The 55,898-nt window shown below is 74.4% G+C and carries 50 protein-coding genes (1 of these 50 running past the window's edge); 19 read left to right on the top strand and 31 right to left on the bottom strand.

Going from position 1 to position 55,898, the window contains the following annotated elements; translation table 11 throughout:
• Positions 1–133: 133 nt before the first annotated feature.
• Positions 134–646: a hypothetical protein gene (locus WDV06_RS14690; RefSeq protein WP_395510171.1), complete on the bottom strand. Its 513-nt coding sequence runs from the start codon at positions 644–646 to the stop codon at positions 134–136.
• Positions 647–743: 97 nt separating this feature from the next.
• Complete coding sequence (locus WDV06_RS14695) at positions 744–1,778, bottom strand: LuxR C-terminal-related transcriptional regulator (protein ID WP_395510172.1); 1,035 nt, start codon at positions 1,776–1,778, stop codon at positions 744–746.
• Positions 1,779–2,023: 245 nt separating this feature from the next.
• On the opposite strand from WDV06_RS14695, the gene WDV06_RS14700 reads away from it, so the two are divergent.
• Positions 2,024–2,251, top strand: a complete 228-nt coding sequence (locus WDV06_RS14700) for a response regulator transcription factor (RefSeq protein ID WP_395510173.1) — start codon at positions 2,024–2,026, stop codon at positions 2,249–2,251.
• Here the strand turns inward: WDV06_RS14700 and WDV06_RS14705 are convergent.
• The 12 genes from WDV06_RS14705 to WDV06_RS14760 all read right to left on the bottom strand — a co-directional run bounded on the left by WDV06_RS14705 (position 2,245) and on the right by WDV06_RS14760 (position 27,745).
• Positions 2,245–3,552 carry an MFS transporter gene (locus WDV06_RS14705; protein WP_395510174.1) on the bottom strand — a complete coding sequence of 436 codons (1,308 nt, stop codon included), beginning with the start codon at positions 3,550–3,552 and terminating at the stop codon, positions 2,245–2,247. The two genes, WDV06_RS14700 and WDV06_RS14705, sit on opposite strands and share 7 nt — an antisense overlap.
• Before the next feature lie 47 nt (positions 3,553–3,599).
• The gene (locus WDV06_RS14710; protein WP_395510175.1) at positions 3,600–5,141 is read right to left on the bottom strand and encodes an amino acid adenylation domain-containing protein; all 1,542 of its coding nucleotides are present in this window, start codon (positions 5,139–5,141) and stop codon (positions 3,600–3,602) included.
• Positions 5,142–5,206: 65 nt separating this feature from the next.
• Complete coding sequence (locus WDV06_RS14715; RefSeq protein ID WP_395510176.1) at positions 5,207–8,440, bottom strand: non-ribosomal peptide synthetase; 3,234 nt, start codon at positions 8,438–8,440, stop codon at positions 5,207–5,209.
• 19 nt (positions 8,441–8,459) lie between these two features.
• On the bottom strand, positions 8,460–11,669 hold the full coding sequence (locus tag WDV06_RS14720) for a non-ribosomal peptide synthetase (protein ID WP_395510177.1): 3,210 nt from the start codon (positions 11,667–11,669) through the stop codon (positions 8,460–8,462).
• Positions 11,666–13,468 carry a condensation domain-containing protein gene (locus tag WDV06_RS14725; protein WP_395510178.1) on the bottom strand — a complete coding sequence of 601 codons (1,803 nt, stop codon included), beginning with the start codon at positions 13,466–13,468 and terminating at the stop codon, positions 11,666–11,668. The genes WDV06_RS14720 and WDV06_RS14725 overlap by 4 nt, the downstream gene beginning before the upstream one ends.
• On the bottom strand, positions 13,461–13,685 hold the full coding sequence (locus WDV06_RS14730) for an MbtH family protein (RefSeq protein WP_395510179.1): 225 nt from the start codon (positions 13,683–13,685) through the stop codon (positions 13,461–13,463). Before WDV06_RS14730 ends, WDV06_RS14725 begins: the two co-directional genes overlap by 8 nt.
• A gap of 74 nt (positions 13,686–13,759) precedes the next feature.
• On the bottom strand, positions 13,760–16,027 hold the full coding sequence (locus tag WDV06_RS14735) for a pyridoxal-phosphate dependent enzyme (RefSeq protein WP_395510180.1): 2,268 nt from the start codon (positions 16,025–16,027) through the stop codon (positions 13,760–13,762).
• Between the two features lie 2 nt (positions 16,028–16,029).
• Positions 16,030–17,007 (bottom strand): GHMP family kinase ATP-binding protein, encoded by a 978-nt coding sequence (locus tag WDV06_RS14740; RefSeq protein WP_395510181.1) that lies wholly within the window; start codon positions 17,005–17,007, stop codon positions 16,030–16,032.
• A complete protein-coding gene (locus tag WDV06_RS14745; protein WP_395510182.1) occupies positions 16,973–18,541 on the bottom strand; it encodes an argininosuccinate lyase in 1,569 nt (522 codons plus the stop codon). Before WDV06_RS14745 ends, WDV06_RS14740 begins: the two co-directional genes overlap by 35 nt.
• 109 nt (positions 18,542–18,650) lie before the next feature.
• Complete coding sequence (locus WDV06_RS14750) at positions 18,651–26,000, bottom strand: amino acid adenylation domain-containing protein (RefSeq protein ID WP_395510183.1); 7,350 nt, start codon at positions 25,998–26,000, stop codon at positions 18,651–18,653.
• Between the two features lie 219 nt (positions 26,001–26,219).
• A complete protein-coding gene (locus WDV06_RS14755) occupies positions 26,220–27,026 on the bottom strand; it encodes an SGNH/GDSL hydrolase family protein (RefSeq protein WP_395510184.1) in 807 nt (268 codons plus the stop codon).
• Between the two features lie 5 nt (positions 27,027–27,031).
• Positions 27,032–27,745, bottom strand: a complete 714-nt coding sequence (locus WDV06_RS14760; protein WP_395510185.1) for a hypothetical protein — start codon at positions 27,743–27,745, stop codon at positions 27,032–27,034.
• A 69-nt stretch (positions 27,746–27,814) separates the two neighbouring features.
• On the opposite strand from WDV06_RS14760, the gene WDV06_RS14765 reads away from it, so the two are divergent.
• A complete protein-coding gene (locus tag WDV06_RS14765; protein WP_395510186.1) occupies positions 27,815–28,321 on the top strand; it encodes a MarR family winged helix-turn-helix transcriptional regulator in 507 nt (168 codons plus the stop codon).
• 118 nt (positions 28,322–28,439) lie between these two features.
• Here the strand turns inward: WDV06_RS14765 and WDV06_RS14770 are convergent, their stop codons facing one another.
• Entirely contained in the window at positions 28,440–29,282 is an 843-nt protein-coding gene (locus WDV06_RS14770; protein WP_395510187.1) for a hypothetical protein, read from the bottom strand.
• Positions 29,283–29,592: 310 nt separating this feature from the next.
• Between WDV06_RS14770 and WDV06_RS14775 the strand changes: the two genes are divergently transcribed.
• On the top strand, positions 29,593–30,075 hold the full coding sequence (locus tag WDV06_RS14775; protein ID WP_395510188.1) for a hypothetical protein: 483 nt from the start codon (positions 29,593–29,595) through the stop codon (positions 30,073–30,075).
• 57 nt (positions 30,076–30,132) lie between these two features.
• Here the strand turns inward: WDV06_RS14775 and WDV06_RS14780 are convergent, their stop codons facing one another.
• The gene (locus WDV06_RS14780; RefSeq protein WP_395510189.1) at positions 30,133–30,546 is read right to left on the bottom strand and encodes a hypothetical protein; all 414 of its coding nucleotides are present in this window, start codon (positions 30,544–30,546) and stop codon (positions 30,133–30,135) included.
• A gap of 98 nt (positions 30,547–30,644) precedes the next feature.
• On the opposite strand from WDV06_RS14780, the gene WDV06_RS14785 reads away from it, so the two are divergent.
• The 3 genes from WDV06_RS14785 to WDV06_RS14795 all read left to right on the top strand — a co-directional run bounded on the left by WDV06_RS14785 (position 30,645) and on the right by WDV06_RS14795 (position 32,472).
• Positions 30,645–31,298 (top strand): AfsR/SARP family transcriptional regulator, encoded by a 654-nt coding sequence (locus tag WDV06_RS14785; RefSeq protein WP_395510236.1) that lies wholly within the window; start codon positions 30,645–30,647, stop codon positions 31,296–31,298.
• A 57-nt stretch (positions 31,299–31,355) separates the two neighbouring features.
• Entirely contained in the window at positions 31,356–32,060 is a 705-nt protein-coding gene (locus WDV06_RS14790) for an AAA family ATPase (RefSeq protein ID WP_395510190.1), read from the top strand.
• Between the two features lie 85 nt (positions 32,061–32,145).
• Positions 32,146–32,472 (top strand): hypothetical protein, encoded by a 327-nt coding sequence (locus WDV06_RS14795; RefSeq protein WP_395510191.1) that lies wholly within the window; start codon positions 32,146–32,148, stop codon positions 32,470–32,472.
• Here WDV06_RS14795 and WDV06_RS14800 read toward each other — a convergent pair.
• Positions 32,448–33,080: a hypothetical protein gene (locus tag WDV06_RS14800; protein WP_395510192.1), complete on the bottom strand. Its 633-nt coding sequence runs from the start codon at positions 33,078–33,080 to the stop codon at positions 32,448–32,450. The genes WDV06_RS14795 and WDV06_RS14800 overlap by 25 nt on opposite strands.
• Positions 33,081–33,254: 174 nt before the next feature.
• A complete protein-coding gene (locus WDV06_RS14805) occupies positions 33,255–33,815 on the bottom strand; it encodes a TetR/AcrR family transcriptional regulator (RefSeq protein WP_395510237.1) in 561 nt (186 codons plus the stop codon).
• 94 nt (positions 33,816–33,909) lie between these two features.
• Between WDV06_RS14805 and WDV06_RS14810 the strand changes: the two genes are divergently transcribed.
• Positions 33,910–34,512, top strand: a complete 603-nt coding sequence (locus WDV06_RS14810; protein ID WP_395510193.1) for a DUF2867 domain-containing protein — start codon at positions 33,910–33,912, stop codon at positions 34,510–34,512.
• A gap of 43 nt (positions 34,513–34,555) precedes the next feature.
• Here WDV06_RS14810 and WDV06_RS14815 read toward each other — a convergent pair whose 3' ends face one another.
• The 3 genes from WDV06_RS14815 to WDV06_RS14825 all read right to left on the bottom strand — a co-directional run bounded on the left by WDV06_RS14815 (position 34,556) and on the right by WDV06_RS14825 (position 36,289).
• Positions 34,556–34,825 (bottom strand): hypothetical protein, encoded by a 270-nt coding sequence (locus WDV06_RS14815; protein WP_395510194.1) that lies wholly within the window; start codon positions 34,823–34,825, stop codon positions 34,556–34,558.
• A gap of 252 nt (positions 34,826–35,077) precedes the next feature.
• The gene (locus tag WDV06_RS14820; protein WP_395510195.1) at positions 35,078–35,257 is read right to left on the bottom strand and encodes a hypothetical protein; all 180 of its coding nucleotides are present in this window, start codon (positions 35,255–35,257) and stop codon (positions 35,078–35,080) included.
• 78 nt (positions 35,258–35,335) lie between these two features.
• A complete protein-coding gene (locus WDV06_RS14825) occupies positions 35,336–36,289 on the bottom strand; it encodes an esterase/lipase family protein (RefSeq protein WP_395510196.1) in 954 nt (317 codons plus the stop codon).
• A 282-nt stretch (positions 36,290–36,571) separates the two neighbouring features.
• Between WDV06_RS14825 and WDV06_RS14830 the strand changes: the two genes are divergently transcribed.
• Complete coding sequence (locus WDV06_RS14830) at positions 36,572–37,048, top strand: cupin domain-containing protein (RefSeq protein ID WP_395510197.1); 477 nt, start codon at positions 36,572–36,574, stop codon at positions 37,046–37,048.
• A gap of 109 nt (positions 37,049–37,157) precedes the next feature.
• Here WDV06_RS14830 and WDV06_RS14835 read toward each other — a convergent pair whose 3' ends face one another.
• From WDV06_RS14835 to WDV06_RS14860, 6 genes are all read right to left on the bottom strand, one after another.
• Positions 37,158–40,055 (bottom strand): M48 family metalloprotease, encoded by a 2,898-nt coding sequence (locus WDV06_RS14835; RefSeq protein WP_395510198.1) that lies wholly within the window; start codon positions 40,053–40,055, stop codon positions 37,158–37,160.
• Entirely contained in the window at positions 40,052–40,561 is a 510-nt protein-coding gene (locus tag WDV06_RS14840) for a hypothetical protein (RefSeq protein WP_395510199.1), read from the bottom strand. The genes WDV06_RS14835 and WDV06_RS14840 overlap by 4 nt, the downstream gene beginning before the upstream one ends.
• A 116-nt stretch (positions 40,562–40,677) precedes the next feature.
• The gene (locus WDV06_RS14845; RefSeq protein WP_395510200.1) at positions 40,678–42,048 is read right to left on the bottom strand and encodes a histidine-type phosphatase; all 1,371 of its coding nucleotides are present in this window, start codon (positions 42,046–42,048) and stop codon (positions 40,678–40,680) included.
• A gap of 163 nt (positions 42,049–42,211) precedes the next feature.
• The gene (locus WDV06_RS14850; protein WP_395510201.1) at positions 42,212–42,937 is read right to left on the bottom strand and encodes a peptidylprolyl isomerase; all 726 of its coding nucleotides are present in this window, start codon (positions 42,935–42,937) and stop codon (positions 42,212–42,214) included.
• A gap of 177 nt (positions 42,938–43,114) precedes the next feature.
• Positions 43,115–44,689, bottom strand: a complete 1,575-nt coding sequence (locus tag WDV06_RS14855; RefSeq protein WP_395510202.1) for an ABC transporter permease — start codon at positions 44,687–44,689, stop codon at positions 43,115–43,117.
• Positions 44,686–45,597, bottom strand: coding sequence for an ABC transporter ATP-binding protein (locus tag WDV06_RS14860; protein WP_395510203.1), 912 nt, complete (start codon positions 45,595–45,597; stop codon positions 44,686–44,688). Before WDV06_RS14860 ends, WDV06_RS14855 begins: the two co-directional genes overlap by 4 nt.
• A gap of 72 nt (positions 45,598–45,669) precedes the next feature.
• On the opposite strand from WDV06_RS14860, the gene WDV06_RS14865 reads away from it, so the two are divergent.
• From WDV06_RS14865 to WDV06_RS14875, 3 genes are all read left to right on the top strand, one after another.
• A complete protein-coding gene (locus WDV06_RS14865; protein ID WP_395510238.1) occupies positions 45,670–46,158 on the top strand; it encodes a GbsR/MarR family transcriptional regulator in 489 nt (162 codons plus the stop codon).
• A 297-nt stretch (positions 46,159–46,455) separates the two neighbouring features.
• Positions 46,456–47,064: a polysaccharide deacetylase family protein gene (locus WDV06_RS14870; protein WP_395510204.1), complete on the top strand. Its 609-nt coding sequence runs from the start codon at positions 46,456–46,458 to the stop codon at positions 47,062–47,064.
• Positions 47,065–47,199: 135 nt separating this feature from the next.
• Positions 47,200–48,444 (top strand): TerD family protein, encoded by a 1,245-nt coding sequence (locus WDV06_RS14875; protein ID WP_395510205.1) that lies wholly within the window; start codon positions 47,200–47,202, stop codon positions 48,442–48,444.
• Between the two features lie 25 nt (positions 48,445–48,469).
• On the opposite strand, the gene WDV06_RS14880 is transcribed toward WDV06_RS14875, so the two are convergent.
• Positions 48,470–48,910, bottom strand: a complete 441-nt coding sequence (locus tag WDV06_RS14880; protein WP_395510206.1) for a winged helix-turn-helix transcriptional regulator — start codon at positions 48,908–48,910, stop codon at positions 48,470–48,472.
• 108 nt (positions 48,911–49,018) lie between these two features.
• On the opposite strand from WDV06_RS14880, the gene WDV06_RS14885 reads away from it, so the two are divergent.
• From WDV06_RS14885 to WDV06_RS14895, 3 genes are all read left to right on the top strand, one after another.
• Positions 49,019–49,975 (top strand): NADP-dependent oxidoreductase, encoded by a 957-nt coding sequence (locus WDV06_RS14885; RefSeq protein ID WP_395510207.1) that lies wholly within the window; start codon positions 49,019–49,021, stop codon positions 49,973–49,975.
• A gap of 62 nt (positions 49,976–50,037) precedes the next feature.
• The gene (locus WDV06_RS14890) at positions 50,038–50,454 is read left to right on the top strand and encodes a hypothetical protein (protein WP_395510208.1); all 417 of its coding nucleotides are present in this window, start codon (positions 50,038–50,040) and stop codon (positions 50,452–50,454) included.
• A gap of 78 nt (positions 50,455–50,532) precedes the next feature.
• Positions 50,533–51,612, top strand: a complete 1,080-nt coding sequence (locus WDV06_RS14895) for a hypothetical protein (protein WP_395510209.1) — start codon at positions 50,533–50,535, stop codon at positions 51,610–51,612.
• A gap of 42 nt (positions 51,613–51,654) precedes the next feature.
• Here the strand turns inward: WDV06_RS14895 and WDV06_RS14900 are convergent, their stop codons facing one another.
• Both WDV06_RS14900 and WDV06_RS14905 read right to left on the bottom strand, forming a co-directional pair.
• Positions 51,655–51,978, bottom strand: coding sequence for a DMT family transporter (locus WDV06_RS14900; protein ID WP_395510210.1), 324 nt, complete (start codon positions 51,976–51,978; stop codon positions 51,655–51,657).
• Positions 51,975–52,112, bottom strand: coding sequence for a hypothetical protein (locus WDV06_RS14905; protein ID WP_395510211.1), 138 nt, complete (start codon positions 52,110–52,112; stop codon positions 51,975–51,977). The genes WDV06_RS14900 and WDV06_RS14905 overlap by 4 nt, the downstream gene beginning before the upstream one ends.
• Before the next feature lie 113 nt (positions 52,113–52,225).
• On the opposite strand from WDV06_RS14905, the gene WDV06_RS14910 reads away from it, so the two are divergent.
• On the top strand, positions 52,226–52,786 hold the full coding sequence (locus WDV06_RS14910; RefSeq protein ID WP_395510212.1) for a TetR/AcrR family transcriptional regulator: 561 nt from the start codon (positions 52,226–52,228) through the stop codon (positions 52,784–52,786).
• Positions 52,787–52,824: 38 nt separating this feature from the next.
• Here the strand turns inward: WDV06_RS14910 and WDV06_RS14915 are convergent, their stop codons facing one another.
• Complete coding sequence (locus WDV06_RS14915) at positions 52,825–53,358, bottom strand: cupin domain-containing protein (RefSeq protein WP_395510213.1); 534 nt, start codon at positions 53,356–53,358, stop codon at positions 52,825–52,827.
• Between the two features lie 82 nt (positions 53,359–53,440).
• Here WDV06_RS14915 and WDV06_RS14920 point away from each other — a divergent pair, with 82 nt between their 5' ends.
• The 4 genes from WDV06_RS14920 to WDV06_RS14935 form a co-directional block, all read left to right on the top strand.
• Positions 53,441–54,292, top strand: a complete 852-nt coding sequence (locus tag WDV06_RS14920) for a LysR family transcriptional regulator (RefSeq protein WP_395510214.1) — start codon at positions 53,441–53,443, stop codon at positions 54,290–54,292.
• Between the two features lie 245 nt (positions 54,293–54,537).
• Positions 54,538–54,816, top strand: a complete 279-nt coding sequence (gene gvpO, locus WDV06_RS14925; protein WP_395510215.1) for a gas vesicle protein GvpO — start codon at positions 54,538–54,540, stop codon at positions 54,814–54,816.
• Positions 54,817–54,864: 48 nt separating this feature from the next.
• A complete protein-coding gene (locus tag WDV06_RS14930) occupies positions 54,865–55,302 on the top strand; it encodes a gas vesicle structural protein GvpA (RefSeq protein WP_395510216.1) in 438 nt (145 codons plus the stop codon).
• On the top strand, positions 55,299–55,898 hold the 5' portion of the coding sequence (locus WDV06_RS14935) for a GvpL/GvpF family gas vesicle protein (RefSeq protein ID WP_395510217.1). The gene runs 120 nt beyond the window's last position; 600 of the gene's 720 nt are visible here — the first part of the coding sequence; it begins with the start codon at positions 55,299–55,301; its stop codon lies off the right edge, out of view. The genes WDV06_RS14930 and WDV06_RS14935 overlap by 4 nt, the downstream gene beginning before the upstream one ends.

Genomic DNA, 55,898 nt, shown 5'->3' on the forward strand with positions numbered 1-55,898 from the left:
GGGGGGGGGCCCCCCCCACAACGCGCGGGGGGGGGGGGGGGGCCCCCCCGGGGGGGGGGGGGGGGTGGGAGGGGGGGGGGGGGGGGCCCCGCCGGCCCCCCCCCCCTCCCCCCTTTTTCCACCGGTCGCGCCGTCACTCGCCCTTGCTGCCCAGGCAGATGATCACGTACCGGGCCCGCGGTGCGCCGACACGGCGACGCGACCAGCCGGCCGGTACGTACAGCAGCTCGCCGGGCCGCAGCCGGCACTGGAAGGTCTCGGGCCGGCCGCTCCGGCCGGCCCCGCTCAGCTGCCAGGTCACGGCGCCGGCCAGCTGGTGGATCAGCAGGTGCTCCCGCCCCCCGGGCTGCCCGGTCCAGGCCTCGTCCGCATCGGCCCCGGGGACGGCCCCGGCCGTCGCCACCCGGTCCAGCCGTACGGACAGGCCCGTCAGCGAGGCCAGATCCGCGGTGAACCGGGACGCCTGCTCCGGGCACACACCGCCACCCGCCGAGCCCGCCCCGGTCTCGTCGGCGCCGCCGAACGCCGGGTTGTCGTACTCCGGCCACAGCACACCCGGCGTCCGGTCCAGATGGACCGAGAGGAACAGGAGGATCTCCCGCAGGTGCGGGGCCTCCCGCGCCCAGGCTTCATCCGGAATGTCCATCACGTGCCCCTCTTGTTCGGCGGCTCCACAGCTCCCATCCCAGCAGCATGCGACACGCCCGCCGACCACGACAGACACGAAAAGGCGTGACACCGGGTCAGGAAGGCGGTATCCGGCCGTCGTCCGCCTCGCCCTCCAGGTCCAGCAGTCCGCGCGCGGCGGCGGCCACACCGGCCTGGAAGCGGCTGCCCGCACCCAGCTCCTGCATGATGTCGGCGATGTGGCGCCGGGCGGTGCGCAGCGACATGCCCAGGCGGCGGGCGATGGCCTCGTCCTTCAATCCCGCCGCGAGGAGCCGGATGATCGTCTCGTGGATCTCCCGGGCCACCTCCTCAAGCCCCTGGCCCGCGGCGGCCGAGAACGGGGAGGCCAGGTCCCAGGTCTGGTCGAAGATGTCGCACAGGTAGGCGACGGTCGACGGCTCGCGGATCAGGACGGCGCCCCAACTCCCGTCGGAGACCGGTATGAAGGCCAGTTCCCGGTCGAAGGCGATGAGCCGGCCGAACAGCTCGTGTGCCGTGCGGTACCGCGCCCCCAGTGCGGACGTGGTCGCGACGTAGGCCTGGCTCGGCCCGTTGAAGCGGGCCGTGTGGTGGTAGAGGGTCCGGATCGAGATCCCCCGCTGGAGCATGGTCTCGTCGCGCCGCAGCGCCTCCTGCATCGCCTCCGGCACCCTGCTGCCGCCCCCGGGCTGCGAACTGATCATCTCAATCGTGCAGTTGAGGGAGGCCCGGTTGAGCGCCCCGCGCACGTCCTCCAGGCTTTCCAGTACCTCCAGCGACTCCCCCGTGGAGCGGCGGCCCAGGTAGTGCGGCAGGAAGCGGCCCAGGTCCTCGCGGATCGCGCTGATCTCCCGCTGCTGTTCGCGGATCTGCGCCTCCAGGGGCGCGACGAGTTGCTCGGCGGCCGTGTCCGGGGCCACCGCGAAGGCGACCGTCGGGTCGACCGGGCTCACGTGCAGCAGGCGCGCGGCGCGCAGGCGGGACACACTGCGCCGGACCTCGTCCACCTCCCGCCCCGTGCCGGCGGCCACGGCGTTCGCGTCCACCGTGCGGTGTTCCAGCACCCAGCCGTAGACATCGATGTCAACATCGGCCTCGTTCGGATCCGGCACCACGTCAGATATCCGCATTGCCCCACTCTGCCCTTTTCGCCCCTGGTCGCTTTCCTGCCAGGCACTTTGGTGAGGTGCCCGCCCCCTGGCGCCAGGATAAGCAGGACGGAAGGCTTGACCCCACGAACAGCGGCGGCTGTCCGGCCACTTCAGGCCCCGGACGTCCGAAAGCGGTGCGATCACCTCCAAAGTGACCGCACCGCCACCGGGGTGCCGGGCCCCGCCGCTCCCCTTCTCCTTCGATCCGGAATCCGGAGCCCCCCATGCTGCACACCACGCCCGCCGCCCGCGCGCCGGAGCTGCCCGACCTGACCCCCCGTGAGCAGGAGGTCCTCGCCTACCTCGCGCAGGGGGACACCTACCGGATGATCGCGAGCCGGATGGGGCTGAGCCCGCACACGGTCGACACCTACCTGCGCCGGCTGCGCAGCAAGACCGGCGCGGTGAACCGGACCCAGCTCACCCACCTCGCCTTCCGGATGGGCTATTGAGCCGGCCGCGCGCCCGTGGCCGCGGCCCCGGCCACCGGGGCATCGTCCTCGAACGTGCGCATCCGCCGCAGCGGGGAGCAGAGCAGGACCAGCGGCGCCGCCGACAGGGCCGCGGCGCACACCCACAGCGCTTCCCGCACGCCCAGGAGTTCACCGAGGGCTCCCGCCAGCAGACCGCTCAGGGGCAGTACGCCCCACACCAGGAAGCGCATGGTGGCGGTCATCCGACCGAGCAGGTGCGGCGGGCAGACCGTCTGGCGGTAGGTGACCTGGCAGATGTTGTACAGGGTGACCCCGGCGGACTGGACGAGCGATCCGAGCACGAACAGGCCGATCCGCCAGTCCTCGCCGGCCAGCGGGAGCAGCAGTCCGAAGGGCATGGTCACCAGCAGGGACAGCCAGGTGAGCCGCGCCGCGCCGACCGCCCGGGTCACCCGGTCCGCGGCGGTCGCGGCCAGCACCGAGCCGATCGTGGCCGTGGTCAGCACCCAGCCGACGGCCGCCGGCGGCAGCCCCACGGTCCGGGTCAGGAAGAGCACCTCGATGGCCATCACCGCGCTGAGGAACAGGTTCACGGCCGCCGTGTTCAGGGCGATGAGCCGCAGGATCCGGTGGCTCAGGACATAGCTCAGCCCCCGGCGGATGTCACGCAGCAGGTGCCGGCGCGGGGCCGGTGCCGGCTTCGCCTCGCGGGCCTCGATCCGGCCCAGCAGGACCACGGAGGCCAGTGAGGTGACGGCCTGGCCGGCCAGCGTCCCGGCCGGGCCCAGCAGCTGCACCAGGAAGCCGGCGACGCCGGGGCCGGCGAACTCGGCCCCCGAACGCACGGTCTCCAGCTTCGAGTTGCCCGCGATCAGGGTGTCCTTGCCGATGAGGACCGGCAGATAGCTCTGGTCGGCGACGTCGCCGAAGAGCCGGGCGCAGCCCAGCAGCAGGGCGACCGCGTACAGCAGGGGCATCGAGTGCAGGTCCAGCAGGTAGGCCACCGGCAGCGCCGTCAGCAGGAAGGTCCGCGCGAGGTCGGCGGCCATCATCACGCGGCGCTTGCGCATCCGGTCCACCCAGGCCCCGGCGGGCAGGCCCAGCAGCAGGAACGCCGCGTGCTCCGCGGCGGACAGCAGACCCGCCTGCATCGCCGAGGCGTCGAGGGTGAGCACCGCCATCAGCGGCAGGGCCACGTAGGTGATGCTGCCGCCCAGCTCGTTGCAGATGTGCGAGGACATGAAGAGACGGAAGTCCCTGCGGTGCCGGCCGCTGCCGGCCTGGCCTGTCGTGGTGGACTCGTCGGTGGTGACGGACACGGGTGCGTTCCTTGTCTGGTCGCGGACGGGGTCCGCGGGGTGCGGGTTCATCGGAGGGCGGGCGCCGGGAGCGCCTTGGGGTCGAGCTTGCCGCCGGGGGTACGGGGCAGCCGCTCCATCAAGGTGACCACGGCCGGTACGAGGTACCGCGGCGTCCTGGCCAGAAGATGACGGCGCAGTCCGTCCGGGGTGAGGGGGCTGCCGGCCGTGACGGCGGCCCACGCGGCGAGCTGCGGTCCGTCGGCCGCCGCGACGGCGCGCACCACCACGTCGACGACGTCTGGATGGGCCGCCACGACCGCCTCCACCTCCTTGAGTTCGACGCGGTGGCCGCGGATCTTGACCTGGTCGTCGGCGCGCCCGAGGAAGACGAGCGAGCCGCTGCCGGGGGCGCGGGTGACCCGGTCGCCCGTGCGGTACATGCGCTCGCCCGGGGTGTCGGCGAACGGGTCGGCGACGAACCGCTCGGAGGTCAGGCCCGGCCGGCCGTGGTAGCCGCGCGCCAGGCAGGGACCCGCCAGGTACAGCTCGCCGGCGGCGCCGGGGGGCGCCTCGCGCAGTTCCTCGTCGAGGACGTACGCCCGTACGCCGGCCAGGGGTTCGCCGAGCGGGATCAGCTCGTCGCCGGTGAAGCGGGCCAGTTCGGCCGGCGCCGGCTCGTAGGAGGTGGCGGTGATCGTGGACTCGGTGAGGCCGTAGCAGCTGATCACCGGGGGGTGGCCGGCCGCCGTCCAGCGCGTGAGGTCCGCGGTGCGGCCGGCGTCGCTGCCGATCACCACACGGCGCAGTGAGGGCGGCAGCGGCCGGGGGGCCCGCTCCAGGTCCTTGGCCCACTGCGACCAGTACGGGGTGGGCAGGTTGACGACGCTGATCCGCTCCGCGGCCAGGAACGGCTCCAGTTCGGCGGGCGAGAGGACGTTGTCCTTGACGAAGACGGCCGCGCCGCCCGTGCACCAGGTGGGCAGGGCCTCCTCCAGGCTGACGTCGAAGGCGGGCGCCGCGAACTGCAGGACCGCGTCCTGGCCGGTCAGCCCGTAGCGCTCGGCCAGGGTGGCGGCCTGTGCGGCGAGTCCTGCGTGGCCGACCGCCACGGGCTTGGGCTGTCCGGTGGATCCGGAGGTGAAGAGCACGTAGGCGAGGGCGCCCGGTGCGATGGCGGCGGGCGGGGCCGCCGACGTGGGGGCCGCGGTCGTGGTGGACGCCCAGAACAGCTCGCTCCCGGTGCGGCGTTGCAGCAGCGCGGCGGCGTGGGTGTCCGGGGCGACCGCGTGCCGGGTGCCGGCGGCCCGCAGCAGGGTCCGCAGCCGCTCGTCGGGGGCGTCGAGGTCCACCAGGAGGGGCGCCGCGCCGGCGTACCAGATGCCCAGCAGCCCCACCGCCCAGTGGAGGCCGCGGCGCACCCCCAGGAGGACGGTGTCCTCCGGCCCGGCGCCGGCGGCGCGCAGTTCCTCGGCCACGGCGCGCGCCCGCCGGTCGAACTGGCGGTACGTCAGCTCGCCCTCGGGTGCGCGGACCGCGGTGGCCCCGGGTGTGAGCCCCGCCCGGTGCGCGATGCGCAGGGGCACGGGGGTGGTCTCGGTCGGGCTCATGGTGGTGGTGTCTCCTGGGGGTGCGGTCGGGCTCTTCGCGGCGGGGTCGGACCTGGTGGGACCGGTTACGCCCGCTCGCGGGGGCGGGGGCGCAGCGCGGGGCGGGCGGGGGCGGTGCCGGCGTCGGCGAGGCGGGCGGCGATGCCCGCGGGGGTCGGCGTCTCGAAGAGGTCGCGGATGTTCAGCCGCACGCCCAGTTCGGTGCCGAGGCGGCCGACCAGCCGGGTGGCCAGGAGCGAATGGCCGCCGTGGGCGAAGAAGTCGTCGTCCATCCCGGCCTCCTGGAGGCCGAGGACGGAGGCGAAGACCTCGCAGACCGTCTTCTCGGCGGGGGTGGCGGGCAGCCGTCCGGCGGGGCGGTGCACGGTGGCCGGGTCGGGGAGCGCCTTGCGGTCGAGCTTGCCGTTGACGGTGAGCGGGAACCGCGGCAGGCGCAGGAACAGCGACGGGATCATGTAGGCGGGGAGGTTCCGGCCCAGTTCCGTGCGGACCTCCTCGGCGGTGGGGGTACCGGTGAAGTAGCAGACGAGCCGCTGCTGGCCCGCGTGGTCGCGGTCGACGGCGACGACGGCCTCGCCGACGCCCGGCACGGCGCGCAGCGCGGTCTCCACCTCGCCCAGTTCGATGCGGTTGCCGCGGACCTTGACCTGGTGGTCCTGGCGGCCGAGGAAGTCGAGCTGGCCGTCGGCCCGCATCCGGGCGAGGTCGCCGGTGCGGTACATGCGGCTGCCGGGCACGGCGGAGAACGGGTCGGGGACGTAGCGCTCGCTGGAGCGGCGCGGGTCGCGCAGGTATCCGGGGCCCACGCCGGTGCCGCCGATGAAGAGTTCGCCGGGCACCCCGGGCGGTACGGGGGCGAGGGCCGCGTCCAGCAGATAGAGGGTGTTGTTGCGCAGCGGGCGTCCGACGGGCAGCCGGCCGTGTTCCAGTTGGGCGTGCACGGCGGGGCCGATGAAGGCGTGCGTGTTGTCGTCGGAGCACTCGGTGAGGCCGTAGGCGTTGACGATCGCGGCCTGCGGGTGGCGTGCGTACCAGCGCGTGCACAGTTCGGGCGGCAGCACCTCGCCGTTGACGATGAACCAGCGCAGTGCGGGCAGGGCCGGCGGCAGCACGCCGGTGTCCCACAGGTCGACGGCGGCGCGGACGAAGGAGGGCACGGTCTCCAGGACGGTGATTCCCCGGCGGGCGGCGTCGTCGAACAGGGCGGCCGGGTCGCGGGCGGTGTCCCGGGACACCAGGTGGACCTGTCCGCCGGTGATCAGCGGGGCGAGCATCTGCCATACGGAGATGTCGAAGGTGAGCGGGGCGTTCATCACCACGCGGTCGCCGTCGCCGAGGCCGAGGTCCTCGACCTTGGCCAGGAGGTGGTTGTTCATGCCCCGGCGGTGGACCATGGCGCCCTTGGGCTTGCCGGTGGAGCCCGAGGTGAAGCAGACGTAGGCCAGGGCGTCGGGCCCGCCGGCCGGCGCCGGGCGCTCGCCCGGGACCGCGGCGGCCGCGTCGTCGATCACCAGGACGGGCAGCCCGCCGGGGACCGCGGCGGCGATCTCCTCGGCACGCGCCCGCTGCTCGGGGGCGGCCAGCAGGCGGGCGATCCCGCCGCTCGCCAGGAGGTCGGCGGTACGGGTGACGGGGCCCTCGGGGTCGAGGGGGACGTAGGCCGCACCGGAGCCGAGGATACCGAGCATCGCGACGGGAACGCGGGCGGTGGGCTCGCTGAGCACGGCGACCAGGTCGCCGGGGCGGACCCCGTCGGCGAGCAGGGCCAGGGCGAGGGCGTCGGCGCGGGCGACGAGCTCGGCGTAGCCCAGCTCGCGGCCGGTGTCGTCGGTGGTGGCGACGGCGTCGGGGCGGCGCCCGGCCTGCTGCCGGACGCGCTCGACGACCTCCGCGTACTCCTCGTCGCGGGCCGTGTCGTTCCATTCGACCAGGACGCGGTGGCGTTCGGCGGGCGAGAGCAGGTCCACGGTGCCGACCGGGCACGTGGGGTCCTCGGCGACGGCTTCCAGGAGCCGGGCGAGGCGTTCGATCAGGGCCTGGGCGGTGTCGCGGTCGAAGACGTCCGGCCGGTAGTCGATCTGCAGCCGCAGCCGCTCGCCGGGGATGGCGGTCAGCGAGAGCGGGTAGTGGGCGGCGTCGTACGGGTCCACTCCGGTGACCCGGAGCCCGCCCGCGCCGAGGGCGGCGAGGCCGGCCGCGTCGACCGGGTAGTTCTGGAAGGCGACGCAGGAGTCGAAGAGCTCGCCCGCTCCCGCGAGCCGCTGGATCTCGACCAGGCCCAGGTGGTGGTGGTCGATGAGGCGGGCCTGCTCGTCCTGGAGCCGCTCGAACAGCGCGACGAGGGACTCGGCCGGGTCGATGCGCACGCGGACCGGCACGGTGTTGATGCACAGGCCCACGATGTCGGCGACGCCGGGCAGTTCGGGGTCGCGGCCGCTGACGATGGCGCCGAAGACCACGTCCTCGGAGCGGATCTGCCGGCCGAGCAGGAGTGCCCAGGCGCCTTGGAGCAGGGTGCCGGAGGTGATCCGGTGGGCGCGGGCGAGGGCGCCGAGCCGTTCGGTGAGGGACTCGGGGAGGTACGTCTCCACGCGGTCGGGCGGCACCGTGCCGGGCGGCGGGGACACGGGCGCGGTCCGGGTCCCGCCGGGCAGGCCGTCCAGGGCGCGGGTCCAGGCGTCCTGGGCGGCGGCGGTGTCGCGGCCGTGGAGCCGGTTCAGGAAGGCGGAGTAGGGGGTGACGGGGCCCAGCGGGGCGTCGTCGGCGTGGTGCAGGGCGAGGAGTTCGCGGACCAGGACCGGCCAGGACCAGCCGTCCATCACGATGTGGTGGTAGGTCAGCAGCAGCCGGTGGGACAGCGGGCCGGTGCGGATGAGGGTGAAGCGCAGCAGGGGCGGGCGGGCGAGGTCGAAGCGGGTGGCCCGGTCCTCGGCGAGGAGGGCGTCGACGGCGGCGGTGCGTTCGCTCTCGCCGAGCCCGGACAGGTCCGTCTCCTGCCAGGGGGCCCGGACTCCGCGCCGGACGACCTGGGCGGGTTCGCCGGTGGCGCGGCGCAGGAAGCCGGCGCGGAGGTTGGCGTGCCGCTCCAGGACGGTGTCGGCGGCGGCGCGCAGACGGGCCGCGTCGAGGGGGCCGTCGAGGTCGAGGAGCAGCTGGGCCACGTAGACGTCGTGTTCCTCCTCGTCGAAGAGGGCGTGGAAGAGGATGCCGTCCTGGAGCGGGGACAGGGGCAGGACGTCCTCGACCAGGGAGGGGGCGGCCGGGGCGGTGGCGGCAGGGGTGGAGGGCGGGTGGTTCACGGTGGTGTTCCTTCGGTGGTCAGGCGGTCTGGGTGCGGCGGGCCCGGCGGACGACCGGCGGGTCCTCGGCGGCGGCGCCGGCGGCCGCGGCGGCGGGCAGGGCGGCGGCCAGTTCGGCGACGGTGGGGCCGGTGAAGAACTGGCGGATCGTGATGGCGCCGCCGAACCGGTCCCGGACCTCGGCGAGCAGCCGGGTGGCGAGCAGAGAGTGTCCGCCGAGGTCGAAGAAGTCGTCGTGGACGCCGACGTGCGCCGCGCCCAGGAGCTGTTCCCAGAGGGCGCACAGGGCGCGCTCCTCATCGGTGCGCGGCTCCTGGCGGGCTCCCGCGGCCACGGCCGTCGCCGGGTCCGGGGCGGGCAGGGCGGCCAGGTCGGTCTTGCCGTTGGCGGTGACGGGGAAGGCGTCGAGCAGGGTGAGGGTGGCGGGCACCATGTAGTCGGGCAGCCGGGCGCGCAGGTGTTCGCGCAGTTCCCGCGGGTCGGGTGCGGGGGTGCCCTCGGCGGGGACGGCGTAGCCCGCGAGCGCGGGACCGGCGGCCGTGTCCACGACGGTGACGGCGGCCTGGCCCACCGCCGGGTGTCCGGCCAGGACGTGCTCGATCTCGGCGGGTTCGATGCGCAGTCCGCGGATCTTGACCTGCCGGTCGGCGCGGCCGAGGTACTCGACCTGGCCGTCGGCGGACCAGCGGGCCAGGTCGCCGGTGCGGTACATCCGGCTGCCCGGGGGGCCGTACGGGCAGGCGAGGAAGCGTTCGGCGGTCAGCCCGGCTCGGCCGAGGTAGCCCTGGGCGAGTCCGGCGCCGGCGATGTAGAGCTCGCCGGTGACGCCGGGCGCCACGAGGCCGAGCCGCTCGTCCAGGACGTACAGCCGCGTGCCGTCGAGGGGGCGGCCGATCGGGACCTGTCCGGCGGGGGCCTCCCGGCCCGGGCCGACGGCGAAGGTCGCCGCGAAGGTGGTGGTCTCGGTGGGTCCGTAGGCGTTGGTGACGGTGGTGCGGGGGCAGGCCTCGCGGACCCGGCGGACCATGGAGGGCGAGGCGGCCTCGCCTCCGGTCATCACCTCGTGCAGGGTGCCGAGGGCGGGCAGGCAGCGGTCGGCGAGGACGTTGAAGAGGGTGGCGGTGAGGAAGGTCCCGGTGACCCTCTCCTCGGTCATCAGCCGGGCCAGCGCGTCGACGTCGAGTTCGCCGGGCGGCGCGACGACGACCAGGCCGCCGTTGAGGAGCGGCACCCACAGTTCGTAGGTGGAGGCGTCGAAGGCGTGCGGCGAGCGCAGCAGCACCCGCTCGTGCGCACCGCCGCGCCAGCGCCGGTCCGTGGCGAGGGCGACGACCTCGCGGTGGGAGACCGCCACGCCCTTGGGGGTGCCGGTGGAGCCGGAGGTGTACATCAGGTAGGCCAGCGCGTCGGCGTGCCCGACCGGTCCTGCGGTCGCGGCCGTCCCGGCCTCCGTGGCGGGCGGCCCGTCCGGACGCAGCACGTGGCGCACACCCGCCGGTACGGGTTCCCCGTCCGGGACGTCGGTGACGAGGACGGCGGCCCCGGCGGCGGTGAGCACGGCCTCGGTACGGGCGCGCGGGGCCCGCGCGTCCAACGGCAGGTAGGCGGCGCCGGCCTTGAGGATGCCCAGGCAGGCGGCGACGAGGTCGGCGGAGCGGTCCATCAGGACGGCGACGGACTCGCCCGGCCGGACGCCGAGGGCGCGCAGCCGTCCGGCGATCCGGTCGGCCCGGGCGTCGAGTGCCCCGTACGTGGTCTCCCGGCCGGCGCAGACCACGGCGGGGCGGTCCGGGTGGGCTGCGGCCCGCTCCTCGAAGGCGCCGTGGACGGTTCGGCCGTCGGGGGCGACGGGCGCGCCCTGCCAGTGCTCCAGCAGGTCGGCGCGCTCCCCGGGCAGCAGGACGTCGAGTGCGGAGAGCGGGACGCCGGGCTCGCGGACGACGGCACCGATGAGGTGGACGAGACGGTCCAGCAGGCGCCGGGCCGTGGCCGCGTCGAACAGGTCGCTCGCGTACTCCAGTCCGAGGAGCAGGCCCAGGGGCCGGCCGGTGGCCGGGGCGTGGAGCTCCTCCACCTCCAGGGTGAGGTCGAACTTGGCGGTGGCGGTGCGCACCGCCTCCACCTCGGCCCGCAGGCCCGCGAAGGCGGGGGCCTGCGGCTCGCCGCGCTGGGCGGAGACGGCGACCTGGAAGAGCGGGTGGCGGGCGGGCGAGCGGGCCGGGTTGAGGCGTTCGACCAGCGATTCGAAGGGCAGTTCCTGGTGGGCGTACGTCTCCAGGGCGGCGGTGCGCACCCGGCCCAGCAGCTCCGTGAAGGTGGGGTCGCCCGAGGTGTCGGCGCGCACGATCAGGCTGTTGACGAAGAGGCCCACGAGGTCGGTGAGGGCTTCGTCGTCCCGGCCGTCGAGGGGGCAGCCCAGCGGCAGGTCGGTGCCGGCGCCGAGGCGGGTGAGCAGGGCCGCGAAGGCGGCCTGGACGGCCATGAACGGGGTGGCGCGGGCGCTTTGGGCCAGCGCGGCCAGTCCGGCGTGGGCGGCGGCGTCGGTCCGTGCCTCCACCAGTGCGCCCCGGTGGCCGGCCACGGCCGGGCGCGGCCGGTCGGCGGGCAGGGCCAGCTCCTCGGGCAGGCCGTCGAGGACGGCCGCCCAGTGGGTGAGCAGCCGGCCGTGCAGGGAGTCGGGGTCCTGGGCCGGGCCGAGGAGCTCGCGCTGCCACAGCGCGTAGTCCGGGTACTGGACGGGCAGTTCGGGCCACTCGGGCGACCGGCCGGCGCACCGGGCGGTGTAGGCGGCGGCGAGGTCGCGGACGAGGATGTTCACGGAGTGGCCGTCGCCCGCGATGTGGTGCAGGACCAGGAGCAGGTAGTGGTCCTCGGCTTCGTCGGTGAACAGGTGGGCGCGCAGCGGTGGTTCGACACGGATGTCGAAGGGCCGGGTCGAGGCCTGCTCGGCCCGCCGGGCGCGTTCTGCGGGCGGGCACGCGGTGACGGTGAGCACCGGGGCGGAGTCCGCGGGGTCCAGGACCCGCTGGTGGGGGCGGCCCGCCTCGTCGGGGAAGACGGTGCGCAGCGCCTCGTGGCGGGCGCTCACGTCCGCGAGCGCGGCGCGCAGGGCCGGGCGGTCGAGGGCGCCGCGCAGCCGCAGTCCGACGGGGATGTGGTAGAGGGCGCCGTCGGCGCCGTCCCGGGCGTGGAACCACAGCCGCTGCTGGGCGTGGGACAGAGGGATCACAGCAGGGCTCCGAGCTGGGATTCGAAGGTGTCGAGGTCGGCCTGGCTGACCCGGGCGAGGGAGACGTCGGAGGGGGTCAGCCGGCCGGCGTCGGGGCGGGCGGCGTGGGTGACGACGGCGCGCAGCATGGTGAACCACTCCCGGGCGAGGTCGTGGACCCACGGCCCGGGGAGGGCGTTGCCCGCCCAGGTCCAGGTGGCGCTGAGGGTGAGGCCGTCCGGGCCCTCGTGGGCGGCCGCGTTGACCTCCACCGCGTGGGCCATCGGGAGGCCTTCGTCGGCGTCGTCGAGGGCGAAGTCGTGGCCGGGCGCGGCGTCCCAGGGGGCGTCGCCGCCCATCGGGAACCGGCCGAGGTAGTTGAAGCCGATCTGGGGGATGCCGCGGGCGGCGAGACCGGGCGCGGTCCGGGAGTTGAGGTGGCGCAGCAGCCCGAAGCCGATTCCCTTGTCGGGTACGGCGCGCAGTTCCTCCTTGACCAGGCGCAGGGCCGCGCCGACCGCGGGTCCGCCCAGGCGGGCCTCGTCGAGGTCCGGGCGGCCGAGGGCGAGGCGGACGGGGAACACGGTGGTGAACCAGCCGACGGTGCGGGAGAGGTCGGTGCCGTCGGCGACGTCCTCCCGGCCGTGGCCCTCCACGTCGATGAGGACGGCGCCCTCCTCGTCCGCCCCGTCCTGCCCGTCCGCCCCGTCGGCGGCGCGCCGGCCGAGCACGGCAAGGGCCAGGGCGGTCAGCAGCACGTCGTTGACGGTGCCGTTGACCTGGCCGGGAGCGGTGGTGAGCAGGGGGCCCGCCACGTCCGGCCCGAGGGCCAGGGTGAGGGTGTTCTGCGGGCTCTCGGGGTCGAGGCCGCCGGCCGGGCGGACGCCGGCCAGGGGCCGGGGGGCCTCGCGCAGGGCGGCGGCCCAGCGCTCGGCCTCGGCGGTCCGGCGGCCGGAGGTGGCCTCCGCGCGCAGCAGGTCGGCCCAGTGCGCGAACGGGGTCGCCGCCGGCTCCAGGACGGGCTCGCGGCCCTCGGTGAGGGCCGTCCAGCACGTGCGCAGGTCGTCCTGGAGGATCCGCCAGGAGACGCCGTCGACGACGAGGTGGTGGATGACGAGCGCGAGCCGTCCCTGGTGTCCGGGTCCCCGGTCCAGGAGTACGGCGCGCAGCATGTGGCCGTCGCGCGGCGAGAGCAGGCGCCGCGCGGCCCGCATCCGCTCCCGGGTCAGGGCCGGGAGTTCCGCCTCTCCGGTGCCGCGGACGTCCACGTGCTCCAGCAGGTCCGCCGCGGCGACGGTGCCCGCGGGTGGTACGACGGGTTCGGCGCCGGTGGCCCCGATCCCGTCGGGCAGCCTCAGGCGGAGCATCTCGTGGGTGTCCAGGAGGGCCTGGACGGTGCGTTCGGCGGCGGCCGCCCCGAAGCCCGGCGGGGTGCGCAGGACCAGCGACTGGTTGTAGGTGTCGACGGGACCGCCGAGTTCGGCGAGCCAGCCCATGATGGGGGTGGGTGCCAGCGGGCCCAGACGGCGCGGGGGCGTGGCCGGTCCGGCGTCCTCGCTCCCCCGGCCGTGGGCGCGGGCGGTGGCGGCGAGCGCGTTCACGCTCTCCGCGCGGAGCACGTCGCGGGTGCTGACGACCAGGCCGGCCGCCCGGGCACGGCTGACGACCTGGATGGCCTGGATGCTGTCGCCGCCCAGCCCGGTGAAGCTGTGGCCCGCGTCGACCTCGGCGCGGCCGAGGACCTCGGCGAAGAGGGTGCGCAGGGTCCGTACGGGGTCGGGTCCGGCCGGGTGCCCGGTGCGGCGGACGGGCTCAGCCACGGGGCGCGTTCCCGGCGAGGGCGGCCACCAGGGAGGCGGGGCGCATGTCGGTCCAGACCCGCTCGACGTGGTCCAGGCAGGCCTGGCGGCCGTCGGGGCCGTGGACGACGGTCCAGCCGGCGGGGACGGGGTGGGCGGCGGGCCACAGGGAGTGCTGGAGCTCGTCGTTGCGGACCACGACGTAGGAGGCGTTGTCGTTCTCGAAGGGGTTGCTCATGGTGGTTCACCTTTCGGTTCGGGTGCGGCCGTACGGGTCGTACGGCGCGTCGTGGGGACGGGTACGGCGGAGGATCAGGAGCGGGGGGCGGCCTCGATGCCGAGGTGGACCAGGGCGCGCGCCGCGTCGAGGGCGGCGTGCACGCCGGTGGGCTCGGCGTGGCGGGCGATCACGTGCCCGAGCCGGTCGGAGGCGCTGCGGGGCCTGTGGACGGGGGTGCCGGGGGCGGCGGTGACCAGCACCGATTCGACTCCCTCGACGGCCGCCGCGGCCTCGGTGCCGTGGACGGCCGTGAGGGTGCCGTCGGTGTCGGCGAGGAGGAACTGGATCCCGGCGTGGCCGGCCTCCTCGGCCTTCAGCTGCGGGGGCGTGCCGAGGGCGGCGCGCAGCTGCGCGTCGAGGAGGTCGACGCCGGTGGCGAGCCGGACCAGTTCGGGGATCATGCCGCCGGCCGGGCGGGGGTTGATCTCGACGAGGGCGGGCCCCTCGGCGGTCAGTTTGACCTCGGTGTGGGTGGCGCCGAGCCGGATTCCGGCCGCGTCCAGGGCCGCCGTCACCGTGTCGGTGATCGACTGGGCGGTGGCGGCGGGCAGCGGGGCGGGGAAGAGGTGGCGGTGCTCGACGAAGTGCGGGCCGGCGGTCACGGACTTGGCGGTGATGCCCACGCACACGGTCCGCCCGTCGGCTCCGAACATCTCGACGCTGTACTCCGGCCCGTCCAGGTACTCCTCGACGAGGACGGTGCGGGCGGTGGGCATGCCCCGTACGTTGGTGTCGATCGCGAGGATCCGCTCGATGTGGGCGCGGACCCCGGCCTCGTCGGCGCAGAGCAGGACGTTGGTGGAGCCGGAGTCGTCGGCCGGCTTGACCACGCAGGGCAGTCCGGTGCGGGCGACGGCGGCCGCGGCTGCGGCCGGCTCGCGGACGAGGGCGTAGCGGGGCTGGCGGACACCCGCGGCCCGCAGCCTCTCGCGCAGGGCGGACTTGTCGCGGCAGACGGCCACCGCCTCGGGCGCGTTGCCGGGAAGGCCGAGCCACCGGGCGATCCGGGCGGCGGCCGGTACGTAGAAGTCGCTGGTGGTGGTGACTCCGGTGATCTCCTCGCGGCGGAACCGCTCCTGTACGGCGGCGCGCAGGGCGGCGTCGGAGTTGGTGTCGCAGCGGACCACCTCGGCGCCGGTCTCCGCGAGGCCCCGGTAGCGGTCGGGGTCGCCGGTCAGCAGGACGGGTGCGGTGCCCAGTTCGCGCGCCCGCTCCAGCGCGAGCATGCCGGTGCCGGTGGTGTTCGACTCCACGAACAGCAGGTGCCGGCCGATCCCGGCGGGCGGCCGGTAGGCGACGGTGGACCAGGTGCGGGCGGTCCCGTCCGGTCCGAGGGCGGCCGGCGCGGCGGCGGTGGGCACCTCGCGCAGCCGGTGCGCGTCCCAGTGCTCGTCGTCGTAGACGGTGTCGGCGTAGCGGTCGCCGCGGTCGGGGAGGATGCCGACGATCCGGGTGCCGGGTTCGGCGCGGTCGGCGAGGCCGGTGAGGACCCGGTAGACGGAGCCCGAGGTGTTGCCGCCGAAGATCTGCTGCTCGCCGGCGAGGTCCCAGGTGGCGGCGAAGGCCTCGTGGTCGTTGAGCCAGTGCACCTCGTCGACGAGGGTGCGGTCGAGGTTCTTGGGCAGCAGGCTGTTGCCGAGTCCGCTCTGCAGCCGTTGCGGTACGTCGGGCTGGCCGAAGAGGGCGCTGCCCACGCAGTCGACTCCGACGACGTGCAGGGCGGGCAGGCGTTCGCGCAGCGCCCGGGCGGTGCCGCACAGGGAGCCGCCGCTGCCGACGGCTCCGACGAGGGTGTCGAACCGGCCGAGGTCCGCCAGGAGCTCACCGGCGAGGGTGCGGTAGGCCCCGGGGTTGTCGGGGTTGGAGTACTGCTGCGGCCAGAAGGCGCCGGGCAGTTCGCTTTGCAGTTCCGCGAGCCGCTCCAGGCGGGCGCTCTGCCAGCCGTGGCTGGTCATCGCCTGGACGATGTGCACCCGGCAGCCCAGGGCCCGGAGTTTGGCGAGGGTGACGGGGTCGATCCGCGGGTCGGTGACGATGTGCACCTCGTGGCCCAGGGACCGGCCGACGAGGGCGACGCCGAGGGCCATGGTGCCCGAGGAGCTCTCGATGACGGGGTCGCCCGGCTTCAGGGTGCCCAGCCGTCGGGCCTCCAGGAGGATGTTGCGGGCGACGCGGTCCTTCATCGCGAACAGGTTCTGGAGTTCCAGCTTGGCGTAGACCTCCACGCCCCGGGCCTCGCCCAGACGCAGCCGGACCAGCGGGGTCCCGCCGATCGCGTCCGTGACGGTGTCGAACAGCATGCTCAGATCTCCAGCTCGGTGGGGTGGGCGGGTGGGGCCTGCGGGCTCCAGCTGTCGTCGGGTCCGAGGGAGCGGTGTACGGACACCTCGCCGCCGAGAGCGGCGCAGCCGGCCCGGATGTGCTCGGTCTTGCCGGCGAGGGCGGGGTCGTTCGCCTCCAGGAGGACGCCGAGCATGGTGCCGCTGTGCGCGAGGACCAGGCCCAGCCCGTCGACCTCGCGGCACAGGGCGTGCAGTTCCGCGAATCCGGCGCGCCGGCGGCGGTGGGCGTTCATCTCGGCGCTGCGCGTGGCGACGGCGCCGACCTCGGCGAGGTCGCCGCGGGCCACGGCGTCGGTGAGCCGGTCCAGCAGGCGTGCGTACTCCTCCCGGTCGGCGGCGCCGATGGCCCGGGCTCCCCGGTTGTGCGCCACGGTGTCGACCTGGCCGCCCTCGTCGTGGGCGACGACGGTGAGGGGCGGCAGCACCCCGAGGCGTCGGCCGAGGCGCACCTCTCGGTGGTGGAAGGCGACGATCTCGTCGTACATGACCCCGTCGGCCGGTTCGATGCCGCGCAGGAAGTCCTCCGTCTCGGCCGGGGTGAAGGCGCGCCCGTGGGCGGCTCCGACGGCCCGTACGGTGGCGACCAGGTCGGCGGAGGAACTGGCGAGGCCCTTGCCCTCGGGCAGGTCCCCGGCGACCTCCAGCAGGCCGCCGTCCGCCGTGCCGAGGGCGGCCAGGACGGCCTCGGCGACGCGGCGGGACTTGGCCTTGTGCTCCGGGCGCACCCGGACCCGGCCTCCGGGCTCGGGGTGGAACACGGCGGTGGCCCAGCGGGCGAGGGGGAAGGTGACCAGGAAGTCCCCGTGCGGGTGGGGCAGGGCGCCCTGGAGGAGTTCGCCGAAGGTGCCGAAGGCGCTGCCGGAGCCGGGGCCGAGGGGGACGGCGCTCGCCCCGGCGACGGTGTCAGCGGGCGTGCTGTACGCGGGTGCGGGTGCCATCGCCGCCCTCCTCGTGGGTCTCGTCGCCGGGCGCTCCGTACAGGGCGCGGTCGCCCTCCTCGGCGCCCGTGCGGAGCGCGGCGGCGCGTGCCCGCCAGTCGGCGCGCAGCCGTGCGTACGTCTCCTGCTGGTCGCGCAGGACCGCGCGGACGGCTCCGGGGCGGGCCGACCCGGCGGACACCATGCGCTCCAGGCCGCGGTCGACGTCGAAGGCCTCGTCGAGGAGCCGGGCGGGATCGGCGAGGGTGATGCCGTGTCCGGCGGCCGCCTCGGCCAGCAGGGCGGGTTCGCCCGGAGCGGGGGCGGCGCCCGCCGTCGCGGCGAGCACGACGTACTTCCCGGCGACGACCTGGGCGGTGCGCCAGGGCACCCCTTCGGTGAGGCAGAGGGCGTTGGCGAGGCTGAAGCCGCCGAGGAACTCGCGCTCGCACACCTGGCGCATGCGGTCGGCGCGGAAGGTCAGCCGGCGCAGTACCTCGGTGAGGAGGCGGACGGTGCCGTGGGCCGAGTCGAAGGCGTTCAGCAGGTGGGTGCCGGCCTCTTTGGACACCTCGACGAGGTTGCAGAAGGGGGTGTTGCGCTGGCCCAGGAGGACGTCGAAGTGGAAGGCCGTCAGGTGGGCGGTGCGCCCGCGGATGCGCTCCAGGACCGGATAGTTCTTCTTCTGCGGCATGGCGGAGGAGATGCCGGACAGTTCGTCGGGCAGTTCGATGAACCCGTACTCGCTGCCGCCCCAGGTGAGCAGGTCGGTGGTGAAGCGGCTCAGCGCGGTGCCCAGCAGGCTCAGTTCCGCCGTCAGTTCGGCGCTCCAGCGGCGCGAGGCCACGGCGGTCAGGGCATGGGGCTGCGGCCGGGAGAAGCCGAGCAGCCGGGCCATCCGGTCGCGGTCCCAGGGCAGTTCCTGTCCGGCCATGGCGCCGGCGCCGAGCGGGCAGGTGTCGATGCCGTCGTACGCGTGCAGCAGCCGGGCCTGGGTGTGCAGCAGGTGCTCGGAGAGCGCGGCGAGGTGGAAGCCGGGGGTGATGATCTGGGCGGCCTGGAAGTGGGTGTACCCCGGCATGGGCAGGTCGCAGGTCTTCTGGGCCAGCTCGTGGACGACCGAGCCCAGTTCGAGGAGGGCGCCGGCGAAGCGGGCGAGCTGGTCGCGGCCGTACATCACCTGGGCGCAGGCCTGGAGGTCGTTGCGGCTGCGGTCGGCGTGCCAGTGCGTGACCGGGGCGGGCAGGCCCGCCTCGACGTGCCGTTCGAGGGCGAAGGCGATGTCCGACATGTTGGCGCCGGGCTGCGCGCTGAGGGTGTCGGACCCGACGGCGTCCAGCAGGGCGGCGATCCGGTGGGCCTCCTCGGCGGTGAGGAGGCCCATGCGGACGTACTCGGCGGCCAGGGTCTTCTCGATGGCGACGTAGTGGCGCAGCAGGTGGCGGGACTCGAACCCGAACTGCGGGGCGAGCACTTCGTCGTGGAGGAGTTCGGCGGGGCCGCCGCGGATGCGGCCGCTCAGCTCGGGGGCGGGCCCCGTGGTGTCACTCGTCACGTGGTGTGTTCCGTTTCCTGTTCTGGTGCGGCGCGCGTCGGCGCATGCCTGATCGACGCGCGGCGCGGGAAGGGGGGACGGGTCCCCCGGGCGGGCCGGGGGTGCCCGTTCAGCGGCGTTCGGCCTCGGCGAGGGCGGTGCGCAGCAGGGCGGCGGCCGCGGTGCTGTGCGGCGGCCGCATGAGCCCGTAGTGGTCGGTGGCGGCGTCGTGGCGGGTGAGGCCCGCCTCGGCCCGGGCCGCCCATCGGTCGGCGGCGTGCTCCCCGGCTCCGGTCGTGCTCTGGAGGAACAGGACGGGGCAGGGCGCGGCCGGGGGCCGGTACGCGGCTGCGGCGCGGATCCCGGTGCGGAAGACCGCGTGGTGCCGGGCGAGGTCTCGCCGGTCCAGGCCGGGGGCGAAGCCCTCGCGTGCCACCCGCTCGGCGAGGACGGCGAGCCGGGCGGGGGTGTCGGCGGCGCTCCGCAGGGCGCTGCGCAGCACGGACCGGTCCTCGTCGGTGGGGTCGAACCCCGCGGAGCGGGCCAGGTCCTCGTGGAACCACTCCAGCAGCTCGTTCTCGTCGTCGGGGACGTGGCCGGGTTCCGGGTAGCCGGTGTCCAGCAGTGCGAGGGTCGCCACCTCCTCTCCGGCGGCCGTCAGCTGGACCGCCATCTCGTAGGCGAGGAGCCCGCCGAAGGACCAGCCGGCCAGGTGGTAGGGGCCGGTGGGGCGGATCCGGTGCAGGGCCTCCAGGTGGGCGGCGGCCAGCTCCTCGACGGTGGCGTCGGGCATGGCGTCGGATGCCGCTGCGGGGTCGGTCGGCGCGGGCGCGGTCAGCCCGAGCACCGGTCGCCCGGGGCCCAGGTCGGCGGCCAGGGCGCGGTAGCACAAGACGTTGCCGCCGATCGGGTGGACCAGGACGAGCGGGTCGAGGGTGCCCTCGGTCCGCAGGCGCACCACCGTGTCCGGAACCGCCTCGACGTGGCGGCCGCGCAGCAGCGCGGCCTGCCGGGCGACGGTCGGGTGCTCCAGGACGGCCGAGACGCCGAGGCGTTCGCCGAAGGCCCGGTTGATCCGGCCGATGAGGCGCAGGGCGTCGATGGAGTGCCCGCCGGACTCGAAGAAGTCGTCGTGGACACCGACCGGCCCGGCGGCCAGGAGGTGCTCCCAGATCCCGGCGAGGCGGGATTCGAGGGCGTCGCGGGGCGGGGTCGGCTCGACACCGCCCCGCAGGTCGGCGGGGTCCGGATCGGGCAGGGCGGCGCGGTCCAGCTTGCCGTTGGCGGTGAGCGGGAGGGCCGTCAGGCACACCCAGGCGGAGGGGACCATGTACTCGGGGAGCCGCTCCCGGGCGTGGCGGGCCAGGTCGCCCGGTTCGGGCGCGGAGGCGGGGCCCGAGCCGGTCTCGGGGGCGGCCGACTCGGGGACGTAGTAGCCGACGAGGCGTTCGCCGCGGGGCAGGACCGCGCAGTCGCGCACGCCGGGGTGTTCGGCGAGGACGGACTCGATCTCGCCGGGTTCGACGCGGAATCCGCGGATCTTGAGCTGGTGGTCGGTGCGGCCCGCGTACTCCAGGGCTCCGTCGAGGCGGTGGCGGGCCAGGTCGCCGGTCCGGTAGAGGCGCCGGGTGGTGCCGTCCGGGCCGGTGTGCTCGATGAACCGCTCGGCCGTCAGCTCGGGTCGTCCGTGGTAGCCGTCGGCGAGGCCGACGCCTTCGAGGAAGAGCTCGCCGGTGACGCCGAGGGGGACCTCGGCCAGGCGGCGGTCCAGGACGTGGGTGCGCATGTTGGCGATGGGCCGGCCGATGGGCACGGTGTCGCCGCCGTCCGGCCGGCACTGCCAGGAGGTGACGTCGACGGCCGCCTCGGTGGGCCCGTAGAGGTTGTGCAGCTCGACGCCGGGCAGCCGGTCGAAGAACCTGCGCTGGACCTCGTACGGCAGGGCCTCGCCGCTGCAGACCACCCGGGTGAGGCCGGCCGCGCCGGCCACGGCCGCGGGGTCGTCGAGGAAGACGCTGAGCATCGACGGGACGAAGTGCACCGTGCTGACGCCGTCGGCCCGGATCAGTGCGGCGAGGTAGCCGGGGTCGCGCTGGCCGCCGGGGCGGGCGAGGACCAGGGTGGCGCCGGTCAGCAGCGGCCAGAACAGCTCCCACACGGAGACGTCGAAGGTGTACGGGGTCTTGTGCAGCACCCGCTCCCCCGGGGTCAGCCCGTATGCGTCCTGCATCCACAGCAGCCGGTTGGCGATGGCGCGGTGCGAGACCACGACCCCCTTGGGCTTGCCGGTGGAACCCGAGGTGAAGATCATGTACGCCGGGTCGGACGGCTCGGGCTCCCGGGCGGGGCCCGCGGTGCCCGTCGCGGCCTCCCCCGGCCGCAGGACGGTGACCCCGGAGCCCTCCAGCCGCTGCGCCCAGGCGCCCTCGGTGACCACCAGGCCGATGCCGGACTCGGCGAGCAACGACCGTACGCGCGGCGCCGGGTGCTCCGGGTCCAGCGGGACGTAGGCGGCGCCGGACTTGAGGACGGCGAGGAGCACGACGGGCAGGGCCAGGGAGCGTTCCAGCAGCAGGCCCACGAACGTGCCGGGGCCGGCGCCCCGCTCCCGCAGGGCCGCGCACAGCCGCTCGGCCTCGGTGTCGAGGGTGCGGTAGGTCAGTTCGGCGCCCTCGAAGCGCACGGCGGGGGCGTCCGGGGTCCGGTCGCGCTGCTCGTCGATCAGCCGGGTCAGGACGTGCGGCCGCGGGTAGTCGACGTCGGTCCGGTTCCAGTCGGCGTAGCGGCGGTGTTCGGCCTCGGGCAGCAGGTCGGCGACCGTGCAGTCGCGGTCCGGGGACTCGGCGAGGTCGCGCAGGGCGGCCGCGTAGGAGGCGTGCGCGCTCGCCATCTGCTCCTCGGAGAACCGGGCCGCATCGTAGCGCAGGCCGAGTTCGAGCAGGGCGCCGTCGGGGCTGCGGGAGAACTCCGCGCCGAAGGCGAAGTCGGTGCCGGCCTCTCCGGTCTCCTCCAGCACGGTGAACGCGCCGTCGGCCGGCCCGTCCCGCTCCACGTGGAAGTGGGTGTAGTTGAAGAAGGTCTCGAAGAGCGGGCCGCCCCCGGACAGGCGCTGGATCTCGGCGAGCGGGAAGCGGCGGTGCGCGTGCAGTTCCGCCTCCAGAGCGGCGACGTGCCCGACGAGGCCGCGCCAGCTGAGCCCGGTGACCGTGGCGCTCAGCGGCAGGGTGTTCAGGAAGACGCCGACGACCTTGTCGCCGTCGGTCTCCTCGACGCGGCCGTTGTGGACCACTCCGGTGGTGACCGCGTCGCCGCCGCCCAGCAGGGCCATGACCCGCAGGTGGGCGGCGAGCAGGACGGTGCGCAGCGGTACGCCGCACGCGGCGGCCAGGGCGGTGAGCCGGGCGTGCAGGTCCTCGGGCAGGGGCGCGAGGAGCCAGGACATCCGGGCGGGTCCGCCGGTCGCCGCCGGGCGCGCCAGCTTGGTCGCGGGGGCGTCGGCGGCCTTGCCGGTCCAGAAGGCGCGCTGGACCGGGTCGGCCAGCGCGGCCCGTTCGAGTGCGACGAAGGAGGCGAACCGGGAGCGGGGGCCGGCCTGCGGGGAGGGGCCGTCCGCCGGGGTCCGGGCGGCGAGCGCCTGGGTGTAGCAGGAGGCGAGTTCGGTCAGGAGCGAACGTTCGCTCCAGCCGTCGAGGACGGCGTGGTGCTCGGCGACGAAGAGCTGGAGCCGGGTCTCGGAGAGGCGTTGGACGTGGAACCGGATCAGCGGGGGCCGGTCCCAGTCGAAGGGCCGGTCGCGCTCGGCGGCGTAGCGGGCGGCGACGGCGGTGCGCTGCGCCTCGGCGTCGAGGCCGTGCAGGTCCTCGAAGGTGAGCTCCGGGCGGGCGCCGCGGTGGACGAGCTGGAGGGGCTCGGTGAACCCGTGCGGGTCGAAGGAGGTGCGCAGCATCTCGTGCCGGGCCGCGAGGACCTCGACGGTGGTCCGCCAGGCGTCCTCGGAGAAGGGCGCTTCGACCAGGTACGAGGCCACGTTGTGGTAGACGCGTCCGCCGGCCGACGGCAGGTCGCTGTGGTAGAGCATGCCGGCCTGGAGCCGGGTCATCGGGTAGGCGTCCTCCAGTCCCCCGGGCAGGGCGGCGCGGTCCGCGGGGGTCAGGAGGGCGAACGGCTCGTACGGGGCAACGGCCGCGGCCGCGGCCCGGTCGCGCGGGGTGACGTGCGGGGCGAGGGCGCGGGGCGTCGGGGAGCTCATGAGCTCGGCGACGGTGAGGTCGAGGCCTCGTTCGCGGATGCGGGCGAGGACCTGGAGGGAGCGGATGGAGTCCCCGCCGAGGGCGAACCAGTTGTCCAGGGCGCCGACCCGTGCGTGGCCGAGGACCTGGGCGAAGACCTCGGTGAGGGCGGTCTCGACCGGCCCGCGGGGTGCCTCGTAGGCGGCGGTGGGGGTGCGGGCGGCCGAGCCGGGGGCGGGCAGCCGGCGCCGGTCGGTCTTGCCGTTGGCGGTCAGCGGGAAGGCGGGCAGGGTGACGAACGCGCCGGGGATCATGTAGCCGGGCAGCCGCCGTGAGAGGTGCTCGCGCATCTCCTCGACGGTGGGGCCCGCCCCTTCGTCGGCCCCGGTCACGGCCAGGTAGCCGACCAGGACGTCGTTCCCCGCGGGATCCGGTGCGACGAGTGCGACCGCGGCGTCGACGAGGGGGTGGGTGGCCAGGGCGGCCTCGACCTCGCCGAGTTCGATCCGGAAGCCGCGCAGTTTGACCTGGTGGTCGATGCGGCCGAGGTACTCCAGGTCCCCGTCGGGCAGGGCCCGTGCCAGGTCTCCGGTGCGGTAGAGCCGCTCGGCCTCCGCGAGCCCGGCGGGTGCGTCGGCGACACCGTCGGCGACTCCGGTGGGGAAGCGCTCGGCGGTGAGTTCGGGCCGGCGCAGGTAGCCGCGGGCCAGGCCCGCTCCGGCGACGTACAGCTCCCCGACGGCCCCGCGCGGGACGGTCCGGCCGCGCGCGTCGAGCAGGTGCAGGCGCAGGTCGGGGATGGGCACGCCGATGACGCTGCCGCGGCCCTCCTCCGCGTCGCGGGCGGTCAGCGGCCGGTAGGTGACGTGCACGGTCGTCTCGGTGATGCCGTACATGTTGACCAGGCGGGGTGCGGTGTCGCCGTGCCGGGCGAACCATCCGGCGAGGGCGGAGACGTCGAGGGCTTCCCCGCCGAAGACGACGTGGCGCAGGCGGAGCCCGGAGCCGGCCGGTCCGGCCGTGCGGTGGTGTTCCTCGTCGGCCCGGGCCAACTGGTAGAAGGCGGAGGGGGTCTGGTTGAGGACGGTGACCCGTTCGGCGCGCAGCAGCCGGTGGAACTCCTCGGGCGAGCGGCTGGTCCCGTACGGGACGACGACGAGGCGGCCGCCGTGGGCGAGGGCTCCCCACAGCTCCCAGACGGAGAAGTCGAAGGCGATCGAGTGGAAGAGGGTCCACACGTCGTCGGGACCGAAGCCGAACCAGTGGTCGGTGGCGGAGAACAGCCGGGTGACGTTGGCATGGGGCACCAGGGTGCCCTTGGGGAGGCCGGTGGACCCGGAGGTGTAGATGACGTAGGCCAGGTGGTCCGGGGTGACGCCGGTGTCGGGGGCGGTGTCCGGTTGGGCGGCCAGGAGCGGGGCGTCGGCGAGCAGGTCGACGGTGTGCAGGCCGGGGGCGTCCCACAGGGCCCGGGTCTCGGTGGTTCCGACGACGTGCTCCAGGCGGGCGTCCCGGACGATGTGGCGCAGCCGCTCGGGCGGGTTGTCGGGGTCGAGGGGCAGGTAGGCGCCGCCGGCCTTGAGGATGCCGAGCAGGGCGACGACGAGGTCGGCGGAGCGGGGCAGGCACAGTCCGACGAGGGTGTCGGGGCCCACGCCGAGGGCACGCAGCCGGTGCGCGAGCCGGTTGGCGCGGGTGTCGAGCTCGCGGTAGGTGAGGGAGGTGCCCTCGTGGACGAGGGCGACCGCGTCGGGAGTGCGGGCGGCGTGTCCGGCGAAGATCTCGTGGACGCACGTCCGCTCGCCCGGGGTGTGCGGGAGGGCGGCGCCGTCCGGGAGCGGCGAGCCGATGCCGGTCCGCTCGTCGGGCGACAGCATGGGCAGTGCGCTGAGCGGCAGTCCGGGGTTCTCGGTGGCGGCGTCCAGGAGGCGGGCGAAGTGCCGGCCGAACTGCCGGACGGTGGCGGCGTCGAACAGGTCCGCCCGGTACTCCAGCCGGCAGCTCAGCTCGCCGCCGGTGCGTACCACGTCGAAGGTCAGGTCGAACTTGGCGGTTCCGGCCGGTCCTTCGAGCAGCGTGGCCTTCGGGCCGGGCAGGCCGTCGGTCATGCCGTCCTCGTCGTGCAGGCCGAACATGACCTGGAAGAGGGCGGCCTCCTCACCGGTGCGTCCGGCCGCGATCCGGTCGACGACGCGTTCGTAGGGCAGGTCCTGGTGGTCCTGGGCGTCGAGCACGGTGTCCCGTACCCGCTCCAGGTGGACCCGGAAGGCGGGATCGTCGGACAGGTCGGCGCGGATCACCAGCGTGTTGACGAACAGGCCGACGGTGTCCTGGAACTCCTTGCGGCCCCGGCCCGCCACCGGCGTCCCGACGAGTACGTCGTCGGTGCCGGTGTAGCGGCCGAGCACGATCTGGAAGGCCGCCAGCATCAGCGTGTACGGGGTGCTGTGGGTGTCACGGCACAGGCGCTCCATCCGGGCGAGCACCGGGGCCGGCACCTCGAAGGAGTGCAGCGCCGCCGCGCCGCGGGCCGCTCCCGGGGCGGGCCGGCCGTCGCGGGGCAGGGGCGCGTCGGGCAGTTCGCCGTCCAGCTGCTTCTCCCAGTAGGCGAGCTGGCGCTGGGCGGCGGGGCCGCGGAGCCATTCCTCCTGCCAGTCGGAGAAGTCGGCGTACTGGTACTCGGGGGCCTGCGGGGCCACGACGCCGGCCGGGTGCCGGCGGTCGGTGCCGTCGGGGGCGCCGGTCCCGTCGCCGTGGTGGGCGTACGCCGTGAGGAGCTCGCGGGCGAGGATCCCGACGGACCAGCCGTCGGCGACGATGTGGTGCAGGGCGAGCGCGAGGACCGCGCCCTCGGGGGTGTGCAGCAGGGCCGCCCGGAAAAGCGGTCCCGACTCCAGGTCGAAGGGCCGGTGGTGTTCGGCGGCCATCCACTCCTCGACGTCCCCGGCCCCGCTCGCCGTGGCGCAGGACCAGGCGAGCGCGGCCTCGGTGTCGATGTGCTGCCACAGCTCGCCGTCCCGCAGGACGAAGCGGGTGCGCAGCGCCTCGTGCCGGTCGACCAGACCCTGGGCGCAGGCGCGGAGCGCGGCCTCGTCCACCGGGCCTTCGAGGCCGTAGAAGACGGGCATGTGGTAGGTCGGCCTGCCTTCCTCCAGCTGCTGGAGGAAGTACATCCGCTGCTGCGCTCCGGATGCGCGGAAGGCGCTGAACGACAGTTCCGCAGGACGTTCGATCGGATCGTGACTGGCCAAGACGACTCCCTCGGCGCCGCACCGGTGACCGGCCCGCGACGTATGCTCCGCTTGCTTGCCCGGCCAGCCTAGGAACAGCATCGATTCGGGTGAAGTCGCCTGTTTCCGGTCCCCGGTTCACGTGACATGAGCGGGGGACGACCTGCGTGAGCACCGGCTGACGGGGCGGGCCTCCCCGGGAGAGCAGCTCCCCGCCCCGCCAGGGGGTGTCACATACGATCAGCCCGCCATCGGGGACCAGCCGAGTACGTCGAGCACGGTCGCGGCGATGCGTTGCTGGCCGGCCGGGGTGAGGTGGATGCCGTCCTCCTCCAGGTGGCCCTGTGCGGCGGCCCGGGTGTCGACCGTGACGTCGGGCTGTGCGAGCAGGAATTCCGCGAGGGTGTCGAGGTCTGCCCCGGCCCAGGTCAGGCCCGCGCGCCGGAAGTGCGCGTACTGCGCGATGCGCCCGGGGTCGACACCGGGTGGGGTGAGCCAGATCCAGCGGGCCCCGGTCCGGCGGACGGCAACATCGCGCAAGGCCGGCAGGGTGCGGCGGGTCTCGGCCGGGGCGACGAGCGGGACCCCGTCCAGCCGTTGGGCGTCGTTGGCCCCCAGCATGCACAACACCCAGTCGGGCTGGTGGTGTGCGAGCTGCGGGAGGTTCGCCAGGGCCTGGGTCGTCGTGCTGCCGGATACGGCCGTGTTGGTGCAGCGGACGCCCTCCGGGAGGAGGTGCCGCAGGATCTCGAACCAGGAGAGCCGGTCGGCGGTGGTGCTCTCGCCGACGGCCACCACGTGCTGACCGGGCCGGAACGGCAGTCCTGCACGGAGTGCTGTCGCTCGCGGATCGGCCGCGAGCGCGGTGGCGGCTGCCCGGTTCCGTTCCTCGAAACCGTCCAGGCGCGTGCGGTAGCCGGCCCGGTCGAGGCCGAACAGGGCCGCGAGCGCGTCCTCGTGGGGGGCGGGGCCGAGGTGCCGCAGAACTCTCTCGGGCTGGTGGAAGCGGAGCATCCGTCCCACCGGGTCCGGCGCGCTGTGCGTCATGTCGGTCAGCCCTCCGTGCGGACGCGGCGGCGCGGCAGCAGGAATCCGGCCGCAATCAGCCACAGCAGGCCGGCGAACCGGGCGACGGGCAGCAGCGGGGCGGTGGCTTCGGTCAGCAGGACCAGGGTGGACAGTTCGGCGACGGCCGCGATCGCCAGGCCGGCCAGCGCCAGGGCCCGGGGCAGCAGGCCGGCGAGGAGCCCGGGTACGGCCATGCCGGCGATCAGCAGGCCCAGCAGGACGACGTGGGCGGGGCCGCCGAGACCGAAGGCCAGGTACTGCAGGGCCCGTGCGGTTTCGGCGCGGCCGGCGACCTCGGGCCGGGACAGCACCCAGGTGACCAGCCCTGAGCAGGCGAGGAAGGCCGAGGCGAGGACTCCCCCGGTGAGGGCGATGGTGGCGCCGGGGGCGCGGATCCCGAGCTTGTGCAGCCGTGCCGAGACGGTGGCGGCGTAGATCGCGAGGGGCACGGAGGCCGCGAACTGCAAGGTCCCGGAGACCTGGACGGCGCCGGTGTGGTCCCGGAAGTAGGAGGTCACGGTGTCGGTGGTCCCGAAGGGCGAGGGGAAGGGGTCGCCCCCCGCGAGGAGGGTGCCGAGCACGAGCCCGGCGAGGAAGAGCGCGGTGAAGACCACCGCGAGGATGCCGGGTGGGGGTCCGGCCTGCGGGTCGCGGCGGCTGCGCGCCTGGGAGGTGAGGGTGTCCGGGGTCGCGGTCACGACGAAATCCATTCTCTAGTCTGAATCGTTCAGCGTGGAGAATCATTACCTGTGGCTTACGATAGGCGGGTGGACACTCCCCCGCAACCGCATACGACGGGCCCCGCCCCGGCCCCCGGGCCGCGCGGAGCCGCGTTCCTCCTCGCCCAGATCGGCGCACACGCCGCCGCGCGCTTCGCCGAACGCGTCGGCCAGCTGGGGCTGGTGCCGGCGGACGTCGGACTGCTCCGCATGATCGCCACGCAGCCGGGGCGCAGCCAGCGGGCCCTCGCCGAGGACCTGGGCGTCGTACCGAGCCGCGTCGTCACGCTGATCGACCACCTGGAGGGCAAGGGCCTCGTCGAACGGCGGCGCAGCGCCGCGGACCGCCGCAACCACGAACTCCACCTCACGGCGGAAGGCACCCGCACCCTCGGTGCGGTCTCCCGTGCCGCCGCAGCCCACGAGGACGCCCTGCTCGCCGCCCTCGACCCGGAACAGCGCTCGCACCTCTCCGGGCTCCTCGCACGCATCGCCACCGAACAGGGCCTGACTCCCGGGGTCCACCCCGGCTACCGCAACCGCGCACCCGCCTGAGCGGCTTGCCTGCAGTGGACCACGCCGACGCGACAGGCGGCGCCGGAACGGTGCCGTTCTCAGATCCGTGTGGTCCGCCGACGGGCTCCTGCGGCCGGGGCATCGGCGTGAGCGCCCGTCAGGGACGTTCGAAGGCCTGGAGGGTGCCGCCGATCGAGAAGCACAGTGCGCCGCACAGCGTGCCCCAGTTGGCGATGTTGGCGTTGACCAGGCTTCCGGTGGCCGGCCGGGTGAACGCGGCCAGTGCCGAGACCATGAACAGCACCGACCCGAGCTGGTTGACCGCCACCACCCACCAGCCCAGGCTGCGCGAGCGCAGGCAGGGCCGGGCCCGGTGGCAGATCTCGACGAACGCGAGGTGTCCCGACGCCAGGAACAGCACGCATCCGACCACGTCCGGCGTCCAGATCAGCCGGTTGGTCTGCTGCACGCTGAGCCCGTGGAGGAAGGAGTCCAGCAGGTTGACGCCGAACACGAGCGTCCCGACGAACAGCAGGAACGCGCTCAGCCAGGCCACCCGCATCGGCTCGTACCCCCACCACCGCCAGCCGGCGGTGACCAGCGGGCCGCCCCCGGGGGCGTGGCGGGGCGCGTTCAGCACCTGGAGGAGCGAGGTGTAGCCGCCGGTGTTGAAGAACAGGCCGCCGGCGAAGTAGACGACGGTGCTCTCCAGCGGGTCGCCCGAGCCGAACTGGGCCACGGCGGCGCCGAGGGCGAAGAGCGCGCCCCCGATGACGAAGGCAGCCGAGGCGAGGGCGTTGAGCCTGCGCAGTCGGCCGAGTGCCTCGGCATCGGCAGCCGGCGACAGGGCCGGCGGCCCTCCCGGCCCGCGCACCGACAGGGCTCCGCGCCTGCGGGCGACCCGCGACTCCCACACCACCGTTCCCCCTTCGGGGCGGTGCCAGGTGAGCCGGGTGGTGAAGGGTCCCGCGCCTTCAGCGCGCTGCTCGGGCTGTCCCACGCCCCGAGCGTAGCCCCGCGGACGGCTCCGACCGGAGCAGGCCCGCCGTGCCGTGTCCCGCCGGTCGGGGCAGGTGGTGAGGTCGCCCGGTCGCCCCCCCGGCGACTGTCGGCGCGGGAGGTCCGACAGTTGACGTGCCGACCCGGTGCCCGGCAGTGATCACCGTACGGAGGCCGACGACGGTTGCCGTGCAGGCAGCCGGGCCCGGCCCCCGACAGGACCAGAGCGGCCCGCCGGCACGTCATGGCGGGCTTCCGAGGGCGCCTCGGATCGGTCAGCATGGAGGTCCGTCGGCGATCCGGGGGTGGGGATGAGCGAAGGCGGGAGCGTTCCGGACGGGCAGCGGGGCAGGCCGGAGCAGGTCGGGCCCGCCCCGTGGCTGGCGCTGGCCTGTCTGGTCGGGCTGCTTCTGGCCTACGTCGTACTGACGAACTTCACCGCGGAGCCGCGGGCGGCGCTGTGGGGCGAGCCCGGCACCGTGACCGGAGCCGGCTGCCGGACGTACGACAACACCGTGGCCAACGCGGGAACGTCGACGACCTGCTCGGGCGCCTTCACCCCGGACGCCGGCGGCTCGTCGTTCGACGTCCGCGTCGAGGGCGACATCGATGCCCGACCGGTCCGCGCGTGGCTGGTGGACGGTACATCCGGTACCGCCTACGTCTCCCCCACGCTGTGGGCGGGGGTGCTCCCGGTGGGGCTGTCCCTCCTCCTGGCCGGTCTCCCGGCGGCGGCGACGGTGCTGCGCGTGCGCCACGTCCACGCACAACGCCCCCGGCGCATCGACCCGTAGCGTCGTACCGCGCCGCCGTCCACCGGACGCGTCGCCCGCCGGCTGTGACGCTGGTGATCATTCCACTGTCAGCAAGAAGATCAGTGTGGCCAGGCCGATGAAGAGCGCGCACAGCACCGCCGCGATGAACAGCCCGCCGGCGACACGGGCACTCAGCGCACCCCAGAACTCCGCCCGCCGCCCGCGGGGGGTATCGGTGCGCCACTCTGACGGGATGTCAACCTGTCCGTCGGCGATACCCGGCGCGACCCTGCGTACGTCCCCCGGGTGGAAGGAGTAGAAGGTCGGCTCCGCGCCCCACGTGCCCCGGCTCGCCCCGCCGAAGCTGCGGACGCGGACACCCGTACGACGGGCCACACCCGGCAGCCAGTCCTTGCGTACGGGCCACAGCTTCGCGACTTCGTCGCTGCTGAGCCAGGGCTCCTCCTCGTGCGCTGACTCCGGTGTTCGCGGATCCGGCGTGTTCGGCATGCTTCCCCCTCGGCGCAGCAGACCTCCAGTACACATCCGCTGCGCCGCATGCCGATAGAGCGCCTACGGCGGGGTGCGACAGGGGACAGGCCGGCGTGGTGCTGCGTCGCATCCGCCCGGGCCGGTCCGGGGGTTCGGTACATTGGGCCGATCATGGTGCGTGTGGGAGTGCTGGGGCCGCTGGTCGTCCGGATCGGTGGCAGCCCGGTGGTCTCGACCGGGCCCGGTCGCCCCCGCCGGCGGTGGCGGGACGGCTGCTGGACGAGGCGCTGGCCCTGTGGCGGGGCGAGGCCTACGCGGAGTGGGGGCCGGACTCCTGGGCGGGCGCCGAGATCGCACGCCTCGGCGAACTTCGCCTGCTGGCCCGGGAACTGGCCATGCGGTTCCGTCTCGCCGCAGGTGAGGCCCATGAGGTGGGGCTCGCGGCGGAGGCCCTCGTGCACGAACATCCGCTGCGTGAGGAAGGGTGGCGGCTTCTGGCTCTGGCGCTCTGGGCGACGGGACGCCAGGGGGATGCGCTCGCGGCGCTGCGGCGTGCCGCGTCCGTGTGTGCCGAGGAGCTCGGGCTGGACCTCGGACCGGGGCTGGTGGAGTTGGAGCGGGCCATCCTCGCCCAGGACCTCGGAGTGCTGTCGGCCGCGGTCCCGGCCGGCCCGCGCACCGTGTCGCCGGGTGTCGTCGCGGTCGGCCGGACCGAGGCCGTCATACCGCCGGGGGCCGGCGGTGGGGTGCCGCCGGAAACGGTGCCCTAGCGGCCGACGGGTATCGCCCGCCGAGCGGCCGCGGAAGGCAGTGGGCAGCGCGCCTTCGTGGGGCGACGGCGTGACCTGGAGGTGCTGGAGCAGGCGGCCCGCTCCGCCCGGCGCAAAGGCGCGGTGGCGCTCGTGTCGGGGGAGGCGGGCGTGGGCAAGACCGTGCTCCTGACGCGCTGTGCCGACGCGTTGCGGGCGCAGGGCTCGACGGTCGTCACGGGCCGCTGCCCGGACGACGCCGGCGTCCCCGCCGCGTGGGCCTGGACGGAGGCGCTCGGGCAGCTGGCACGGGTTCTGCCGCCGGAGCGCGTGGGCCCCTTGTCCGCGCTGATCGATCCCGGCGACGACGAGAGCGCCTGGAGCCAGGACCTTCCCCTCTGGGAGCTGCCGGGCTGCGCCTACCACTGGAACCGCCCCGTGGCCTGGCTCGACGAGGACCATCTCGTCGTGGGCGGCTTGGGCGACGACGAGCAGCAACTGGTCCCCGGGGCACGGGCCTTCCGCCTCGGCCGCGACGGCAGCGGGACCGTGCCGGAGGAAGTCGCGGCCTTCGGCGGGCCCGAGGGCCGGTTCTTCGCGGCGAACGGGCTGCTGTTCTCCACCTCGGAGACCGGCACGGACATCCGGGACCCCGCCACCGGCGCACGGACCGGCACGCTCGCCGGCTTCCGGCCCACCCACCACGACCTGGCGCGCGGCGAGCTGATCGAAGCCACCACCTCCGGCCTGCGCCGCTTCAGGACCGCCGATGCCGCGGCCTGACACCCCCGCGCCGGACGCGCGACGCCCGCCGGGCCCCTGCCGGAGACCCACCGAGATCCCCGCGCACGACCTCACCCGCGCGCACATGGACGCCCTCCACGCGTTCCTGCTGGGACGCATCGGCCGCCTCCTCGCGGCCCACCCGCCCCGCACCGAGGAGCACCGGGCGGCGGACGCCCTGCGCAGAGCCGTGGAGACCACCTGGGGGGACCTCGAAGACTGCTACGCCTTCCTCCACCGGGGCCAGGAGGGCATGGAGGCCGAACTCGGCGAGACCTGGGACCGTATGCGCCTCGGCCTCTCGTGGAACGACGCACCGGACTACGACGCGAGCCTCTGGCCCCCGATCCGGTACGCCCACCTGCTCTTCACCACCACCCCGGCGGATCAGGAGGAGACACCGAGCCGGTAGCCGCCCGCCGTCAGACCCGAGTCGGCCGGACCGGTCGCGCACCGCGCGATGTCCGGGCCTCCTTCGGCTGCCGGGGGCGTGAGGCCGACGCGCGCCTCGTCGGGCCGGCCCCCCGGGCCGGGGAGGTGGAAGCCGAGGCCCATGCGGGCCGGCAGGGGCTTGCGGTCGAGGAACGGGGACCACGCCTGGCCGGCGTCGACGATCCGGCCCGTCACCGACACCTCCGTGCCGCCCGCCGCGCCGTCGATCCGGAGGCAGTCGACGACGAAGTCGCCCCAGTTGAAGTTCTCGGGCTGCCCGTCCTTGGCGGGCGAGTAGTGCTGGACGCGGAAGACTCCCCAGGAGCGGGTGGCGGTGGTGGATCCCGCCGGGCCGAACAGGCCGTGGGCGTCGACGGAGATCTGGACGTCGTCGCGGGGGTCGCCGTAGGCCATGCGGGCCCACCCGCTGATCCCGGCCGGCGCGGGAGCCCGCGAGCCGGCGAGGAGCGCCGGGGACGTCCGCGCGACCGAAGGCGTCTGCGCCGCCGAGGCCGGAAGGCAGGCCGAGGCGGTCAGGGCGGCGGCGAGAGCGAGCGGGGCGGCGAGGCGCGGCAACGTACGGTGCATGACGGTGGTCTCCTCCGGTGGTGGGGGTCGGATCGCCCCCGATCCTGGCTCCCAGGCCGCCCGCCCCACATCACGCACACGAGGGAGCCCTGCTCCCCCGTCCGGGGGAGGAAGGACGGTTGCACCCCGCTTGACCGGCGCCGACCGGACGGGGCCGGGCCGCGCCCCCAGCCCTCAGCGCAGGAGCCACTTCCTCGTCAGGTCCATGACCTGGGCGCGGCTGTAGGCACCGTGGTCGGCGGCGACGGCGTAGCCTCCGAGCCGCACCGAGAAGGTGAGCATGCAGCGGACCTCGACGTCGTCCTCGTCGGCGCAGAACTCGCGGAACAGCGAACGCAGGTAGTCCATGCGCCGGTTGTCGACGCGACGCAGCCGCTCCGCGACGGCCTCGTCGCGCCGCGACCAGTCGCGGATCGCGAGGTCGAGCGCCACGCCGGTCGCCGGCCCGCCCTCGATTTCGGCGACCAGCGTGAACAGCCGCTGCAGCCGGACCCTGGCGTCCCCGCCGCCGCTCTCGACCTGCTCGATCACCGCCTCGGTGACCGACCGTTCCCAGGTGTCGAGCATCTCGTCGAGGAATGCGCCGCGATTGCGGAAGTAGCCGTAGAAACCGCCCTTGCTGACGCCGAGCGCCTGCGCCAGCACCTCGATGCGGACGGCCTCGGGTCCGCCGGCGGCGAGTGCCCGCAAGGCCTCGTCGATCCACTTGCCGCGTGGTGTGCGGGTCACGCCCACGGTGTCTCCCCTCATGCAACACCCGTCTATACGGCACCGTATAGACGGGTGCTAGCCTTCTTCTATACGGCATCGTATAGACAGGAGCTTGCTCGTGAGACTCCCGAAAACCGCGTACACCTCCCGCCCCTGGCGGATCCACGAGATCGCGGGCGACTTCCGCGTCGAGGACGTCTGGGACCTGCCGACACCGGGCGGAGCGGACGATCTGGCCCTGCTCGTGGAGCAGTTCGCGAACGGCACGGGCGATCCCGTCCCGTCGCCCGTGGGCCGGGCCCTCTTCGCCCTCCGCTGGAAGCTCGGCGCCCTGTTCGGCTGGGACGAGCCTTCCGGCGGCATCGGCGGCCGGGTGCCGACGTTGCGCGACCGGCTCCCGGCGGACCTCCGAGAGGGCCCCCGGGGCCCGGACACCAGGTCGGTTCCGTTCACCTCCGTCTTCCTGACCCATGACGAGTGGGCGGCGGAGACGGCCAACCGGACCGTACACGGAGTGATGCACATCGGCTGGGTCCCGGACGGATCCGGCGGCTACCGCGGCCAGATGGCCGTCCTGGTCAAGCCCAACGGGCGCCTGGGCGCGCTCTACATGCTGGGCATCAAGCCCTTCCGCTACCTGGGGGTCTACCCGGCGCTGATCCGCAGCATCGGCCGCGAGTGGGAGCGGCGCGCCGCCGAGAGGAGGGCGAGCGCCTCCTGAAGGGTGCCCCAGAACCGCGTCAGGCACCCGGGGCCGTGTGCGGTCAGGACAAGAGGCCGATCAGGAGTTGGACGGCGCACATGGCGACCATGCAGAAGCCGACGGCGGCGAGGAGCCATTGTGCGGCGCCGCGGGGGCTGTCGAAGCGGATGAAGTAGCCGCCGGCGCCGGCGAGGCCGAGGAGGGCGCCGCACCAGAAGAGCGGGCCTTCGTGCCACTTCGCCAGTACGGCTGTGGCAGCCAACAGGAGTGCCAGTGCGGCCAGTTGACCGGGCGTGATGATGGCATGCGTTTTGTCCCCCGAGTGAGTCATGCCCGAATCCTAGTACTCCGGCTGTAGATCCTGATCTTCATGGCTGTCGGGTGGCCTGTCGCCGGTAGTCGGCTGGTGCGCGAGCGTGCCGGGTGCCGGCGGCGCCATGCGGACCGGGCGGACCGGCCCGCCACCGGCCACCGCCGATCTTCGTTCGTCGACACGGCTCACGATGATCAACGGTGGCCCTCCTCATCGGAGACCGACCTCACTCAGCACGATCGAGGCCGGCCTCAGACCGGCCGGCCGCTGTCAGAGGGTGGCAGTGCGCAGCACGATCAGGGCGACGGAGGCCAGAGTGAGGACCACCGCCGGAGACGCGCCCTTGCGGTCGCCGACGCGCAGGTGGAAGGCGACCGCCCCGGCCGCGCCCGCGATCTGAGCACCGATCAGGAAGGCCATCATGCTCTGCGGCACTCCGAGGGTGGACATCTGCTCGGTGATGTGCCGCGTCCGCAGAGACTTGGCCCCGGCCGATACCAGGAGAAGGCTTCGGGTCCCCGGGCCGAATCAGAAGGCGGGCGCCCTCAGTACGCAGGGAGCCGCCGGGGCCGAGGGGTCCAGGGCTCGTTCGATCAGTCCGACCGCACGCGGGCTGTACGACATGCTCAGATGGGCGGAGAGGTCGATGGAGCAGCCCTCCTGCAAGGGGACGTTGTGCACCGTCGCTCCGGGGCCCGCCGTCATGAACGTGCTCTGCCAGGGGGTGGTGATCTCGTCGTACTTCGTGGCGATCACGGTGTAGTCGACCCCGGGAACGGTGTCTCCGTCGGCGTTGAGCTCCCTGATGAAGTCGGATTTCCCGTACTGCTGCACGCCTGCCACCCCTAGGGTCTTCTCCCCGAGCCCCAGCATGTGGAGCTTGTCGGCGAGCGTCTCGATGCCGCTCATGGTGGTGCCGTGGTTCGTCGCGCCGAGCTGGACGACCTTCTTGACCTTGTTCCTGGACGGGTCGGCCGGGTTGGCGCCTCCGTCGGCCTTGAGGTACCAGCGGGACAGGGTTCCGCCCTGGGAGTGGCCGACCAGGTCCACCTGGTCGGAACCGCTGGCGGCGAGCACCTTGTCCACGAAGGCGGCCAGCTCCTTCGAGGACTTCCTGATGTCTCCGTAGCCCTTGACGGTGGGAGCGAGGGCCACCCCGGCGTCGTCGGTGTCGCCGAAGTCGAGGGCGTAGACGCAGTAGCCCTGCGCCTTCAACTCGGGTGAGATCCGCGCCCAGTTGTTGTAGCGGTTCTCGTAGGTCCCGTGGACCAGGACGACCGGACGCGGGTGGGCGGCGCCGGGACGGCAGTTCCAGTCGTTGGCACCCGGCGGATCGATGTCCAGGTGGAGGATGGAGTGGACCATGGCGGGAAGGAAATTGTCCTGCTCGGGTCCGGTCTCCGCCGCCGCGGACGTGGAGGTGACCAAGACCGTCACCGCGGCGGCGGCACAGACGGCGCTGACGTATCCGGACGTGTGCACGACGGCTCGCCTCACGAGTCCCCCTGAGAGAAAGTCCCGACGTTTGGATAGCCGCAGTATCCAACAGGTGCGGTCGGTTCGACAGGGGCACGACCGAGATGGCCGGTATCCGATCCCGTGGCACCGGGGCGGTGTCCCGGACGGGGAAAGGCGACATTCCGGCCTGGCGCGGCACGGGTACGTGCGGGAGCGTGCCGCTCGATACTCGATGATGGAGGTGCCGCGTCGGCGCCTGGCCGACGCTGCGGCCGTGCATCGCTTTCGTCGACCGGGAGAGAACGTATGACCATCAAGGACATCGGGCCGGAACCCCAGAGCTTCGACCTGGAGGGGGCGACGCTTGAGAACACGAACTACCGCTCGGTCGCCTGGTCCGGGAAGTACCTTCAGCTGACCCTCATGTCGATCCCGGTGGGTGAGGACATCGGCCTGGAGGCGCACCCGGAGACCGACCAGTTCCTACGACTCGACGCTGGGCGGGGCCGCGTCCAGATGGGCCGGACGAAGGACCGGCTCGACTTCGACCAGGAGGTCGAGGACGGCTGGGCGATCTTCGTACCCGCGGGCACCTGGCACAACGTCACCAACATCGGGGACGAGCCCATGCAGCTCTACGCCGTGTACGCGCCGGTCCACCACGCGCCGAACAAGATCCAGGAGACGGCGGCCGACGCGGAGCGCGACGAGGAGTCGGGCGATGACGAGCCGCCGAGCTGGTCTGTCCAGCCTCCCCGCCAGCCGTCGGACGAGCACGCCTGACCTGCGAGGGCCCGTCGGGACAGCGGTCCCGGCCCCGTGCGCGCCGCGAGAACCACGACCCTGCCTTCCGGCGGGCGTTCGCGCACGCGCCACGGGGCGCGGGCCCGCGTCAGGAGGCCTGGTAGCCCGCCTTCGTCAGGATGTCGGTGATGCTGCTCGTCGCGCTGGTGGCGTAGGAGCCGGCCACGTCCAGGTCGTACCGGGCGGACGCGAGGCCGATGAAGGCGTGGGCGTCGAAGGGCTGCCGGTCCACGGCCGCCAGGCACTTGCGGCTGCCGTCGCGGGCGAATCGGCCGAACTGGTGCCAGTCGGCCTGGATTGCGGCGTCCGGGACGCGGAAGTAGTACCCGTCCTCCCACGCGGCGAGCGTCCCGAGCCGTACGCACAGCGAGCGGATCCGGGCGAGCGCCGGGGCGTACCGGGTCGGCTCCGCGTCCAAGTCGACCTCCACCGTTCTCAGCTGGTCGCCGGCCGCCACGGCGTTGCCCAGCAGGTATGCGCCGCCGTGGCGGTACCAGGCGCGGACCTGGAGGGCCCTCGTCCGTGGTGACGCGGGCGGCGGTGCGTCGCCGAGCAGCTGCTGCATGGCCCGTTGCCCTGCGGCGTAGTCCGGAAGCGGGGCCTGGTATTTCGCCATGGTGAGCGGCTCCGCGACGGCGAGCACGACCACCAGCGCCGCCGGCAGGCCGACTGCGGACCACCGGGCGACGCGTCGCCTCCCGGACGGGTCTCGGCGTTCTGGGGGTGCGGGCCGTGTCCGCCGTCGCAGGACGGCCGACACCACGGTGGGCAGGGGGGTCGCCAGGAGTGTGACCAGCGCGGCGAGCAGCAGGGTGAGGTTGACGAAGGCGGCCAGGTTTCCGTCCGGAAGCGCCTGCCATGCGGGGCGCCAGCGGCAGTCGGTGTTCCACACGCTCAGGGGTACCGCGCACCCGTCGACGGACATCAGCACCACCGTTCCCGCGAGGCCGAGGGCCGCTGCCGTCTGGGTGGCGACCAGCGTGACGAGGAGGTGCCGCCAGCGGGCGGCCCACACGGCGGTGACGGTCAGCGTTCCGGCGAGCGCCACGAAGGTGAAGGCCAGGTAGCGCAGTTGCTGGATCCCGTTGCCCGATGCCGGGCCGGTGTGCAGGTACGCCAGGACGCCGGCGACCGCGAGCCAGCACCCCGTTCCGCCGATCAGCCCCGGCACCAGTGCCCGGCGCAGCGGTGGCGGCGTCTCCCACCGTGCGGTGGAGGGGTCGCCGTCGAGCTGGGCGCGGACCAGCCAGCGAGGGCGGTCGGCGGCCGGCCCCAGGGCCAGGGCCGGCGCGGGAAGGAGCCAGGTCGCCGCGGCGGCGGCGCTGAACAGGGGTGCGTTCAACGAGGAAAGGATCAGCGGAACCACCACGGCCGTGGCGGCGACGGCGGGGTGGCCCGTGTCGGTGGCACCCGGGAACATCCGCAGGACCGCCTGGCGCGAGCCGGTGGTGCCTGCCGTCTGCCAGAACAGCCCGTAGATCCCCTGGGTCGTCTGCCAGGTGAACCAGACCGACGCGACGATGAAGCCGGCGGCCAGGCACAGCAGGAGGGCGGGGCGGAGGGACCTGCCGCGCCAGGTTCCGGCCCACAGGCGGGCGCACCGGGTGACCCAGACGGTGAAGGCGGTGCCGGCGGCCACGATCAGCAGCAGGCCCGTCAGGCCGCCGATCCACCACTGCGACGCACCGGCGCCCAACCCGATGACCAGTGCGCCGGTGCCGAGGCCGGCACTCAGCCACAGTCCGGTGCGCAGCCCGGAGGGCGGGGGGCGGCCCGTCACCACCGCGTAGGCCACGGCGCGCCAGAGGGCGGTTCCGATGACGCCGCACACCAGGAGGGCGGGAACGAAGGCCGCTCCCTGGGCTGTCCAGGGGCTCAGCCGCCGGTAGGTGACGAGGTGGATCAAGAGGTGGCTGTGGATCAGCACCGCGCTCACACCGGTCAGAAGGACGGGCAGCGGCCGGAGCCCGAAGAGCGGGGAGGGATCGGCCAGCGCGGACCGGCGCAACCGTGCCCGGGGGTGCGTGCTCCACTGCTCCCTCAGGGAGGCGGCGACGAAGCGCATTCCGCGGGGGGCGGGGGTGGCCGTGGCGAGGGAGCGGTGCAGGTCCGCCCCCCAGCGGGCCGCTGCGAGGTCCGCGTGGATCTCCCGCGCGCGCAGTACGTCGGCCCGTGCGAGGTGGACGAGGGCGACCAGGAGGAGGGGAAGCAGGAGCGTCCGGATCTGGTAGGGGGCGGTGGCCTGCCAGGCGTGAATACCGAAGGCGCCGGCTTCGAAGACCGCCCAGAGCAGGCAGGGCAACAGGACCAGCGGACAGAAGGCCCGCCACAGTGCGACGGTGCCATAGGTGACGGTGACGTCCCGGTTGGCGATGTGGGCGAGTTCGTGCAGCAGTACGGTCCGTACGTGCCCGGGGTCGGTGCCGCGGCAGGCGAGCAGGCCGCCGTGCAGGCTGATGATCGGCCGGCGGTTGCGGCCGAAGACCACCGCGCCCGCCGTGGGAGCGGCCCGGTCGACGACGACGCGCGGCAACCTGGCCAGCCCCGCGGCTCCGGCCGCCTCCTGGACCAGTCGCAGGGCGGCACCGTCCGTGTCGAGCGTGTGCAGTGCGACGAGGCGGCGCCGACGGATCCTCCAGGCGGGCAGCAGGAGGAAGAGCAACACGGCGGCGGCCACGAGGAGCACCGGCAGGACGGCGATCTGCCACCAGGGCGGCAGAGGCGCGGACTGGTCCATGCACGCCCAGAACGGAACCCACTGGGCCCCCAGGCGGGTCAACGCGGCTGCCTCTCCGGCCCGGTTCGGATCGAGCCCGGCGGCGAGCAGGCAGTCGGAGGCGTCGCCGGCGTGCAGGGTGCGCACGACCGGCAGGCCCATCGCACCACTGGCAGCCAGCATCAGGACGACCAGCATGACGAAGCGGATCGTCGTCCCCGCACCCAGGGCCCGCTCGTCGATGCGCGGCCGGGAGGAAGCGGCGTTCACCTCGGGTCGCCACCGGCCGGTTCGGCCGCCTCCTCCTGGCCTTCCGGAGGTTCGACGGCCGGTTCCGCCAGCACCGACGCCGCGACCACCGCGTCGGCGAGCTCTGCCGCGCGGTCGGCGGTCAGTCCCCGCCGGGTGGCCGCCTCGACGACACGCCTGTGGACCTCGGCCAGTTGGTCCCGGTCCAGCGGCGGCAGGACGGCCGGCGGCAGGGGGCGGCGAAAGAGCCGCCGCAGCCAACCGCCCGTGCGTCGGCCCACCCGCTCGACGGCGGCGCCGGCGGCGGCAGCCGCCATCTGGTCGAGCACCAGCCACACCACGGGTGTGACCAGCGCGGCCACCTCGGTCACGCCGAAGCCCAGCGGATCCCGCCCGCCCCGCCCCGCCAGACGCCGCACCACCGAGGCGTCGTCGAGGGTCAGCAGCCCCTCCACCATCACGGCCTCGTCCGGCGCCACCTGGGCCACCACGTCGCCGACGACGTCCCGCACGCGGCGTCCGCTCACCGGCACCCCCGTCGAATCCATCCACGCCCCCCTGACCGCTCGCCCGGAACGGCTCTCCACGATGGCATGGCGGCGGCCGACCGCGCCATGCCGCCGGGGCTGCGTCGTGGGGGGGGTCAGGGGTGGGTGAGGCAGTGCTTGAGCTCGTTGAGCTCGTAGAAGTAGCTGCCCTTGGCCACGGGCTTGCAGGACTGCTTGAAGGCCGTCTCCTTCTCGTTGTAGAGCATGCGCACCAGGTAACCGGCCGGCCGGCCCTCGGAGGGCGTGCTGGCGAACAGGTCCCACTGGATGTTCGCCGCCATCGGCGAGACCTCGGCCCCGCGCCACGGGTTGTTCCCGTACGCGTACGGCCGGCCGGGTTCGGCGGGTTCGGTGCTGCCGGGCAGGCCCATCAGCGCGGCGAGGGGCTCGATCTCCTCGGCATGGGTGAAGCGCAGCACCGCGCCGTTGCGGTTGGTGCCGGCGGCTTTGGCCTCGGCCTGGGCCAGGAGGTCGTCGAGGAGGACGCCGGCCATCCTGTAGGTGATCGTGCGTCCGCTGAACGCGGGGCCCTTCTCGTAGAACTCCTCCGCGTCGTCGAGGTAGGCGAACCACTGGGCGTCGTGGGGGGTCAGGAACGGCGTGAGGTCGACGTCCGGCGCCTCCACGGACAGGTCGGGCGCGGCACTGTAGAGCTGGTACAGCGAACGGGCGAACGAGAGCTGCGCCCGGGCGGACAGCGTGGCCGCGAAGTCCCCGCGGAACAGACGGGTGACGACGCGGTGCGCCGTCTCGGCGGTGCGCGGGTCCGCGTCGATCCCGGCGAGGACCCCGGCGAGCTGCGGATCGCTCTTCACGTACGCCTGGTAGTCGGCGTTCTGCGGCTGCTTGTGGAAGTACAACAGGTTCTTGTCGGTGACCGGCGCCTTGATCAAGCCCGCCAGCGCCGGCTCCCCGGAGGCCAGAGCGCCCGTGAACGCATCGGCGCTCGCCACCGCCCGCGGCACCCCCGACGTCTCCACCGCGATCGACTCGTGCCGGGCGGCGATGCCCGCGACCAGGGTCGGCAGCCGCCGCTCCAGGCGCAGCGCGGTCTGCCGGTGCTCCTCGGCGCCGCGGGCGGAGAGGTTGCCGTAGCCGAGCGCGGAGGCGGCGGCCAGCAGGGACCGCACCTGCGGGCCCAGCCGCGCACCGAGGCCGGTGAGTGCGCCGTGGTCCTGCGCCGTGCGCAGGACGGCGAGCACGGCGTCACCGTCACCGCTGTCCGTCATGGCGCGGGAGCCGTGGCGGGCGACGTTCTCGGTGAAGACCGGGACGAATCCCTCCGGTGCGTCCTGGTAGCGGCCGGGCCCGCCCTGCGGGGCGTAGGGGGTCTTCGTTCCGTAGACGTCGCGCCCGGCACGTGAGGGGCCGGCCTGCTCCCCGGCGGAGGCGGTGCCTGTGGTGAACAGCACGCCGGCGGCCAGGGAGACGGCCATGGCGGTGGACAAGGGTGCGGTGCGCTTCACGGCGGCCCTTCGGTTCGGGTCGGGCTACCCGTCGGTAGCCCAGGTCTGCCGCAAGGTGCCACGACCACACCAACCCCTGTCGACATTGTCCCACGACCTGGGTTGAGGGCATCTGAACACACACCGCCGGTCCGAGACCCTGCCCGAGCCACGTCGCGGTGCGTCAGTACCGGGAGGACGGCCGGACTCGGAGCAGTTCGGTCCGCAGCACGGGGGTGCCGTCGACCGGTGCCGGGTTCTCCGCGGTCGGCTCGATGCCTCCGGCGGCGACCTTGTCGAGGGTCGCGAGGCCGTCGGCGTCGACCATGCCGAACATCGTGTAGTTCGGTCGCAGCGCGGAGTCGCCGTAGACCACGAAGAACTGTGAGCCGTTCGTGTTCGGACCGGCGTTGGCCATCGCCAGCAGGCCCCGGCCGTAGAGGCGGCGCGTGCCGGTGGGATCGGTGGGTGCGGGCGGCAGGTCCACCGGCAGCTCGTCCTTGTACTTGTACCCGGGCCCGCCCTCACCGGTAGCGGTCGGGTCGCCGCACTGCAGGACCTTGAGCGTCGGATACGCCGTCAGACGGTGGCACACCGTGTGGTCGTAGAACCCGTGCCGCGCCAGGTGCAGGAAACTCTGGACCGTACACGGCGCCTTGGCCCGGTCCACGCGCAGCGGGAGCGGTCCCTGACTGGTCGGAACAGCCATGTCGACCGTGCCGCGACCGGGAGTGCGCCGCGGGTCCGGCGGCAGCGGAACGGAGCGCGCCGGCGGCTCGTCCGGGGTCTGCGTGTACTGGCAGGGGCCGTGCGTGGTGCGGGGCGGGGCGCCGTCGGAAGCGGTGGCGACGCTCCCCCCGGACACGACCAACGCCACGGCCGCGAACGTGCCGATCAGTGCTCGTTTCATCTTGCGGGCCCTCCCGATGATCGCCAGGTCCTGAAGCGGTCGCAGTCTAGGGCGTGGGTGCGGTCCCCGGGAATGGGGGGCGACGGGCGCCGGCCGGGCCACAGACCGCCCGGCCCGGCGACAGCGGCGGGCGCCGGTCGTCCGCAGCCGGCCGTGAGGGGATCGCCGACAGGCTGCCTACGCCGTCAGGTCGCGGCGGCGCAAGGCCGCCAGCCCGGCCGCCGTCAGGGCCGCCGCCAGGGCGGTGAGGGCCGGCAGCGGGGCCAGGTCCCAGGGACCCGGGCCGGGGAGCCTCGGCAGGTGGGCGAACGGGGAGAGGTCCAGCACCGGCCGCGGCAGGTCCAGGGCGGGGCCGATCCAGCCCAGCGCCAGCGCGGCCCCCGCGAGCCCCCACGCGGCGGCCGCGTACCGCGGCACCGCCCCGTACAGCAGCGCGGCCAGCCCGCCGAAGACCCACACCGCCGGGAGCTGCGCCAGGCAGGCGGCCACCGTCGAGGCCGTGTCCCCGCCGTGCCCGAGGCCCAGTCCGAGCCCGGCCAGGAGCAGGATCAGGGCCGGCCCCGCGAAGGCCACGGTCAGGTGGCCGCCGGCCCAGCGCAGCCGGCCGACGGAGTGGGCGAGCAGCGGCTCGGCGCGCCGCGAGGTCTCCTCGGCGTGCAGCCGCAGCACGCAGGAGACGGCGAACAGCCCGGCGGCCATGCCCAGCAGCCCCGCCATCGCGGCGAGGAAGGCATCGGTGAGACCGCTCCGCCCGCCCATCCGCTCGATGATCTCCCGGGTGCGCTCATTGCCGCCGACCACCTCGGCGACCCCGTCCGCCATCCCCCCGAAGACCACCCCGGCGGTCAGGAAGGCCGCGCTCCAGCCGAGTACGGTTCCCCGCTGGAGCCGCCGGGCCAGCGCCCCCGCCGAGCCGAGGCGCCCCTCGGCCGGGCCCGGCCGCGCGGGCAGGAGGCCCGCGCCCAGGTCGCGGCGGCCCGCCAGCGCGTAGGCGGCGGCCGTCAGCGCGACCGTCCCGGCCGCGAACGGACCGAGCACCCACCAGCGTTCGCCCGCGAAGGCCCGTACGTTCTCCGACCAGCCCAGCGGTGAGGCCCAGGTCAACGCCGACCCGCCGCCGGGGGACCCGGCGTCTCCCGCCGCCCTGAGGACGAACGCGGCCCCCAGCAGGGCGACCGCCAGCCCCCTCGCGGCCCGGGCGCTGCCGGTCAGCTGGGCTGCGACGGCCGCCACGGCCGCGAACAGGAGCCCCGTCCCGGCGATGCCCAGGCCGAGCGCGAGGGCCCCGGCCGTCCCCCGCCCCGCGAGACCGCCCGCGACCAGCAGGGCCACGGCCGCGTCCGCGGCGAGCGCGGCCAGCAGGGCGGCCGTCAGCGGGGCCCGGCGGCCCACCGCCCCGGAGCAGAGCAGCTCCTGCCGGCCCGTCTCCTCCTCCTCGCGGGTGTGCCGGACGACGATCACCACGCTCATCACCGCGGCGAGCACCGCCCCGAACACGCCGGCACGCCAGGCGGTGAGGGCTCCGAGGGAGTCGCCGAACACCGGCCCGTACAGGGCTCGCATCGAGCCGTTGGCGTTCATCGAGGCGGCGACGGAGGCCCGTTCGGCCCCGGTGGCGTACACGGCGCCGAGCGTGCGGGGCATGCTCACCACCAGCAGCCCGGCCGCCAGCACCCAGACCGGCGCCGTCACCCGGTCGCGGCGCAGCGCCAGCCGCAGCAGCGTCCCGGTCCCGGTCAGCGGTCCGTTCATCGCCCGCTCACCCCGCCCGGCCGCCCCTCCGGGGCGTAGTGGCGCAGGAAGAGTTCCTCCAGTGTGGGCGGGCTCGCGGTCAGCGAGCGCACGCCCGAGGCGGTGAGGGCGCGCAGGGCGGCGTCCAGCCCGTCGGTGTCGGCCTGGAGGGTGATCCTCCGTCCGCGCACCTCGACGTCGTGGACGCCGGGCAGGTCCGCGATGCCGTTGGGCGGGCCGGCGAGCTCGGCGGTGATGGACGTACGGGTGAGGTGGCGCAGGGCCGCGAGCGTGCCGCTCTCCACGGTGCGGCCGGCGCGGACGATGCTGACCCGGTCGCAGAGGGCCTCCACCTCGCTGAGCAGGTGCGAGCTGAGCAGGACGGTGCGGCCGGCGTCGCGGGCCTCGGTGACGCAGCCCCGGAAGACCTCCTCCATCAGCGGGTCGAGCCCGGAGGTGGGCTCGTCGAGGACGAGGAGTTCCGCGTCGGAGGCGAAGGCCGCGACCAGGGCGACCTTCTGGCGGTTGCCCTTGGAGTACGTGCGGCCCTTCCCGGTCGGGTCGAGTTCGAACCGCTCGACCAGTTCGTTGCGGCGGGCCCGGTCGAGGCCGCCGCGCAGGCGTCCGTACAGGTCGATGACCTCGCCGCCGGTGAGGTCCCGCCAGAGGGTGACGTCGCCGGGGACGTAGGGGACGCGGCGGTGGAGGGAGACGGCGTCGGCCCAGGGGTCGCCGCCGAGCAGGGTGGCGCTCCCGGCGTCGGCGTGCAGCAGGCCGAGCAGGATCCGCAGGGTGGTGGACTTGCCGGCGCCGTTGGGCCCGAGGAATCCGTGGACCTCGCCGGTCGCGACGTCCAGGTCGAGCCCGTCCAGGGCGCGGGTGCGGCCGAACGCCTTGCGGAGCCCGGCGACGCTGATGGCCTTCGTCATGACTCCGAACGTACGCTCATTTCACAAAGTTGTGAAGGTAGCGAATATCGTAAAATCCCGGGTGTGACGACGATGGACTACGACGGAACGCGGGACGGGGAAGCGGTCTCCCGCTTCGTGGAGCGGTTCGCCGCGCAGCTCACCGAGGCCGGGATGCAGCGCATGGCGGCCCGGGTCTTCGCCTGCCTGCTCGCGAGCGACGGCGGCGCGATGACCTCGGCGGAACTCGGCGCGGCCCTGCGGATCAGCCCGGCGGCCGTATCGGGCGCCGTCGCCTACCTGGCACAGCTCGACATGGTCAGCCGGGAGCGCGAACCGGGCTCCCGGCGGGACCGCTACGTGCTCCACAACGAGCTCTGGTACGAGACCTTCACCCGCCGGGACCAGGCCCTCACCCGCTTCGAGCAGACCCTGCGCGAGGGCGCGGCCGGCCTCGGGACCGACACCCCGGCCGGGGCGCGGGTGGCGGAGACGGCGGCGTTCTTCGAGTTCCTCCAGCACGAGATGCACGGCCTGATGGACCGCTGGCGTACCCACCGGGCCACCCTCGGCCTGCCCTGAAGCGCGTGGCAGGAGGTTCGGTCGGCGGCAGGATCACCCGGGTGCGCGGCAGGGCCGGACGGGGCTTCCTCCCGGTGTTCTCGCACACTCGTGGGAGCGGCGCGTGGGGCGGCGCGGTGTTCGAGGGGAGTGGCCGCGGTGGGTGTGGGACGACGCGCCGTGCTGGCGGCGCTGCCGGCCGCGTGGCCGGTGCCCGGCCGGAGTGCCGTGGCCGCGCCGGCCGGCCGGGGGTGGGGGGCCGGTGCCGTGACGGGGCCTCGGCCGCCGGCTTCACTGCTCGGGCGGGAGATCCGGCGGTTGCCGACGTCCCGCGAGGTGGTGGCGCTCACCTTCAACGCGGCGTGGGACGAGAGCGGACTCGCCACCGTGCTGGCGGAGCTGCGCCGGCGGAAAGCCCCCGCCACGTTCTTCCCCACGGGCAGGTACGCCGAGACGCGTCCGGCGGCCGTGCGGGCGATGGCCGAGGCCGGGCACGGTCTGGGCAACCACTCCTACAGCCACCCGTACTTCGACGACCTCGGCACCCGGGAGCGGACGCGGGAGGTCCGCACCGCCGACGCCGCGATCCGTACGGCGTCCGGGGCCGAGCCCCTGCCGTTCTTCCGGTTCCCCTACAGCTCCACGACGCGGGACTCGATCGAGGACGTCAACGAACTGGGTTACGCGGCGATCGAGTTCACCAACGACACCAACGGCTACCTGGGGCCGGCCGGCGGCATGACCGTGGACCGGGCGGTGCGCAGGGCGGTGGGCTCGCTGGAGCCGGGGGCCGTCCTGCAGATGCACGTCGGCAGCAGCGCGGGGGACGGGGTGGTGCTCGACGCCCAGGCCCTGCCGCGGATCATCGACGCGGCCCTGGAGGAGGGGTACGCGATCGTGGACCTGCGCGAGTTCCTCGCCGGGTGACGGAGCCTGGTCCTCGGCCGGGACAGCCCCTGCCGGGCGACGGTCGTACGGCGGCACATCCCGGCTTTCGGGGAAAGGCGCGCCGCAATCCTCGTACGCTGCGGCCGTGGGGTCGGTCGCCGAAGGGGGAGTCACATGGGCCTGCGCAAGGGTGCCAACGTTCCGGTGGGAAGTCTCGGGGTCCGCGTGGAGCTGGGATGGCGGGCAGGGCCCGGAACGCCTGACGTGGACGTGTCCGCCCTGCTGCTGACCCCGGCCGGCAAGGTGCGGTCGGACGACGACTTCGTGTTCTACAACCAGCCCGCGCACAGCAGCGGTGCCGTGCGGCACGGGGGCAGGCGGCAGGACGGTGCGGATACCGTCGAGACGATCGTCGTCACCCTGTCGGCGGTGGAGCCGGACGTCGGGGCCGTGGTGCTCGCGGCTTCCACCGACGGCACGTTCGGTCAGGTGTCCGGTCTGTTCGTGCGTGTGCTGGACGCGGAGAGCGGCGCCGAGGAGGCGCGGTTCGACCCCACGGACGCCACCTCCGAGACGGCGTTCGTGCTCGGTGAGCTGTACCGGCGCAACGGTGCGTGGAAGTTCCGCGCCGTGGGCCAGGGCTATGCCTCGGGTCTCGCCGGGCTGGCCACCGACTTCGGCATCACCGTCGACGAACCCGCCACCGCTCCCGGGGCGCCGGTTCGGCCCGCCCCGGCCGCCCCGGCGCCACCGCCGGTGCCCCAGGCGGCGCCCCAGCCGGTGCGACTGTCGAAGATCACATTGACCAAGGCCTCGCCCACGGTGTCGCTGACGAAACAGGGCGTCACGTCAGGTGCCATGCGGGTCAACCTCTCCTGGAGCGCGGCCAGGCCTCCGCGCGGCTGGATGAACAAGGGCGGGGACGCCGTGCGTCTGGAGGACGTCGATCTGGACCTCTCCTGCCTGTGGGAGCTGCAGAACGGGCAGAAGGGCATCGTCCACCCCATCAACCGCCAGTTCGGCTCGTTCGACCAGCCGCCGTACGTCCTGCTGGACCAGGACGACCGCACCGGCGGCAGTGCGGACGGGGAGAACCTCCTGATCAATCTCGATCACGCGGCGGACATCAGGCGCCTGCTGGTGTTCGTGGTCATCTACGACGGGGCGGCGGGCTTCGCGGGACTGCACGGGGTCGCCACGCTGTATCCGCCGGCCGGGCCCCCGATCGAAGTGCGCCTGGACGAATGCACCGTCCCCTCGCCGGTCGCCGCGATCGCGCTGATCGAGAACGTGGGCGGGGAGCTGATCGTGCGGCGGGAGGCGCAGTACCTGGTGCCGGCGCCGGGCGTCTTCAAGCAGCAGGCGGCGGACCTCGCCTACGGCTGGGGGATGAGCTGGCACAGCGCCGCCAAGGACTGAGCGGGGGCGCCCGGGCCGCCCCGCCTCAGCGCGCCGGGCCCGTGCCCGTCGGCCCGACGGGCTGGGGCGGGATGGCGGCCCGGTCGTCGAAGTCCCGGCGGGCTGCCAGGATCTGCCGGGCGTGCTCGACCGACCAGGTGCCGATGGCGTCGGTCAGGCGCCCGGCCTCGACGCCCAGCTCGGTCAGCGCGTACTCCACGCGGGGCGGGACGGTGGGGTACACCGTGCGGGTCACGAGGCCGTCCCGTTCCAGCGCGCGCAGGGTCTGCGTCAGCATCTTCTGCGTGATCCCGTCGAGGAGCCGCCGCAGTTCGCTGAACCGCATCGGCCGGCCGTGCCGGCGGAGGGCAGCCAGGACGTACAGCCCCCACTTGTTGGCCAGCAGTTCGACGACGGTGCGCGAGGGGCAGTCGCGGCGGTAGGTGGCGGCCCAGTCCTCGGGGGTCGTGCTCACCTTGGTTTCCATGAGGTACCCGGGTATCAATCAGGTGCCTTCTTCACAAGGGGTACCGAGGCGCCGAGGATGGTGATCACCTGCGGCCGGTCCGGCCGGCAGCCCGAGAGGAGCACCCGTATGACCACCCGTATGCGCGCGGTCAGTCAGCGCGGCTACGGCGGCCCGGAGGTACTGGAGGTCGTCGAGACGGACCTGCCGGTGCCGGGCCGCGGCGAGGCGCTCGTGCGCGTTCGCGCGGCCGGGGTGAATCCGGCCGACTGGAAGGTCCGTTCCGGGGCAGTGCGGAAGTTCGGCGCCCCGCCGTTCACCGTGGGCCTGGACCTGTGCGGAGTGGTGGTGGCCCTCGGCGACGGCCGGCCGGGGCGGTTCAAGCCGGGGGATGTGGTGTACGGGTGCGCGTTTCCGCCCCATGGCGCCCATGCCGAGTACGCCGTCGCACCGGTGGAGGCGCTCGCCGTCGCACCGGCGGGCGTCAGCCGGGTGTCGGCCGCCGCGCTGCCGGTCGCGGCGCTCACCGCCTGGCAGGCGCTCGTCCGGGTCGCCGCCGTGGGCGCCGGACAGCGGGTCCTCGTCCACGCGGCGGCCGGCGGGATCGGACACCTCGCGGTGCAGATCGCCAAGGCCCGCGGCGCGCACGTCATCGGCACCGCCCGGGAGGGCAGGCACGCGTTCCTGCGCGGCCTGGGCGCCGACCGGCTCATCGACTACACCACCCGCGACTTCGCCGAGGCCGTCCGTGACGTCGACGTGGTCCTCGACCCGATCAGCGGCGACTACGGGCCCCGGTCGCTGGAGACGCTCGCACCGGGCGGGATCCTCGTCGACGTACGGGGCGCCGGCCCCGACCGGACCGCGGTGCGGGAGCGGGCCGAGGCACGCGGCCTGCGGTTCGCCGAGTTCGGATTCACTCCGTCCGGCGCGGATCTGGCGCACATCACCGACCTGGTGGAACGGGGTGGCCTCCGGGTCGCCGTCGACCGGGTCCTGCCGTTGGAGGAGGCGGCCAGGGCGCATGAACTGAGCGAGTCCAACCGTGTGGCGGGAAAGATCGTTCTGACTCCGGGGGCGTGGTGACCACCCGCGCCGCCGTGTCCGCTCGCGCGTCCCTCCACCGGCGGACGCACTAGGGTGGCGGCATGGAGATGCGGACGCTGATCGAAGGCCTGGCCGAGGAAGCCGAGCGGCAGCTCCGTGACCGGGCCTGGGCCCCCTCCCCCGCCGACCGCGCCACCGCCGCTCAAGCCGCCGCCGACCTCCACACCACCATCGGCACCCCGCACACCCAGGAAGCCCTGACCGCGATCGACCGGCTGGAACACCTGAGGGAGGCGCTCGCCGTCCTCGCCATCGCCCTCGCCCGCGTCCACGGACGCCTCGCCTGGTTCCTCGGCGCGGCCGTCACCGCCCTCGCACCCGTGCTGCACTGGCGCGCCCTCCCCGACGACGACGGCCCCACCTTCGGTGCCGTCCGGCCGACCCCAGAGCAGTACACGGACGCCGAAGAGGCGATCCGCCGTCTCCACGGCACGCTCGTCCTCATCACCGGCTCCTGACGCCACGGCCCCGCTCACGGGCGGCCCGTGGGCGGAGCGGGGATCCCGCCGGGGTGGCCGCGGTGGCAGAATGCCGCCGTGGAGTCGATCTTGCGGGCCGCCGGCGCACTGGTGGGCACCGAGCTGTCGGGGGCGGTCGACCTGGGAGGCAGCGCGCGCAGCACCGTGTTGCGCTGTGAGACGGCCGGCGGCGGCAGTGTGATCGTCAAGGCGTTCGGCCACGAGCCGGAGTCGCTGCGCTGTTTCACGGCCGAGGCCGCCGGGCTGTCCCTCGGGATGGCCGGTCCCGAGGTTCTGGGCGTGGACCCCGAGGTTCCGTTGCTGGTGATGGCGGATCTCGGCAACGCGCCCACCCTCGCGGACGTCCTGCTCGGGGACGATCCGGCCGCCGCCGAGAAGGGGTTGCTGGCCTGGGCCCGGGGGCTCGGGGCGCTGGCCGCCGCCTCGGTACCCCGCCGCGCGGACCTCGCACGGCTGTGGTCCCGGTACGACAGGGGCATGCCGTCCTGGGAGGACGACCCGTGGACCGCGGAGAACGCGAACGCCCTGCCGGAGTTGCTCGATGGGGCCGCAATCGCCTCTCCGGCGGGCCTTGAGGAGGAGCTGGCCCGGATCGGTACGGCGGGCGGGGAAGAGTATCCGGCCTTCACCCCGGGTGACACCTGCCCGGACAACAGCCTGATCACCCCTGGGGGGCTGCGGCTGATCGACTTCGAGGCGGCCTGCTACCAGTCGGTGTTCCTGACGGCCGCGTACTGCCGGATGCCGTTCTCCAGCTGCTGGTGCGTCTTCACCCTGCCGCCGGGGACGGCCGCGCGGATCGAGGGGGCCTATCGGGCGGAGGTCGTCGGCGCGTACCCGGCGCTGGCCGACGACGAGGTGTGGCAGGCCGGCATGCGTCAGGCCACGGCGGTCTGGACGGTGGACGCGACGGTGCGTCTGCTGCCCCGCGTCGTGGAGGACGGTCCGCTCCACCCGACGCGGCGCCCGACCCCCACGAGGCGGCAGGTGCTGAGGCATCGCTGGGAGGCGGCGGCCGGGCTGGAGGAGTTCCCGGCGTTCGCGCGGACGATGCGGCTGCTGTTGCGCGAGGTGGCCGGCGCCTGGGAGGTTGCCGCGCTGCCGGGCTATCCGGCCTTCGGGAACCGGGGCGAGTAGCCTTCCCGGCGCTCGACGGCGTCGGTGCCGCACCGCGGCCCCTCACTCGGCCGGGGCGGTCGCGTGGGACAGTGCCACGCCGCCGATGATCAGGGCGAGGGCGAGGAGGCGGCCCGGGGTCACCGGGTCCTTGTGGACCACGGCGCCCAGGGTGATGGCGCCGGCCGCGCCGATCCCGGTGAAGACGGCGTAGGCCGTGCCGACCGGCAGCCCCTTCATCGCCAGGGACAGCAGGTACACGGCGACGGCGGCGAGCGCGAAGCAGAGCAGCGTGGGCAGCGGGCGCGTGAACCCGGCCGTCGGTTTGATGCTCTGCGACCAGGCGACCTCCACCAGGCCGGCGGCGATGAGCAGGAGCCAGTTCACCGGGACTCCCCCGTCGCGCGGGCGGCCTCGGACGCGGCCGCACGGGGCGCGCGCCGGGCGGCGGCGGTGTCGCCGGCCTGTCGGCTGAAGGGCAGGCGGCGGGCGCCGGCGTCGGATTGCGGCAGCGTGGTCATGACGGGATCCCCTCGGTAGCGGCCGGAACTGTAACCGGACATGCCGTCCAGTTGTACCGGATGAAGACCCCAACCGGACAGGGCGTCCGGTTATTCCGGTAGACTGGGTCCCCATGGGGACGAGGGAACGCGCGGACGCCGCCCGCAACCGGGCCAAAGTGCTCTCCGCCGCCGCCGAGCTGTTCGCCGCCGGTGATCCGCGGACGGTCACGATGGAGGACATCGCCCGGGCGGCCGGCATCGGTCGCGGCACGCTCTACCGCCGCTACCCGGACGTCACGTCCATCGCTGCGGCGCTGCTGGACGAGCACGAACGCCGCCTGCAGGAGGAGCTGTTGGGCGGAGCTCCCCCCCTGGGCCCCGGCGCGCCGCCGCTCGACCGGCTCGCCGCGTTCTACGCCGCCATGGTCGACCTGCTGGAGGCCCACGGCCCCCTCGTGCTGGGCGCCGAGACCGGCGAGAAGCGGTTCACCATCGGGGCGTACGGCTTCTGGCGCGCCCACGTCCTCGTCCTGCTGCGCGAGGCGGACGTCCCGGACCCGGAGGCCCTGGTGGACGGTCTGCTCGCGCCGCTGGCACCCGAGGTCTTCCTCCAGCAGCGCGCGCGGGGCGTGGCGCCGGACCGGATCAAGGCGGCTCTGGGGCGGCTGGCGGGATCACTGGCGGCCGGCTGAAGGGGCCGCAGGACCCCGCCGCGCCGCGAAGACCCGTGTCAGGCGGGGGGTTGAGGGGGACGTCGGCGGTGCGGGGCTGCGGGGTGGTCGGGGGCGGGGCGGGTGGCGTAGGGGGTCATGGCGGCGGCGTTCGCCTCCGGGGTCAGGGGGCGGCCGTCGGCGAGGATGGCCCGGAGGTCGCGGAAGTACTGCACGTACCGGCTGGGCGTGAAGGTACTGAGCATGACGGCCGGCTGGTCGGTGACGTTGGCGAAGGTGTGCGGGGCGCCGGGCGGGACCACGACGAGGGTGCCGGCGGGGGCGTCGTGGCTGTCGTGGCCGACGGTGAAGCGGATGGTTCCGGAGAGGACGTAGAAGCCCTCGTCGTGCTCGGCGTGGCGGTGCTGGGGCGGTCCGGGGGTGTGCGGGGCGAGGACGGACTCCGCGAAGCCGATGCGATGCCCGGTGGTGGCGCCGTCCTCCAGGATGCGCATCCGCGTGGTGCCCAGGACGATCGTCTCGCCCTCGCCCGGGCGGACGACGGACACGGTGGGGTCGGCGCCGGGGTGGCCGGCTGGTGAGTGGTGTGCCATGTCCCGATTGCAGCGCGGGGGCTCGGGGGCCGTCCAATACCGTCTGGGGAGCGCCGATACCGGCTGGGTATCGTTGCCGTTCATGGAGTTGAGAACGCTGCGCTATTTCGTCGCCGTCGCGGAGGAGCTCCACTTCGGCCGGGCCGCGGTCCGGCTGCACATGAGCCAGCCGCCGTTGAGCCGGGCGATCCGGCGGCTCGAAGCGGACGTCGGGGCCGCCCTGCTCGTCCGTTCGGCCACCGGTGCCGTACTGACGCCGGCCGGGGCGGTGTTGCTGGACGAGGCGCGCGCGCTGTTGGAACGGGCGGAGCGGGCGCGGGTACGGGTGGCCGCCGCGGCCGGTGCCGGGACCCTCACGGTGGGCATGCTGACCGACCAGGCCGACTCCGGGGTCCGCCGTCTGGCCGCGGCGTTCCGGCGGCGCCATCCCGGTGTCGAGGTCCGCGTCCGCGAGACCGGTCTGGCGGACCCGACGTGCGGGCTGCGGGCCGGGCTCGTCGACATCGCCCTGACGCGCGGGCCGTTCGGGGAAGCGGGCCTGACGGTGCGTGAGCTGCGCGCCGATCCCGTGGGGGCGGTCCTGCGGGCGGACGATCCGCTGGCGGGCAGGGAGCGGCTGGAACGGGCGGAGCTGGCCGGCCGGCGCTGGTTCCGGTTCCCGCCGGGCACCGATCCGCTCTGGCAGGCCTATTGGAACGGCGGGGAGCCCCGGGAGGGGCCCGTCGTGCGTGCGGTGCAGGAGTGCCTCCAGGCCGTGCGGTGGAACGGGACCGTCGGCCTGGCCCCGCTCGGCCACGCACCGCCCGAGGGGCTGGCCCTGGTGCCGCTCGCCGACATGGCCCCGAGCCCGGTGGTGGTGGCCTGGCGGCAGGGCGATGCGAACCCGCTGGTGGCGGCGTTCGCCCGGCTCGCCGCGGCGGCGTACCGGAGTTGAGGGGCCGTGGTCGCGGCCGGGCCGGGCGGCCTGACCGGCTGCGGCACGCAGCCCCGGCCGGGCGCCCCGGCCGGGGGCGGGGGGCCGGGGACCCGCGGTCGGCCGGAGCCGGGCGGCACCGGCTCCACGGCCGGCACCGCCATGACTGACCGCTCGTCCGGTGCGCCGACGCCCGTTTGGGCGCGGGGCCGCAGGACATACGCGGCAGAGGAAGTCATGGCCAACACCCCCGGAGGGAAGACGACATGGCGGGCACCGGGCCGCGTCCCCGAGCCGCCGCGGTGATCGCGGCCACGATGGAACAGCTGTCGGCCCTGCTGGCGCTTCCGGCCGAGTCCGTCAGTTCCTGCGAACGCGACCAGGACGGCGGCTGGCGCCTGTCGGTCGAGGTCGTGGAACTGGCCCGGGTGCCGGACACGATGAGTCTGCTGGCCTCCTACGAGGTCACGGTCGACGCCGACGGCGAACTCCTCGGGTACCGGCGCACCCGCCGCTACGAGAGGGGCCGGGCGGACCGCCGCTGAACGTGCCGGGCCGGCCCCGTCCCCGAGACGAGAGGGAAACCGGAAATCATGACCGTCGTTCCTGCCCAACCCGCTCAGGCCGCCTCGGGCGGCGGCTCCAGCGGCCTGTACGACGTACTCGAACTGGTCCTGGACCGCGGCCTGGTGATCGACGCCTTCGTGCGCGTCTCCCTGGTCGGCATCGAGATCCTCAAGATCGACGTCCGCGTGGTCGTGGCGAGCGTGGACACCTACCTGCGCTTCGCCGAGGCGTGCAACCGCCTCGACCTGGAGGCCGGCCCGCGCAAGAGTCCCGGCCTGCCCGACCTCGTGGGCGAGATGACCGAGTCCGGGGCGCGCGGCAAGACCAAGGGCGCCCTCAGCGGCGCCGCCCAGACGCTCGCGGACGCGTTCACCCAGGCCCGGGACGAGGCCGGGAAGGGCGAGGAGACCGAGAGCCGGCCCCGCGGCCGGCGCACCGCCACCCGTCGGGAGGAGAAGGAATGAGCACCTACGTCTACGGCATCGCCCGCGCCGGGCAGGACCTGCCCGACACCCTGGCGGGCATCGGGGAGCCGCCTCTTCCCGTACGGGCGGTACGCGGGGGAAAGCTGGTGGCGCTGGTCAGTGACGCGCCCGCGGAACTGAGGCCGAAGCGGCGCGACCTGCTGGCCCACCAGCGGGTGGTGATCGAGGCGGGCGGCAGCGGTCCGGTGCTGCCGTTGCGGTTCGGCGGCGTCTCCCCCGACGACGACACCGTCAGCGCGGTCCTCACGGGGCGTCAGGAACGGTATCTGGAGCGGCTCTCGGAACTGGAGGGCAAGGACGAGTTCAACGTCAAGGTCTCCCACGACGAGGAGGCGGTACTGGCGTCCGTGGTCGGCGCCGACGCCCAGCTGCGCGCCCGGCACCAGGCCCTCCGCGAGGCGGGGGGCGGTACCCACGAGGAGAAGCTGGCGTTCGGCGAGAAGGTCGCGGGCGCGGTGTCGGCGCGGGAGCGGGCCGATGCGGCGCTGGTGGAAGAGGCGTTGCGGCCCTTCGTCTGCGCCCTGCGGCACGGGCCGGAGGGGACGGGGTGGCTGGCCAACCTGTCCTTCCTGGTG

It is taken from the genome of Streptomyces racemochromogenes, from assembly GCF_044129415.1.
Taxonomy (GTDB): Bacteria; Actinomycetota; Actinomycetes; order Streptomycetales; family Streptomycetaceae; genus Streptomyces; species Streptomyces racemochromogenes_A.

Excerpts from the sequence above, each read along its gene's own strand:
- WDV06_RS14695 (WP_395510172.1), bottom strand. The coding sequence starts at position 1,778 with ATGCGGATATCTGACGTGGTGCCGGATCCGAACGAGGCCGATGTTGAC.
- WDV06_RS14890 (WP_395510208.1), top strand. The coding sequence starts at position 50,038 with ATGGAGATGCGGACGCTGATCGAAGGCCTGGCCGAGGAAGCCGAGCGG.
- WDV06_RS14700 (WP_395510173.1), top strand. The coding sequence starts at position 2,024 with ATGCTGCACACCACGCCCGCCGCCCGCGCGCCGGAGCTGCCCGACCTG.
- WDV06_RS14865 (WP_395510238.1), top strand. The coding sequence starts at position 45,670 with ATGGACTACGACGGAACGCGGGACGGGGAAGCGGTCTCCCGCTTCGTG.
- WDV06_RS14850 (WP_395510201.1), bottom strand. The coding sequence starts at position 42,937 with ATGAAACGAGCACTGATCGGCACGTTCGCGGCCGTGGCGTTGGTCGTG.
- WDV06_RS14780 (WP_395510189.1), bottom strand. The coding sequence starts at position 30,546 with ATGCCGAACACGCCGGATCCGCGAACACCGGAGTCAGCGCACGAGGAG.
- WDV06_RS14855 (WP_395510202.1), bottom strand. The coding sequence starts at position 44,689 with ATGAACGGACCGCTGACCGGGACCGGGACGCTGCTGCGGCTGGCGCTG.
- gvpO (WP_395510215.1), top strand. The coding sequence starts at position 54,538 with ATGGCGGGCACCGGGCCGCGTCCCCGAGCCGCCGCGGTGATCGCGGCC.
- WDV06_RS14800 (WP_395510192.1), bottom strand. The coding sequence starts at position 33,080 with ATGCACCGTACGTTGCCGCGCCTCGCCGCCCCGCTCGCTCTCGCCGCC.
- WDV06_RS14860 (WP_395510203.1), bottom strand. The coding sequence starts at position 45,597 with ATGACGAAGGCCATCAGCGTCGCCGGGCTCCGCAAGGCGTTCGGCCGC.
- WDV06_RS14915 (WP_395510213.1), bottom strand. The coding sequence starts at position 53,358 with ATGGCACACCACTCACCAGCCGGCCACCCCGGCGCCGACCCCACCGTG.
- WDV06_RS14690 (WP_395510171.1), bottom strand. The coding sequence starts at position 646 with ATGGACATTCCGGATGAAGCCTGGGCGCGGGAGGCCCCGCACCTGCGG.
- WDV06_RS14815 (WP_395510194.1), bottom strand. The coding sequence starts at position 34,825 with ATGACTCACTCGGGGGACAAAACGCATGCCATCATCACGCCCGGTCAA.
- WDV06_RS14735 (WP_395510180.1), bottom strand. The coding sequence starts at position 16,027 with ATGCTGTTCGACACCGTCACGGACGCGATCGGCGGGACCCCGCTGGTC.
- WDV06_RS14910 (WP_395510212.1), top strand. The coding sequence starts at position 52,226 with ATGGGGACGAGGGAACGCGCGGACGCCGCCCGCAACCGGGCCAAAGTG.
- WDV06_RS14920 (WP_395510214.1), top strand. The coding sequence starts at position 53,441 with ATGGAGTTGAGAACGCTGCGCTATTTCGTCGCCGTCGCGGAGGAGCTC.
- WDV06_RS14880 (WP_395510206.1), bottom strand. The coding sequence starts at position 48,910 with ATGGAAACCAAGGTGAGCACGACCCCCGAGGACTGGGCCGCCACCTAC.
- WDV06_RS14710 (WP_395510175.1), bottom strand. The coding sequence starts at position 5,141 with ATGAGCCCGACCGAGACCACCCCCGTGCCCCTGCGCATCGCGCACCGG.
- WDV06_RS14730 (WP_395510179.1), bottom strand. The coding sequence starts at position 13,685 with ATGAGCAACCCCTTCGAGAACGACAACGCCTCCTACGTCGTGGTCCGC.
- WDV06_RS14755 (WP_395510184.1), bottom strand. The coding sequence starts at position 27,026 with ATGACGCACAGCGCGCCGGACCCGGTGGGACGGATGCTCCGCTTCCAC.
- WDV06_RS14775 (WP_395510188.1), top strand. The coding sequence starts at position 29,593 with ATGAGCGAAGGCGGGAGCGTTCCGGACGGGCAGCGGGGCAGGCCGGAG.
- WDV06_RS14875 (WP_395510205.1), top strand. The coding sequence starts at position 47,200 with ATGGGCCTGCGCAAGGGTGCCAACGTTCCGGTGGGAAGTCTCGGGGTC.
- WDV06_RS14930 (WP_395510216.1), top strand. The coding sequence starts at position 54,865 with ATGACCGTCGTTCCTGCCCAACCCGCTCAGGCCGCCTCGGGCGGCGGC.
- WDV06_RS14905 (WP_395510211.1), bottom strand. The coding sequence starts at position 52,112 with ATGACCACGCTGCCGCAATCCGACGCCGGCGCCCGCCGCCTGCCCTTC.
- WDV06_RS14820 (WP_395510195.1), bottom strand. The coding sequence starts at position 35,257 with ATGTCCACCCTCGGAGTGCCGCAGAGCATGATGGCCTTCCTGATCGGT.
- WDV06_RS14795 (WP_395510191.1), top strand. The coding sequence starts at position 32,146 with ATGGACGCCCTCCACGCGTTCCTGCTGGGACGCATCGGCCGCCTCCTC.
- WDV06_RS14830 (WP_395510197.1), top strand. The coding sequence starts at position 36,572 with ATGACCATCAAGGACATCGGGCCGGAACCCCAGAGCTTCGACCTGGAG.
- WDV06_RS14885 (WP_395510207.1), top strand. The coding sequence starts at position 49,019 with ATGACCACCCGTATGCGCGCGGTCAGTCAGCGCGGCTACGGCGGCCCG.
- WDV06_RS14740 (WP_395510181.1), bottom strand. The coding sequence starts at position 17,007 with ATGGCACCCGCACCCGCGTACAGCACGCCCGCTGACACCGTCGCCGGG.